This is a genomic window from Acidovorax sp. Root217, from assembly GCF_001428645.1.
In the GTDB taxonomy this organism is placed as follows: Bacteria; Pseudomonadota; Gammaproteobacteria; order Burkholderiales; family Burkholderiaceae_C; genus Acidovorax.
In genome coordinates, this window is sequence record NZ_LMIH01000006.1 from 519,867 (window position 1) to 573,797 (window position 53,931).

59 protein-coding genes (2 of these 59 running past the window's edge) are annotated in these 53,931 nt (G+C 68.6%); 34 read left to right on the forward strand and 25 right to left on the reverse strand.

Features of this window, described 5'->3' with window-relative positions:
• Window positions 1-745 carry the 3' portion of a tyrosine-protein phosphatase gene (locus tag ASE31_RS06360; RefSeq protein ID WP_057200669.1) on the forward strand. It extends 8 nt beyond the left edge of the window, so 745 of the gene's 753 nt are visible here — the last part of the coding sequence; its start codon lies beyond the left edge, outside the window; the stop codon is at window positions 743-745.
• Window positions 746-863: 118 nt separating this feature from the next.
• On the forward strand, window positions 864-1,439 hold the full coding sequence (locus ASE31_RS06365; RefSeq protein ID WP_057200670.1) for a hypothetical protein: 576 nt from the start codon (window positions 864-866) through the stop codon (window positions 1,437-1,439).
• 18 nt (window positions 1,440-1,457) lie between these two features.
• Here the strand turns inward: ASE31_RS06365 and ASE31_RS06370 are convergent, their stop codons facing one another.
• Window positions 1,458-1,982, reverse strand: coding sequence for a hypothetical protein (locus tag ASE31_RS06370; protein ID WP_057200671.1), 525 nt, complete (start codon window positions 1,980-1,982; stop codon window positions 1,458-1,460).
• A 129-nt stretch (window positions 1,983-2,111) separates the two neighbouring features.
• Here ASE31_RS06370 and ASE31_RS06375 point away from each other — a divergent pair, with 129 nt between their 5' ends.
• Both ASE31_RS06375 and ASE31_RS06380 read left to right on the forward strand, forming a co-directional pair.
• Window positions 2,112-2,747 (forward strand): trans-aconitate 2-methyltransferase, encoded by a 636-nt coding sequence (locus ASE31_RS06375; protein ID WP_057200672.1) that lies wholly within the window; start codon window positions 2,112-2,114, stop codon window positions 2,745-2,747.
• A gap of 8 nt (window positions 2,748-2,755) precedes the next feature.
• Complete coding sequence (locus ASE31_RS06380; RefSeq protein WP_369819435.1) at window positions 2,756-3,502, forward strand: tRNA-uridine aminocarboxypropyltransferase; 747 nt, start codon at window positions 2,756-2,758, stop codon at window positions 3,500-3,502.
• 11 nt (window positions 3,503-3,513) lie between these two features.
• On the opposite strand, the gene ASE31_RS06385 is transcribed toward ASE31_RS06380, so the two are convergent.
• Window positions 3,514-4,347 carry a hypothetical protein gene (locus tag ASE31_RS06385; protein ID WP_057200673.1) on the reverse strand — a complete coding sequence of 278 codons (834 nt, stop codon included), beginning with the start codon at window positions 4,345-4,347 and terminating at the stop codon, window positions 3,514-3,516.
• Between the two features lie 153 nt (window positions 4,348-4,500).
• Here ASE31_RS06385 and ASE31_RS06390 point away from each other — a divergent pair, with 153 nt between their 5' ends.
• The 3 genes from ASE31_RS06390 (at window position 4,501) to ASE31_RS06400 (ending at window position 6,252) form a co-directional block, all read left to right on the forward strand.
• The gene (locus tag ASE31_RS06390) at window positions 4,501-5,379 is read left to right on the forward strand and encodes a PA4780 family RIO1-like protein kinase (RefSeq protein ID WP_057200674.1); all 879 of its coding nucleotides are present in this window, start codon (window positions 4,501-4,503) and stop codon (window positions 5,377-5,379) included.
• Between the two features lie 49 nt (window positions 5,380-5,428).
• Window positions 5,429-5,932 carry a GNAT family N-acetyltransferase gene (locus ASE31_RS06395; protein WP_057200675.1) on the forward strand — a complete coding sequence of 168 codons (504 nt, stop codon included), beginning with the start codon at window positions 5,429-5,431 and terminating at the stop codon, window positions 5,930-5,932.
• Between the two features lie 68 nt (window positions 5,933-6,000).
• Window positions 6,001-6,252 carry a hypothetical protein gene (locus ASE31_RS06400; RefSeq protein ID WP_057200676.1) on the forward strand — a complete coding sequence of 84 codons (252 nt, stop codon included), beginning with the start codon at window positions 6,001-6,003 and terminating at the stop codon, window positions 6,250-6,252.
• A 10-nt stretch (window positions 6,253-6,262) separates the two neighbouring features.
• Here ASE31_RS06400 and ASE31_RS06405 read toward each other — a convergent pair whose 3' ends face one another.
• On the reverse strand, window positions 6,263-7,171 hold the full coding sequence (locus ASE31_RS06405) for a DMT family transporter (RefSeq protein ID WP_082604042.1): 909 nt from the start codon (window positions 7,169-7,171) through the stop codon (window positions 6,263-6,265).
• 70 nt (window positions 7,172-7,241) lie between these two features.
• Window positions 7,242-8,126, reverse strand: a complete 885-nt coding sequence (locus tag ASE31_RS06410; RefSeq protein WP_057200677.1) for an AraC family transcriptional regulator — start codon at window positions 8,124-8,126, stop codon at window positions 7,242-7,244.
• A gap of 51 nt (window positions 8,127-8,177) precedes the next feature.
• Here ASE31_RS06410 and ASE31_RS06415 point away from each other — a divergent pair, with 51 nt between their 5' ends.
• Window positions 8,178-8,750: a hypothetical protein gene (locus tag ASE31_RS06415; protein WP_057200678.1), complete on the forward strand. Its 573-nt coding sequence runs from the start codon at window positions 8,178-8,180 to the stop codon at window positions 8,748-8,750.
• 58 nt (window positions 8,751-8,808) lie between these two features.
• Here ASE31_RS06415 and ASE31_RS06420 read toward each other — a convergent pair whose 3' ends face one another.
• Window positions 8,809-9,777 (reverse strand): LysR family transcriptional regulator, encoded by a 969-nt coding sequence (locus tag ASE31_RS06420; protein ID WP_057200679.1) that lies wholly within the window; start codon window positions 9,775-9,777, stop codon window positions 8,809-8,811.
• Between the two features lie 125 nt (window positions 9,778-9,902).
• On the opposite strand from ASE31_RS06420, the gene ASE31_RS06425 reads away from it, so the two are divergent.
• Window positions 9,903-10,688, forward strand: coding sequence for an SDR family oxidoreductase (locus tag ASE31_RS06425; protein ID WP_057200680.1), 786 nt, complete (start codon window positions 9,903-9,905; stop codon window positions 10,686-10,688).
• A 94-nt stretch (window positions 10,689-10,782) separates the two neighbouring features.
• Complete coding sequence (locus ASE31_RS06430) at window positions 10,783-11,655, forward strand: hypothetical protein (protein ID WP_057200681.1); 873 nt, start codon at window positions 10,783-10,785, stop codon at window positions 11,653-11,655.
• Between the two features lie 13 nt (window positions 11,656-11,668).
• Here ASE31_RS06430 and ASE31_RS06435 read toward each other — a convergent pair whose 3' ends face one another.
• Both ASE31_RS06435 and ASE31_RS06440 read right to left on the reverse strand, forming a co-directional pair.
• Window positions 11,669-12,181, reverse strand: coding sequence for an SRPBCC family protein (locus ASE31_RS06435; protein WP_057200682.1), 513 nt, complete (start codon window positions 12,179-12,181; stop codon window positions 11,669-11,671).
• Between the two features lie 149 nt (window positions 12,182-12,330).
• Complete coding sequence (locus tag ASE31_RS06440) at window positions 12,331-13,305, reverse strand: LysR family transcriptional regulator (RefSeq protein WP_057200683.1); 975 nt, start codon at window positions 13,303-13,305, stop codon at window positions 12,331-12,333.
• 154 nt (window positions 13,306-13,459) lie between these two features.
• On the opposite strand from ASE31_RS06440, the gene ASE31_RS06445 reads away from it, so the two are divergent.
• On the forward strand, window positions 13,460-14,326 hold the full coding sequence (locus ASE31_RS06445; protein WP_057200684.1) for an oxidoreductase: 867 nt from the start codon (window positions 13,460-13,462) through the stop codon (window positions 14,324-14,326).
• An 18-nt stretch (window positions 14,327-14,344) separates the two neighbouring features.
• Here the strand turns inward: ASE31_RS06445 and ASE31_RS06450 are convergent, their stop codons facing one another.
• The gene (locus ASE31_RS06450) at window positions 14,345-15,103 is read right to left on the reverse strand and encodes an SDR family oxidoreductase (RefSeq protein ID WP_057200685.1); all 759 of its coding nucleotides are present in this window, start codon (window positions 15,101-15,103) and stop codon (window positions 14,345-14,347) included.
• Between the two features lie 114 nt (window positions 15,104-15,217).
• Here ASE31_RS06450 and ASE31_RS06455 point away from each other — a divergent pair, with 114 nt between their 5' ends.
• On the forward strand, window positions 15,218-16,114 hold the full coding sequence (locus ASE31_RS06455; protein ID WP_057200686.1) for a LysR family transcriptional regulator: 897 nt from the start codon (window positions 15,218-15,220) through the stop codon (window positions 16,112-16,114).
• On the opposite strand, the gene ASE31_RS06460 is transcribed toward ASE31_RS06455, so the two are convergent.
• Window positions 16,115-16,630: a hypothetical protein gene (locus ASE31_RS06460; protein ID WP_057200687.1), complete on the reverse strand. Its 516-nt coding sequence runs from the start codon at window positions 16,628-16,630 to the stop codon at window positions 16,115-16,117.
• Between the two features lie 25 nt (window positions 16,631-16,655).
• On the reverse strand, window positions 16,656-17,390 hold the full coding sequence (locus ASE31_RS06465; RefSeq protein ID WP_057200688.1) for an NIPSNAP family protein: 735 nt from the start codon (window positions 17,388-17,390) through the stop codon (window positions 16,656-16,658).
• Window positions 17,391-17,511: 121 nt separating this feature from the next.
• Between ASE31_RS06465 and ASE31_RS06470 the strand changes: the two genes are divergently transcribed.
• A complete protein-coding gene (locus ASE31_RS06470) occupies window positions 17,512-18,498 on the forward strand; it encodes a YafY family protein (protein ID WP_057200689.1) in 987 nt (328 codons plus the stop codon).
• Window positions 18,499-18,504: 6 nt separating this feature from the next.
• On the opposite strand, the gene ASE31_RS06475 is transcribed toward ASE31_RS06470, so the two are convergent.
• Window positions 18,505-19,170: a TetR/AcrR family transcriptional regulator gene (locus tag ASE31_RS06475; RefSeq protein WP_057200690.1), complete on the reverse strand. Its 666-nt coding sequence runs from the start codon at window positions 19,168-19,170 to the stop codon at window positions 18,505-18,507.
• A 106-nt stretch (window positions 19,171-19,276) separates the two neighbouring features.
• Between ASE31_RS06475 and ASE31_RS06480 the strand changes: the two genes are divergently transcribed.
• From ASE31_RS06480 to ASE31_RS06505, 6 genes are all read left to right on the forward strand, one after another.
• Entirely contained in the window at window positions 19,277-19,711 is a 435-nt protein-coding gene (locus tag ASE31_RS06480; RefSeq protein WP_057200691.1) for a VOC family protein, read from the forward strand.
• A 29-nt stretch (window positions 19,712-19,740) separates the two neighbouring features.
• A complete protein-coding gene (locus tag ASE31_RS06485; RefSeq protein ID WP_057200692.1) occupies window positions 19,741-20,088 on the forward strand; it encodes a GFA family protein in 348 nt (115 codons plus the stop codon).
• Window positions 20,089-20,111: 23 nt separating this feature from the next.
• Window positions 20,112-20,600 carry a DUF1579 domain-containing protein gene (locus ASE31_RS06490; RefSeq protein WP_057200693.1) on the forward strand — a complete coding sequence of 163 codons (489 nt, stop codon included), beginning with the start codon at window positions 20,112-20,114 and terminating at the stop codon, window positions 20,598-20,600.
• Between the two features lie 279 nt (window positions 20,601-20,879).
• On the forward strand, window positions 20,880-21,926 hold the full coding sequence (locus tag ASE31_RS06495) for a pirin family protein (RefSeq protein ID WP_057200694.1): 1,047 nt from the start codon (window positions 20,880-20,882) through the stop codon (window positions 21,924-21,926).
• Between the two features lie 118 nt (window positions 21,927-22,044).
• The gene (locus ASE31_RS06500) at window positions 22,045-22,515 is read left to right on the forward strand and encodes a peptidylprolyl isomerase (protein WP_057200695.1); all 471 of its coding nucleotides are present in this window, start codon (window positions 22,045-22,047) and stop codon (window positions 22,513-22,515) included.
• 8 nt (window positions 22,516-22,523) lie between these two features.
• Window positions 22,524-23,075, forward strand: a complete 552-nt coding sequence (locus ASE31_RS06505; protein WP_235514290.1) for a 2OG-Fe(II) oxygenase — start codon at window positions 22,524-22,526, stop codon at window positions 23,073-23,075.
• 12 nt (window positions 23,076-23,087) lie between these two features.
• On the opposite strand, the gene ASE31_RS06510 is transcribed toward ASE31_RS06505, so the two are convergent.
• On the reverse strand, window positions 23,088-23,504 hold the full coding sequence (locus ASE31_RS06510; protein WP_057200696.1) for a rhodanese-like domain-containing protein: 417 nt from the start codon (window positions 23,502-23,504) through the stop codon (window positions 23,088-23,090).
• Between the two features lie 101 nt (window positions 23,505-23,605).
• On the opposite strand from ASE31_RS06510, the gene ftrA reads away from it, so the two are divergent.
• Complete coding sequence (gene ftrA / locus ASE31_RS06515; RefSeq protein ID WP_057200697.1) at window positions 23,606-24,580, forward strand: transcriptional regulator FtrA; 975 nt, start codon at window positions 23,606-23,608, stop codon at window positions 24,578-24,580.
• Here ftrA and ASE31_RS06520 read toward each other — a convergent pair.
• The gene (locus ASE31_RS06520; protein ID WP_057200698.1) at window positions 24,564-25,481 is read right to left on the reverse strand and encodes a LysR family transcriptional regulator; all 918 of its coding nucleotides are present in this window, start codon (window positions 25,479-25,481) and stop codon (window positions 24,564-24,566) included. The two genes, ftrA and ASE31_RS06520, sit on opposite strands and share 17 nt — an antisense overlap.
• A gap of 111 nt (window positions 25,482-25,592) precedes the next feature.
• On the opposite strand from ASE31_RS06520, the gene ASE31_RS06525 reads away from it, so the two are divergent.
• Both ASE31_RS06525 and ASE31_RS06530 read left to right on the forward strand, forming a co-directional pair.
• The gene (locus ASE31_RS06525; protein WP_057200699.1) at window positions 25,593-26,237 is read left to right on the forward strand and encodes a glutathione S-transferase family protein; all 645 of its coding nucleotides are present in this window, start codon (window positions 25,593-25,595) and stop codon (window positions 26,235-26,237) included.
• Window positions 26,234-27,205, forward strand: a complete 972-nt coding sequence (locus ASE31_RS06530) for a pyridoxamine 5'-phosphate oxidase family protein (protein WP_057200700.1) — start codon at window positions 26,234-26,236, stop codon at window positions 27,203-27,205. Before ASE31_RS06525 ends, ASE31_RS06530 begins: the two co-directional genes overlap by 4 nt.
• Here the strand turns inward: ASE31_RS06530 and ASE31_RS06535 are convergent.
• From ASE31_RS06535 to ASE31_RS06575, 9 genes are all read right to left on the reverse strand, one after another.
• Window positions 27,174-28,043, reverse strand: a complete 870-nt coding sequence (locus ASE31_RS06535; protein WP_057200701.1) for a TIGR03915 family putative DNA repair protein — start codon at window positions 28,041-28,043, stop codon at window positions 27,174-27,176. The genes ASE31_RS06530 and ASE31_RS06535 overlap by 32 nt on opposite strands.
• 11 nt (window positions 28,044-28,054) lie before the next feature.
• Window positions 28,055-29,332, reverse strand: a complete 1,278-nt coding sequence (locus ASE31_RS06540; RefSeq protein ID WP_057200702.1) for a putative DNA modification/repair radical SAM protein — start codon at window positions 29,330-29,332, stop codon at window positions 28,055-28,057.
• A gap of 70 nt (window positions 29,333-29,402) precedes the next feature.
• Complete coding sequence (locus tag ASE31_RS06545; RefSeq protein WP_057200703.1) at window positions 29,403-30,368, reverse strand: spore coat U domain-containing protein; 966 nt, start codon at window positions 30,366-30,368, stop codon at window positions 29,403-29,405.
• On the reverse strand, window positions 30,365-32,752 hold the full coding sequence (locus ASE31_RS06550) for a fimbria/pilus outer membrane usher protein (protein WP_235514294.1): 2,388 nt from the start codon (window positions 32,750-32,752) through the stop codon (window positions 30,365-30,367). The genes ASE31_RS06545 and ASE31_RS06550 overlap by 4 nt, the downstream gene beginning before the upstream one ends.
• A complete protein-coding gene (locus ASE31_RS06555) occupies window positions 32,721-33,542 on the reverse strand; it encodes a molecular chaperone (protein WP_235514297.1) in 822 nt (273 codons plus the stop codon). The genes ASE31_RS06550 and ASE31_RS06555 overlap by 32 nt, the downstream gene beginning before the upstream one ends.
• Complete coding sequence (locus ASE31_RS06560; protein ID WP_082604044.1) at window positions 33,539-34,120, reverse strand: spore coat protein U domain-containing protein; 582 nt, start codon at window positions 34,118-34,120, stop codon at window positions 33,539-33,541. The genes ASE31_RS06555 and ASE31_RS06560 overlap by 4 nt, the downstream gene beginning before the upstream one ends.
• 229 nt (window positions 34,121-34,349) lie before the next feature.
• Window positions 34,350-34,961 (reverse strand): spore coat U domain-containing protein, encoded by a 612-nt coding sequence (locus tag ASE31_RS06565; protein ID WP_235514298.1) that lies wholly within the window; start codon window positions 34,959-34,961, stop codon window positions 34,350-34,352.
• Window positions 34,962-35,281: 320 nt separating this feature from the next.
• Window positions 35,282-35,707, reverse strand: coding sequence for a PleD family two-component system response regulator (locus tag ASE31_RS06570; protein ID WP_235514307.1), 426 nt, complete (start codon window positions 35,705-35,707; stop codon window positions 35,282-35,284).
• Window positions 35,708-35,998: 291 nt separating this feature from the next.
• Window positions 35,999-36,886: a gamma-glutamyl-gamma-aminobutyrate hydrolase family protein gene (locus tag ASE31_RS06575; RefSeq protein WP_157412373.1), complete on the reverse strand. Its 888-nt coding sequence runs from the start codon at window positions 36,884-36,886 to the stop codon at window positions 35,999-36,001.
• Window positions 36,887-37,192: 306 nt separating this feature from the next.
• On the opposite strand from ASE31_RS06575, the gene ASE31_RS06580 reads away from it, so the two are divergent.
• From ASE31_RS06580 to ASE31_RS06590, 3 genes are all read left to right on the forward strand, one after another.
• Window positions 37,193-40,810 (forward strand): TonB-dependent receptor domain-containing protein, encoded by a 3,618-nt coding sequence (locus ASE31_RS06580; protein WP_057200709.1) that lies wholly within the window; start codon window positions 37,193-37,195, stop codon window positions 40,808-40,810.
• Window positions 40,791-42,770, forward strand: a complete 1,980-nt coding sequence (locus ASE31_RS06585; protein WP_057200710.1) for an adenylate/guanylate cyclase domain-containing protein — start codon at window positions 40,791-40,793, stop codon at window positions 42,768-42,770. The genes ASE31_RS06580 and ASE31_RS06585 overlap by 20 nt, the downstream gene beginning before the upstream one ends.
• A 125-nt stretch (window positions 42,771-42,895) precedes the next feature.
• Entirely contained in the window at window positions 42,896-43,246 is a 351-nt protein-coding gene (locus tag ASE31_RS06590; protein WP_057200711.1) for an HPF/RaiA family ribosome-associated protein, read from the forward strand.
• Window positions 43,247-43,249: 3 nt separating this feature from the next.
• Here the strand turns inward: ASE31_RS06590 and ASE31_RS06595 are convergent, their stop codons facing one another.
• On the reverse strand, window positions 43,250-44,218 hold the full coding sequence (locus tag ASE31_RS06595; protein WP_057200712.1) for a PDR/VanB family oxidoreductase: 969 nt from the start codon (window positions 44,216-44,218) through the stop codon (window positions 43,250-43,252).
• The gene (locus ASE31_RS06600) at window positions 44,215-45,246 is read right to left on the reverse strand and encodes an aromatic ring-hydroxylating dioxygenase subunit alpha (protein ID WP_057200713.1); all 1,032 of its coding nucleotides are present in this window, start codon (window positions 45,244-45,246) and stop codon (window positions 44,215-44,217) included. The genes ASE31_RS06595 and ASE31_RS06600 overlap by 4 nt, the downstream gene beginning before the upstream one ends.
• 263 nt (window positions 45,247-45,509) lie before the next feature.
• Between ASE31_RS06600 and ASE31_RS06605 the strand changes: the two genes are divergently transcribed.
• From ASE31_RS06605 to ASE31_RS06635, 7 genes are all read left to right on the forward strand, one after another.
• Window positions 45,510-46,286: a GntR family transcriptional regulator gene (locus ASE31_RS06605; protein ID WP_057200714.1), complete on the forward strand. Its 777-nt coding sequence runs from the start codon at window positions 45,510-45,512 to the stop codon at window positions 46,284-46,286.
• Between the two features lie 135 nt (window positions 46,287-46,421).
• On the forward strand, window positions 46,422-47,606 hold the full coding sequence (locus tag ASE31_RS06610; RefSeq protein ID WP_057200715.1) for an ABC transporter substrate-binding protein: 1,185 nt from the start codon (window positions 46,422-46,424) through the stop codon (window positions 47,604-47,606).
• A gap of 161 nt (window positions 47,607-47,767) precedes the next feature.
• Complete coding sequence (locus tag ASE31_RS06615) at window positions 47,768-48,640, forward strand: branched-chain amino acid ABC transporter permease (protein ID WP_057200716.1); 873 nt, start codon at window positions 47,768-47,770, stop codon at window positions 48,638-48,640.
• Window positions 48,640-49,608, forward strand: coding sequence for a branched-chain amino acid ABC transporter permease (locus ASE31_RS06620; RefSeq protein WP_057200717.1), 969 nt, complete (start codon window positions 48,640-48,642; stop codon window positions 49,606-49,608). The genes ASE31_RS06615 and ASE31_RS06620 overlap by 1 nt, the downstream gene beginning before the upstream one ends.
• The gene (locus ASE31_RS06625) at window positions 49,605-50,387 is read left to right on the forward strand and encodes an ABC transporter ATP-binding protein (RefSeq protein ID WP_057200718.1); all 783 of its coding nucleotides are present in this window, start codon (window positions 49,605-49,607) and stop codon (window positions 50,385-50,387) included. Before ASE31_RS06620 ends, ASE31_RS06625 begins: the two co-directional genes overlap by 4 nt.
• Window positions 50,380-51,105, forward strand: a complete 726-nt coding sequence (locus ASE31_RS06630; protein ID WP_057200836.1) for an ABC transporter ATP-binding protein — start codon at window positions 50,380-50,382, stop codon at window positions 51,103-51,105. The genes ASE31_RS06625 and ASE31_RS06630 overlap by 8 nt, the downstream gene beginning before the upstream one ends.
• 28 nt (window positions 51,106-51,133) lie before the next feature.
• Complete coding sequence (locus ASE31_RS06635; protein ID WP_057200719.1) at window positions 51,134-52,060, forward strand: NAD(P)-dependent oxidoreductase; 927 nt, start codon at window positions 51,134-51,136, stop codon at window positions 52,058-52,060.
• Here the strand turns inward: ASE31_RS06635 and ASE31_RS06640 are convergent.
• Window positions 52,045-52,977, reverse strand: a complete 933-nt coding sequence (locus tag ASE31_RS06640) for a LysR substrate-binding domain-containing protein (RefSeq protein WP_057200720.1) — start codon at window positions 52,975-52,977, stop codon at window positions 52,045-52,047. The two genes, ASE31_RS06635 and ASE31_RS06640, sit on opposite strands and share 16 nt — an antisense overlap.
• A gap of 140 nt (window positions 52,978-53,117) precedes the next feature.
• On the opposite strand from ASE31_RS06640, the gene ASE31_RS06645 reads away from it, so the two are divergent.
• Both ASE31_RS06645 and ASE31_RS06650 read left to right on the forward strand, forming a co-directional pair.
• Complete coding sequence (locus tag ASE31_RS06645; protein WP_200961080.1) at window positions 53,118-53,810, forward strand: substrate-binding domain-containing protein; 693 nt, start codon at window positions 53,118-53,120, stop codon at window positions 53,808-53,810.
• A gap of 33 nt (window positions 53,811-53,843) precedes the next feature.
• On the forward strand, window positions 53,844-53,931 hold the 5' portion of the coding sequence (locus ASE31_RS06650; protein ID WP_057200722.1) for an amidohydrolase family protein. The gene runs 947 nt beyond the window's last position; the window shows 88 of its 1,035 coding nt (coding positions 1-88); it begins with the start codon at window positions 53,844-53,846; its stop codon lies beyond the right edge, outside the window.

Below are 53,931 nucleotides of genomic sequence, written 5' to 3' on the forward strand. Positions count from 1 at the left end.
AGACCCCGCCCGTTCTCTTCCCATGGCCGGCGCCACCAACTTCCGCGATCTGGGCGGCTATGCCGGGCAGGGTGGCCGGACCGTGAAATGGCGCCGCATCTTCCGCTCCGACCACCTGGCCGGCCTGACCCCGGCCGACCAGGCCCTGCTGGCCGAGCTGGGCGTGACCCGCGCCATCGACTTTCGCGGCAAGGCCGAGGGCGCGGCCTATGCCTATGCGATCCCCGGCGTGGCCTACCACCCGCTGGTCATCGAGCCCACCGTGGTGCAGCGCGCGCTGGAGCTGCAGGCCACCGGCCGTGCGCTCACCGCGCAGGACGCCGTGGTTCTCATGCAGGACACCTACCGCGGCTTCGTGCACGAGAACGCACCGCGCTTTGCCGAGCTGTTCCGCCTGCTGCTGGCCAGCGACGCACCCACGGTGTTCCACTGCACCGCCGGCAAGGACCGCACCGGCTTTGCAGCCGCCCTCATCCTGATGGCCCTGGGCGTGCCGCGCGAAACCGTGATGCAGGATTACCTGCTCACCAACAACCTCTACCGCCGCCCCGCCGGCATGGGCAGCCACGCGCCCGAGGAGGTGCTGGCCGTGCTGTGGCGCGTGCAGGAGGAATTTCTCGACGCTGCGCTGCACATGGTGGACCAGGACTATGGCGGCGTGCAGACCTACCTGGTGGACGTGCTCGGGGTGGATGCTGCGGCGCAGCGGCAACTGGTGGAGCAGTACCTGCAGCCTGCTGCGTGAGGGCCATCGGCTGCGGGGGAGTTCGTTACACGCGGATACTTGAGTCGCTCTCGCAGCCACTGCAGCGGTGGCATAGTGCACGACTTTCTCGCTGACCGACTCTCGAAAGAATCTCCGAATGAATTTCCGCAAGCAATGCCTGCGTGCCGGCCTGGTCCTTGCCCTGTCGTTTGCCGCCCTGTCCCCGGTGGCCATGGCGGCGCAGACCGACGCCGAGCGCCAGACCGTGATCATGTCCATGTTCAAGGAAGGTGCCGTGCTGACCGAAGAGGTGCACCGTGAATTCTGGTCCGGCCTTCAGGACCCCGAGGCCGCAGTGAGCCGCAGCGCCATGGAGCGCGTGGCCTTTGCGCTCAAGAACAACATCGAGCTCGAGCGCGCCACCGTGGTGAGCTACAAGGCCAGCATCAAGCAGCGCAAGCCGGTGGTGGACAAGAGCTACGAGTCGGCCCTCAAGACGCGCCTGGAGATGATGCGCATGCGCAACCTGGCCACCGACTCCGTGCTGGCCCGGGACAAGGAGTTCCGCGATTCGCTGGTGGCCGTTTCCAAGGGCAAGCCCGTGGAGACCAACGGCACCAGGATCACCATGACCAACGAGCTTATCGACCAGGCACTGGTGCGGCTCGAAGCCTCCTACGCGCGGCTGGAACGTCTGCTCAATCCCGTCTGGACGGCCTCCCCGGGCAAATAGCCTGCAACACGCCCCGGGTCAGCGCGGCATGGACGCCGCTCTCTGGGCCTTCTGGGCCTCCTGGGCCTCTCGGGCCCATTGCGGCTTCGCCGCCCTCACCGCTTCGGTGAAGCGATCCACCGTGGTGCCCACGTTGCGCATCGAGGCCAGCAGGTCCTTGTCTCGCTCGCCACTGCGCGCCAGGGGCTCCAGTCCGTCCACGTAGATGCGCACGGCGTGCTGCATGCAGTCGGGCATGGGTTCGGTCAGGAAATACTGGCGCAATTGCAGATGCAGGTCGCGCATCCGGCGCATGGTGGCAAGAGGGTCCGCCGCCTCGGTATCGTGTGTGCTGGTCAGGTGTTCCACGGCCGCGAAATTGTCTCCGATGCGGGCGCGCCAGACCCGCAGCTGGCGAGTGTCCTCGCACGAGAAGGCCTGGGCCGCGTTCGCAGGCGGTGGCCTGGAGCAGGCGGCCAGCAGCATCAGCGACCACACCAGCAACAAGAGCGTGCAGTGCCTCGCAATGGACAGGTGCGGGGAGCGGCAATTGATCAGGTGCATCGGCGGTCAGGCGTGATCCATGAAGGGCTGTGTCCCATTGTGCCGTGGCGCAGGGAGTGCGAACCACGGCGGGTGGCCACCCTCGGCGATACTCCAGCGCAAGGCGGTCCCTCCGCCAAGGAACAAGGAATGGCAGTGACATCTGCAAGCAATGCAGGCCAGAGTGCCGGTGCCGATGGTTTCGATGCGGCCTACTACGAGCGCTTTTACTTCAACAAGAAGACCAGCGTGGTGGACCCCGCACACACCGAGCGGCTTGGTGCCTTCGTCTGCAGCTACCTGCAGTACCTGCGCGTGCCGGTGAAACGCGTGCTGGATGTGGGCTGCGGCATCGGGCTGTGGCGCGACCTGGTCGCGCGCCACTTTCCGCAAGCGACTTTTCACGGCGTGGAATTCAGCGAGTATCTGTGCGGCCGCTTTGGCTGGGAGCAGGGCTCGGTGGTCGACTACAAGGCGCGCACGCCCTACGACCTGGTGATCTGCCAAGGCGTGCTGCCCTACCTGAACGAGACCGACGTGCAGACGGCCCTGCGCAACCTGGCCCGGCTCAGCCGCGGCGCCCTGTATGTGGAGGCCGTCACGCGCGAAGACTGGGAGCAGGACATCGTGGACGAGACGCTGACCGACCCGCGCATGTTCCGCCACCCTGCGCAGCTGTACCGCCGCACGCTGGCCGAGGGCTTCACCGAGCTGGGTGGCGGTGTGTGGCTGAGCCCCAAGACCGAGTTGCCGCTGTTTGCGCTTGAGCACGCGGGCGGCCAGTGACGGCTGCCATGCCCGTGCCGGCGATGCCCCACGCCGTGTCGCGCCTGCGTGCGGCGCGCCTGGCGCGTGCGGCCAAGCCTTTTCTCGCCCGGGGCGGACCGCGCGGCGAGCGCTGCCCGGGCTGCCGCCTGGTGCCCAGCCACTGCCTGTGTGCCCTGCGTCCGCTGCTCACTCCGCAGGCAGGCGTGTGCCTGCTGATGGCCGACATCGAGCCGCTCAAGCCCAGTAACACCGGCTGGCTGATCGCCGACGTGGTGGCCGACACCTGGGCCTTCGGCTGGGCGCGCACCGAGGTCGACCCAGCCCTGCTCACCCTGCTGGCCGATCCGCAGTGGCAGCCCTGCGTGGTGTTCCCCGGCGAGTTCGTGGCGCCCGAGCGCGTGGTGACGGCGGTGGAGCCGGTGCAGGGCGGCAGGCGCCCGCTGTTCATCCTGCTCGACGCCACCTGGCCCGAGGCGCGCAAGATGTTCCGCAAGAGCCCTTACATCGATGCGTTTCCGGTGCTGAGCCTCGCACCCGAGCAGCTCTCGCGCTACCGCCTGCGCCGCTCCACGCGCGAGGACCATTTCTGCACTTCCGAAGTGGCCGCGCTGTGCATGGAGCTGGCGGGTGAGACCCACGCCGCGCAGACGCTCGAGGCCTACCTCGACGTGTACACCAACCACTACCTGCAGTCCAAGCACCAGTTGCCCGTGGACCTGGGCGACGAGGTGCACCAGCGCCTGGAGACGCTGCGCCTTCCAGCGCGGGCCTGACTCGCCAGCCTTTACTTCGTGGCGCCTGCAGCGGCGCTGCGCTCCTTGACCGACTGGGCAATGCCGTCGGGCTGCAGGTAGGCGCTGCACGACTGGTACAGCGCAAACTTCTTTTCTGCCGAGGATCCGACAAGTTCAGCCGAGACGAGGGGTGCCGACTTTTTGAGCTCGTCCCTATGGAAGCTGCCTTCTGCGGGGTACAGCTCCACGGCAGCTTCGAGCATGGCCGCGGCGGCGGTGCGCATGCCCTCCTGCTTGCCTTTGGCCACCGTCAGCGACAGCCCGTTGAACACATTGCCGCAGCGGATCAGCTCGATGGCCACCGCCTTGCGCGCGCCATCGGCCTGTGCCGGGGCACCCATGCCATAGGTGCCATCAAGGTACGCCCATTCGTCCAGCGGCGGCATGTTGGCCGTGCAGGCGCCCTGGTAGGTGCCCAGAAAGGCGTTCTTCATCTCCAGGTCACCCGCAGCGTCTGCCATTCGGCTGTCGATGACGATCTGCTCGCTGTTGGCATGCACGGTGAACTGGTACTGGTGCCGGGCGTCCTTGCTGCGCGGGTCCGTGCACGCGGCTTTCCAGGTCTCGTGGCCCACCATGGGCTTCGCCGATTCGGTGACGGTGCAGTCCATGCCGCGTTCCTTCATCGCCAGCTTCCAGGTCGGGGCTGTGAGCTGGTCCATCTGCTTGCGGCTGACGCAGACTGCCGCAGTGCCGGGCGCTTGGGCATAGGCCCCCTCCCGGAACCCCGGTGCCGCATGCGACGCCAAGGCCAATGCCGACAGGCCTGCGAGCACAGCGCCCTGCCATGCCGGGGTGAAAAAGGGGATCGCGAAATGGTGCACGGCGTGGTGTCCTGGAGGTGTCTGGCGGTGGGCGGTGTGCAGCGATTGTCGTGCACGGCCAGGCCGCTCCGTGGGGCCGTTGGGACGGCGGGAGCAAGGGCTGCTGCCTGCCCGGCGACAATGGGGAGGTATCCCATCTTCAGCACAGGCCCGATGAAAGCACCCCCCAGACTCCAGTCCCTCATCGAGGAAGGCCTGATCGACACCGTGGTCCGCCAGCTCATGAGCGGCAAGGAGGCCATGGTCTTCGTGGTGCGCAGCGGCGACGACACGCGCTGCGCCAAGATCTACAAGGAGGCCAACAACCGCAGCTTCCGCCAGGCGGTGGACTACACCGAGAACCGCAAGGTCAAGAACTCGCGCTCGGCCCGCGCCATGGCCAAGGGCAGCAAGTTTGGCCGCCAGGAGCAGGAGGCCGCCTGGCAGAGCGCCGAGGTGGATGCCCTGTACCGCCTGGCCGCTGCCGGGGTGCGCGTGCCGCAGCCCTACAACTTCCACGATGGCGTGCTGCTGATGGAGCTGGTGACCGACGCCCACGGCGATGCGGCCCCGCGCCTGAACGATGTGGCCTTCACGCCCGAGCAGGCGCGCGCCCACCACGCCACGCTGATCGCCGAGGTCGTGCGCATGCTCTGCGCGGGCGTGGTGCATGGTGACCTCTCGGAGTTCAACATCCTGCTGGCGCACCTGCCCGGTGCCGACGGCGAAGAAGGCACGGACGGCCCTGTCATCATCGACCTGCCGCAGGCCGTGGACGCCGCCGGCAACAACCACGCGCCGCGCATGCTGATGCGCGACGTGGCCAACCTGCGCGACTTCTTCGGCCAGTTCGCCCCCGAGCTGCTCACCACCCAGTACGGCCCCGAGATCTGGAGCCTGTACCAGAGCGGGCTGCTGACCAACGAGACGCCGCTCACCGGCATCTATGCGCCAGAGCACACCGATGTGGACATGCAGGGCGTGCTGCGCGAGATCGAGGATGCACGCTCCGAAGAGGCTGCGCGCCGCTTGCGCATGGCCATCACGCCGTAGTGCCCGCCTCGGGTAGCATCGGTGCCCCTTACACCTGCCTGCTGCTGCCATGTCCGTCCTGATCCGCGCTTTCCGCCCTGGCGACGAGCCCGCACTGCGTGCCCTGTTCCGTGCCTCCGTGCGTGGCCTGGCCCGTGCCAGCTACACCCCGGAGCAACTGGACGCCTGGGCGCCGATGGCGTATGACCCTGTACCCTGGAACGCGCTGATGCAGGCCAACCAGCCCTTTGTCGCCGAGGTGGAAACAGACGCTGGCACGGGCATGGCCGGGTACACCGATCTGCAGGCCACGGGCTATATCGACCATTTCTTCGTCGCCCCGGCCCATGCGGGCCAGGGCGTGGCGCGGGCACTGATGGCCCATATCCACGCCCAGGCGGCGCTGCGCGGCATCCACCGGCTCTGGGCCGACGTGAGCCTCACGGCCGAGCCCTTTTTCGCGAAAAGCGGTTTTTCGGTGGAAATGCGCCAGCAGGTGGAGCGCCGTGGCGTGGTCCTGGCCAATGCGCGCATGGCCAAGATGCTGCAAGGCGCCGGGGCGGTGGGACAATAGCGGGTTGGCCCTGCCCCGGTGCCCCACTTTTCTACCACCCCCCATTCCAAGAACGGCAAGGCTTTCCCATGAACAAACCCCACGAACGGCAGACCGAGCTCAAGCCCATGGAGCTGTGCGATTCCTGCAAGGGCATCCAGCGCAACTGGCGCCGCGCCCCCGGCCACGCCGAGCTGGTGCAGCGCGGCAACCGCAAGGAAGACCGCGACCATGGCCAGGTCACGTTCACCCGCTACCAGTGCGACCGCTGTGGCACCGCCTGGGAGTATGAGAACGACAAGACCAACCTGCATGCAGGCTGGTCCGTTGTAGGGCGCTGAGCGCGCGTCTTCAATCCCCGGGCCCCCGCGCTGCGGGCAGCGAGGCCAGCAGCAGGGCCGCCACCACGCAGCCCAGGCCCAGCCACTGCCAGCTGCGTATGGATTCACCGAGGAACACCACCGACAGCAGCAGCGCCGCTACCGGCAGCCACACGGTGGCCAGCGATGCGCGCACGCCACTGGTGCGGGCGCTGCCCGCGTACCACAGCAGAAAACCGCCCACGGTGGGCACCCAGGCGTAGTACAGCACCCCGGCCAGCGCAGGTACCGTGAAACTGGAGGGCGTTGCCTGTGCCACCAGCCATGCCGGCAGGGCCGAGAGCAGCAAACCCCCCGCCGACATCAGCGTGGACAGGGCCAGCGCCGGGATGGGCTGCGACAACCGCTTGTTGGCCAGGATGAACACCGCCTCGCAGGCTACGGCCGCCAGCACCAGGGCAATGCCCGCCAGCCGGGTGCTGGCGCCTCCAGGGGGTGCGCTCTCGGGCGCCAGAGCCACGGCCATCACCCCTGCGGTGGCCAGTGCAATGGACAGCACCAGCCTGAGGCCCGTCCGCTCGCCCAGCAGCAGTGCCGAGAACAGGGCGGCCGCCGCAGGCAGCGTGCCCGCCACGATGCCCGCATCCGAGGCACTGGCGAGTGACACCCCGAGGATCAGCAGCACCGAGTAGCCCACGCTGCCCGCCGCCGCCTGCACGGTGAGCAGCAGCGCATCGCGCCGGCCTACCCGTGGCAGCCGCTGGCCGTGCCAGCGCATCAGCGCCAGAAACACCGGCAGGGCCAGGGCATGGCGCAGCACGGTGGCCGCAAAGGGCTCGATGTCCTGTGCGATGACCTTGCTGACCACCACCGTGCTGCCCACCAGCACCATGGCCAGGCTGCACAGCAGCTGGCCTTTCCATGATTCCGAGATTCCCATCGCATACCGCCTTGCCTGTGTTGTCAAACTGCAGGCAGTGTGGATTCCCGGGCGCGAAGGGTCTTGAACGTTATTGCGGCAGCGGCCAGCGCCGCCTTCCCGCCGTGGCCTGCTGCCAGGCACCGGGCGTGAAGCCAAACTGCCGCGCGAAGATGCGCGTCATGTGGCTCTGGTCGGCAAAGCCGCAATCGGCTGCGGCATCGGCCAGTCTGGCGCCGCGCAGCACCAGGCTGCGGGCACGCTCGGCGCGCTGCTGCAGCAGCCAGGCATGGGGCGGCAGGCCATAGGCCTGGGTGAAGCGGCGCAGCAGTTGGTACTTGCCCAGACCCACCATGGCGGCCAGTTGGGTGAGCGTCGGCGGTGCCTGCGACGTATCCGCCAGGCAGTCGCGCACGCGGCGCACCTCGGCCGAAACGTCGGCGCCGGCTGCATGCAGGCGCTGCGCGTTGGCATGGCGGCACAGCAGCAGGGCACAGGTGTGCACCAGGGCTTCCTCGCAAGCCAGGGCGGCCACGCCCGTGCTGTGCTGCGGCGTGGTACCGCCGTGCGCCAGCCGCTGCAGCAACTGGTGCAGGGCGTCGCGCAGCGCCGTATCGTGCTGGATCACCGGGCGGGCCAGGGCCAGCCCCTGGGGCGATGCCGTGGCCAGGTCGCCGGCCATGGCGTGCAGCACCTGGGGCTCCAGGTAAACCATGCGCCAGCGGCGCGATGGGCCGCCCAGCGGCTGGCCGTCATGCACCTCGCCCGGGTTGGTGGTGATCAAATCGCCTGCATAGGCATCCACCGGGCCGCGTCCGCTGGCCGAGCTTTGTGCCCCATCGTCGAGCAACCCCAGGCCATAGACGGCATGCCAATGCCTGCCATAGTGGCGGGAACTTTCGATGTGCGTGCTGTACACACCTTCCCAGGGCGAGCCGAAAACCTGGCATGTATGGGCGGGCGCTGCGGGTTTCATCTGGCCATTATTGCCAACCGCTGCACTGCCACACCCTCAAGGAGCCAACGAATGCATCGCCGATCCTTTCTTGCTGCAGGGGCGCGCCATGGCGCACTTGGTAGCCTTGCGCTGGTGGCCGTCCGCAGCGCCCAGGCCCAGCCGGCCTACACCGTCTCTGCCGAGCAATTGCAGGAGGCGGTGGCGCAACGCTTTCCGCTGCGCTATCCCATGGCGGGCCTGGTGGACGTGGATGTGCAGGTGCCACGCCTGTCGCTGCTGCCCGAGAGCAATCGCCTGGGCGCCGCATTCGCGCTGAAAGCCGCAGGCCCGGCGCTGCGGCGCAGCCATGGCGGCACCCTGGAGGTGGAGTTCGCCTTGCGCTACGAAGCCAGCGACCGCAGCCTGCGGGCCCACCAGTTGCGCGTGGGGCGGCTGGATTTCCCCAGCCTGCGGCCGGAGGTGGTGGCCATGCTCAACAGCTATGGCCCTGCCCTGGCCGAGCAGTCGCTGCGCGAGGTGGTGCTGCACCGGCTGCGCCCGCAGGACCTGGGCGTGCTCGACGGCCTGGGAATGCAGCCCGGTGCCATCACCGTGACGCCCAGGGGCCTGTCCATCGCGTTTGTGAACAAGCAGGCACCGTGACGGGGCCTGGGCCTTTGCGCCCCGAATCGCTGTGCGCAAGGCCGTGCGCGCCAGCCGCCTAGGCCTTGCGCCTCGGCGAGGCCGGCGCAGGGGCGGCCAACGCCAGATCACCCCGCACCCGCTGTGCAAACCCGCGCTGCCCGAACTGCTCAATGATGAAGTCCACGAACACCCGGGTGCGCGCGGGCAGCAGCTTCTTGTCCGGGTAGTACAGCGAGGTGGGCCCGGCATCGGTCCACCAGCCCGGCAGCAGACGCACCAGGTCGCCGCTGGCCAGCCAGGGCTGGGCAAAGGGCATGGGCAGCAGGGCCACGCCCAGGCCCATGAGCGCGGCCTGGCACATGGCCTCGGGGTCGTCGAAGACGATGCGCGGGCGCAGCTCGGCCGCAGCCGCATCGCCCGCCTTGTTGCGCAGCGTGGTGACGTGGATGCGCCCGGTCTGGATCGAGCGGCGCGCAATGCCGTCCCACTGCGCCAGATCGGAGGGATGGCGCGGTGCCTTGCGGCCCCGCAGCTGTGCGCGCGACGCCACGGCCACGATGTGGATGGTGCCCAGCGTGCGCGCCACCATGCCGGGGTTCAGGTTCAGCCCGCCGCCGATACCGGCATCGAAGCCCTCGCCGATCAGGTCCACCTGCCGGTTCTCGAAGCGCCAGTCGGGCTGGATGGCCGGGTAGCGCGCGAGGAACTCGCCGAGCAACGGCACCAGGTAGGCACGGCCGAAGGCCTGCCCCATGCTCACCTTGAGCGTGCCTGCCGGCTGGCGGTCTGTCTCGGCCGCGTGCTCCACGGCGTCTGCCAGGGTGGCCAGTGGCGTGCTGATCTGCTGCAGCAGGCGCAGTCCGCCCTCGGTCAGCACCAGGCGCCGCGTGCTGCGCTGAAACAGGCGCACGGAGAGGTTGGCCTCCAGCCGCGCCACGTTCTTGCTCACGGCCGCAGGGGTCAGACCCATGAGCCGTGCAGCGGCCGAGAAGCTGCCGGACTCGGCGGACTTAACGAAGGACTCGAGGTGGCTGAGCGGTTGCATGCTTGTTATTTTCAACCCATGGTTGAAATAAGTACAGCCCATTCATGGCTACCGGCAATGTAATGGTTCCCAGACACTGCAGGTGTTGCCAGTGCATTTACTGGTCCACTTACCGGAGTTTCACCATGTCTGTCGTCTCTTCTGTTTCCCCTGTTTCCACCACCGGCGTCCTGGCTGGCAAGGCCGCTTTCGTCACCGGCGGTTCGCGCGGCATCGGTGCCGCCATCGTGCGGCGCCTGGCGCGTGATGGCGCTGCCGTGGCCTTCACCTACACCAGCAACGGTGCACCCGCCAAGGCCCTGGCTGCCGAGATCGAGGCTGCCGGCGGCCACGCGCTGGCTCTGCAGGCGGACAGCGCCGATGCGGCGGTCCTCACGGCCGCCATCGATGGCGCCGCACGCGAACTGGGCCGCCTGGACATCCTCGTGAACAACGCCGGTGTGGCGGTGATGGGCGAGGTCGGCAGCGTCACGCTGGAAGACCTGGACCGCACCCTCGCCGTCAACGTGCGCGGCGTGTTCGTGGCCACCCAGGCCGCCGTGCGCCACATGGGCCAGGGCGGCTCCTATGGCCGCGTGATCACCATCGGCAGCACCAACTCCGATCGCCTGCCCTGGGCGGGGTTCAGCGTCTACGGCATGAGCAAGGCCGCCATCGTCGGGCTCACCAAGGGCCTGGCGCGCGACCTGGGGCCGCGCGGCATCACCGTGAACAACGTGCAGCCCGGTCCGGTGAACACCGACATGAACCCCGCTGACGGCCCCATGGCCGGCGACATGCACGGCATGATGGCGGTCAACCGCCATGCCGACCCGGCCGAGATCGCTGGCATGGTGGCCTACCTCGCCGGGCCTGAGGCCGGCATGGTCACCGGCGCCAGCCTGCTGATCGATGGTGGTTTCGCCGCGTGAACAGGCGCCCTCCGGGCCGCTTCGAGATTTCCCTCTGAGGGGGCGCTGGCCCAGGCCTATATAGTGGGCCTACCAATCCATCTGGGACCTTCCCGTGCACCACCTCCTTCGCCCCTTGCGCCATGCGCGCACCACCGCAGTGGTGTCGGCCGCCCTGATGGCCGCCGTCACCACCCATGCCGTCACACCCGCCGAGTCCGGCTACGTGGGCGAGTACCGGGGCGGTTCGGTGGACACCGTGGCCCAGCTGGCGCTGCTGGACGACAACACCTACTGCTTTGCCTTCACGGGCGGTGCGCTGGACCTGTTGGCCGCAGGCCGCTGGAAGGCGGAGGGCGGAGGTATCCGGCTGCAACAGGTACGGCAGGAGCAGACCCTGTTCCCCGCGTTTTCCAGCAAGGTGGAGGCGCAAGGGGCCATGGTGGAGTTCGACTTCCATGGCTACACGCTGTCCAATGCCCGCGCGCCGGTGTTCGCGGTGTCGGCGGACGACAAGGTCCCCGCCACGCTGCGCCCCCTGTTCACCGAGGGCAACAGCAACTGGTCCGAAAGCTACAAGCTGCCCGCCATGCCTGCCGAGTCGGTGCGCTATTTCTACCTGGGTGACCTCGTGGAAGAGAGCCCCGGCAAGCCGCCGGTGGTGAAGGTGGTGCAGTACCGGCTGGAGAGCGGCAACTCCGTGCGCGTAGGCTTCGACGAACTGCAGGCCATGCCCCTCATGGACCAGCGGGCCGAGCTCAAAGGCCAGATGCTGTTCCTGTCTGGCAGCCGCCTGGGCCAGCGCCGGCCCTTGAACGCGGAGGTGCTCAAGGCGGTGCGCGGTGGCTGCATCGATCCTGCGCTGAAGCCCGGTGTCCCGCGCCCGCTGAAGCCAGGCCAGAACAGGGGCCTGGAGCCTGTGAAGACCTTCACCGTCAGCCCTTCAGCCGTTCAGGGCAAGCCCTTTTTCGAAGCCAAGTCCAACTGACAGGCCCGGCGGGTCAGGCCGATAGTGCGGCTCCCACCGGGGTGTGGGGCGCCGTCTCGATCTGCGCCTTGGCCAGGCGCAGTGCCTTGCGCATGTAGCCGCGCCACAGCACGCTGGCCAGCAGCCACAGCACCGGAGCCGCCCACTTCGAGCGGGCGTGGAAGGCATGGCGCCAGCGCACCGTGGTCTGCGTGCCGCCGGCCTGCGGGTCGAACCACCAGGCGCCGTCCGCCCCCGTGGCCAGCCAGCGCAGCACGCCCGTGAAGCCGCTCACGGTGTAGGCGAAGTACTGGGCCGGGCGGTAGTGCTTGAGCCCTTCCTGTGCGCTGCTGCCATCGGACATGGCCACCGTGCGCGTCTGCCCCGGCGCATCCCAGGCACCCGTCTGGTCGCGCGTGCCCGTCACCGCCGGCAGGGGGCCGTAGCCGGTGAACAGCGTGGTGGGGTCGATGGGCGCGATGTGACCGAACGCCTGCGCGGGCGAGGCCTTGATCTGCGTCTGGACCGTGGTGGCAAAGGTGGTCATGGGGCGTTGTCCGGTTCGTGCCTGGGGGGAGTGAACCGAATGTATTGTGGAAGCCCGAAACGATAAATACCGTTTTTCACAACGGACTGTTTGCCAAACCGTGAACAATTGCCCCTTTCCGCAGCGAAAGAACCATGTGCAAGGCCGGTTCAGGTGGCGGGTTGTCGTCGCCGCCGGGGTTTCCGGGCTGTTGCGGCCAGTTCCTGCGCGCTCAGGCTGAACACCGGGTTGTCTGCCAGCATTTCCACCGCCAGGTCAATGAAGGCGCGCACCCGCGCCGGCTGCGCCGCACGGCTGCCGTAGTACACGTACAGGCCCAGGTGCTGCGGGACGAAGTCGGTGAGCACCGGCACCAGTTGCCCGCTGCGCACCAGCGGGGCGGCCGTGACACCCACCAACTGGCCGATGGCATGGCCACCCAGCACGGCGCGCGCCTCCAGCTCGATGTCGTTGGCGCAGAAGGCGGGCGGGATGGCGTGGGCCACGATGTCCTCGCCCACGCGGAACTCCCAGGGCATGGGCTTGCCCGTGGTCGGGTGGCGAAAGCCGCTGCAGCGGTGCTGTGCCAGATCTTCGATGCGCGTGGGCGTTCCATGGCGCGCCAGGTAGTCCGGCGTGGCGCACACCACCAGCTGCAGCCAGAGCAGGCGCCGGGCAATCACCCCGCCCTCGGGCGGGTAGCCCGAGCGAAAACCCACGTCCACCCGGTCCTCAACCCAGTTGCCGATGCGGTCCTCGAGCTGAACGTCGGGCTCCACCAGCGGGTAGCGGCGCACGAATTCGTCGACCACGGGCCAGATCACCTCCAGCATCATGGAGCGCGGCGCAGTGATGCGCAGCGGCCCGGCGATCTCCTCGCGCCCGCGCCGGGCGCCGTGCACGGCGCGCTGCAGTGTGGCCAGCCCGGGCTGGGCGGCGTCGAGGAACTGGCGCCCCTCCTCGGTCAGGCTCAGGCTGCGGGTGGTGCGGTGGAACAGCCGCACGCCCAGGTGCGATTCGAGCTGCCCCAGCGCCAGGCTGGCTGCCTGCGGCGTGATGCCCTGGGCTGAGGCCGCCTGGCGCAGGCTGCCCAGCTCGGCCGCCTTGGCAAAGGTGGAAATCGCACGCAATTCGTTCATGGCCATGGCGAAACCCCCGTTGATTGACAAGAATTGCTTGTGAATGAATCGAGTGATTATGGGCTAGTGCGATGGCAATGGCGTGCCTACAGTTCATCCCCATGGCAACGCACCGCGTCTGCCGGAACCCCGAAATTCATTCTTTCCAAGGACTTCTGCAATGACCGCTCACACTTCATCTTTCTCCCGCATCTGGCTGATTACCGGCGCCTCGCGCGGCATCGGTGCCCGCATTGCCGAGGTCGCGCTGGCCCAGGGCGATGCCGTGGTCGCCACCTCACGCAGTGCCGAGTCCATCACGCGCCGCCTGGGCGCCAGCGATGCGCTGCTGCCCCTGGCCCTGGACGTGACAGACGAGGCGCAGGCCCGCCACGCCGTGGGCGCGGCGCTGGAGCGCTTCGGCCGCATCGACGTGCTGGTCAACAACGCGGGTTACGGCCTTCTGGGTGCGGTGGAAGAGGCCACCGCCGACGAGGTGCGCCGCCTGTACGAGACCAATGTGTTCGGCCTGCTGAACGTGACGCGCGCCGTGCTGCCTTCCATGCGCGCACGCCGCGCCGGCCATGTCATCAACATCTCGTCGCTGGGCGGCGTGCGGTCGGCCGCAGGCTTCGGGGTGTATTGCTCGACCAAGTTCGCGGTGGAAGGCATCACCGAGGCGCTGCACGCCGAACTGGCGCCACTGGGCATCCATGCCACGGTGGTGGAGCCGGGCTACTTTCGCACCGAGTTCCTTGACACGGCCTCGCTCTCGGTGTCCCCGCTGATGCTGGAGGACTACGCAGAGAGCGCCGGCATGGTCCGCGAGGTGGCCCGCCGCATCAACCTGAACCAGCCCGGCGACCCTGTGCGCCTGGCCCAGGCCATGATGCAGCTGGTGGCCAGCCCCACGCCGCCGCTGCGCCTGCCCCTGGGCACCGACACGCTGCAGACCATTGCCGACAAGCATGCCTTCGTCGAGAAGGAAACCGCGCAGTGGCGTGCGCTGGCGGCGTCGACGGACTTCCCGGTGCAGGCTGCGGCCTGAGCCTGCACCGACGGTGGGTCAGACCATGCCGCCGTTGGCGCGCAAGGTTTGCCCGTTGATCCACGCGCCATCGGGCCCGACCAGGAAGGACACGGTGCCCGCGATGTCGTCCGGCGTTCCAAGGCGGCCCAGCGGGCTCATCTGCGCCAGGCGCTCCACCAGCTCGGGCGTCTTGCCGTCGAGGAACAGGGCGGTGGCCGTGGGGCCGGGGGCCACGGCGTTCACGGTGATGTTCTTGCCGCGCAGCTCCTTGGCGAGGATCAGCGTCATGGTTTCCACTGCGCTCTTGGTGGCGGCGTATACCGCGTAGCCCGGCATGGCGGTGCCGACCACGCTGGTGGAGAAGTTGACGATGCGCCCGCCCGGCTCCAGCCGGCGCGCGGCCTCGCGCAAGGTGTTGAAGCTGCCCTTGAGGTTGATGGCGATCAGCCGGTCGAAGGTGGCATCGTCGGTATCGGCCAGGTGCGGCGTGTGCGAGGGCATGACGCCCGCGTTGTTCACCAGCACGTCGATGCGTCCGAAGGCCTCGGTGGCCTGGTCGAACAGGCGCGCCACGGCGGCGGCATCGGCCACGTCGGCCTGCACGGCGATCGCCTGGCCGCCTGCCGCGATGATGGATTGCGCCACCACCCCGGCCTCGGCGGCGTTGCCCGCGTAGTTGACCACGACGTTGAAGCCGTCGCGCCCCAGGCGCTGGGCAATGGCGGCGCCGATGCCGCGCGAAGACCCGGTGACGATGGCGACGGGGCGGTGGGTGGATGTGTCGTTGGCGGCCATGAAAACTCCTGAACAGTGGTGATGGGTGTATTGTTCTGTTGGCGGCGGGTTTGATAAACACCCGTTGATTGCCATGACTGTTCAATAAAAACCAACAATCAAGCCCTGCTCCCCATGGACCGATTCGACGCCATGCGCCTGTTCACCCGCATCGTGGAGCTGGGCAGCTTCACGCAGGCGGCGGAAGACCTGCAGCTGCCCCGCGCCACGGTGACGCTGGCCGTGCAGCAGCTGGAAAAGCGCCTGGGCGCACGCCTGCTGCACCGTACCACGCGCCATGTCGGGCCGACGCAGGACGGCGAGGCCTACTACGCGCGCTGCCAGCAGCTGCTGGCCGACCTTGATGAGACCGAGGCGGCGTTCGCAACGGCCGGCCAGCACCCCAAGGGCAAGCTGCGCGTGGACCTGCAAGGTACCCTGGCCCGCTATTTCGTGCTGCCGCGCATCGGCGAGTTCTTTGCACGCTACCCCGGCGTGGAGCTGGAGCTGGGGATGGGCGACCGCCTGGTGGATCTGGTGCGCGAGCGCGTGGACTGCGTGATGCGCGGCGGCGAACTGGTCGACTCCAGCATGGTCGGCCGCCGGGTTGCACAACTGGCCCAGGTGACCTGCGCGAGCCGCGCGTACCTGGCGCGCCATGGCGTGCCGCGCACCGTAGAGGAACTGCGCGGCCACCGCGCGGTGAACTACCTGTCGTCGCGCACGGGCAAGCCCATGCCGCTGGACTTCGTGGTCGATGGCGTGCCGCGCAGCGTGCAGCTCAAGGGCGCGGTGTCCGTGACCGATGCGTTTGCCTATGTGGCCTGCTGCACGGCCGGGCTGGGGATCATCCAGGTGCCGCGCTACCACCTGGAGCCGCAGCTGGCCGATGGCAGCCTGGTCGAGGTGCTGGTCGACTGCCGCCCCGCACCCATGCCGGTGACCGTGCTCTACCCGCACAGCCGCCAGCTCTCGCCGCGCGTGCGCGTGTTCGTGGACTGGCTGGCCGAGGTGATGCAGAACGCGCGCTGACTACGCCGGTGGGCGCGAGAACTCCATGACCCAGTTCGTCTCCCACGTGCAGCCCTCGTCGTCGGAGAAGGCCTGCTGCCAGCGCGGAGTGCCGGTGGCGAGGTTTTTCGTCCACTCGAAGCGCACCAGGACCGACCGGCCCTCGAACAGCTCCTGGCCAAAGAACACGCCCTGGTCCGTGCCCGCGAAGCCGCCACTGACGGGCGGCCGCAGCAGGCCCGTGGCCGTGTCCAGGCCTCCCGTCACGTTATCGAGCCAGTAGATGCTCCAGCGCCGTGCCTCGGGGTTGAACAGGCGCAGGGCCATGCCGACGTAGCCGGCATTCCAGGCCTCGGGGATGAAGTCATCGCAGTTGCCGATGCCTCCGGGCAAGGGGCGTGCGGTGCCCGTGGCCTCGAAGGTTTCCCAGTCGGTGCAGCCCGCAAGCCGCTGCACGAGCCGGGTGTTGCGGATGCGCCAGGGGCCCATGAGAAAGTCGAAATCGTGGACATCGCCAGTGGGTGGGGTGATCGGCATGTGGTGTCTCCGGGATGTGTGTGCGTCATGCGTGCAGGGCCGAACGCGCCGTGGGCTGCAGCCGGTGGGCTTCGGGCGCACGCGCCAGCCAGGGCGCCAGGCCCGGTTCCACATCGCGTTGCCACGCTCCGCCCTGCGCAAAGGCGTCCAGCGCGCCGGCATCGTCGAACAGCGCCAGGCCCAGCAGCACGGGCTCGCCCTCGCGCACCGGCAGGCGGGGAAAGGTGTTGGGGCTCGCTTCACTGGCATACCAGGCGGTATTGCGCGCACCACCCGCGCGCAGCGTGGGGTCCATGCGCTCGCGGCAGTGGTCCAGCAGCGCGGGCGTTGCAGGCTCCTTGAGGTAGAACACCGTGGCATTGAGCAGGCCCGGGGCCGGGCCGCTGGCACCGGGGGCCGCACGTTCGGCGGGCAGGTCCGCCGCGGCGCCCGGCCATGCGGGGCGCAGCAGCAGCACGTTGTCCGAATCGACCATGGTGGCGTTGGCTGCGTCGCTATGCGCAGCCCACACCGGGCCGCTGTAGAACGCTTCGAGCGCCCGCTGGCGCGCCGCCATGTCGGCAAAGCCGCGCAGCCAGGCGAACAGGTCCGGCCGCTCCAGGTCGCGGAACTGGCCGATCACGCGCATGCCCTCGCGCTCCTGGCTTTCGAGGAACTCGCGGTCGAACAGGTCAATCAGCACATCGCGCTGGCCGGGGTGCAGGGTGTACTGGCGCAGTTCGACGATGGCGCAGTCGGCAATCGAGGGGGTGGTGGGCATGCGGGGCTTCCTTGGATCAAGAAAAAGAGAGAAGCCCGCAGTCTGCGGCGCAATACCTGCCAAGGCATGGCAGGTATTCGCTGCATACTGGTACCAGTCGCTTTTTCGTTCCTTTCTCTCCATGCGTGCCAGCCGCCTGTTGTCCATCCAGATGCTGCTCGAAACCCGGGGGCGCATGAGCGCGCAGGCGCTCGCCGATGCGCTGGAGGTCTCGGTGCGCACGCTGTACCGCGACGTGGACCAGCTCACGGCGGCGGGCGTTCCCATCTTTGCCGAGCGCGGGCGCCATGGCGGCTTTGCGCTGCTGCCGGGCTGGAAGACCACGCTCACGGGGCTCACTCCGTCCGAGGCACAGGCCGTGTTCCTGAGCGGGCTGCCTGGCCCGGCCGGCGACCTGGGCCTGGGCGATGACGTGGAAGGCGCACGCCTGAAGCTGCTGGCCGCGCTGCCTGCACCCTGGCGCGAAGACGCCCAGCGCGTGAGCGACCGCCTGCACCTCGACCCGGTGGACTGGTACCGCGAGAGCGAGCCCACGCCCCACCTGGCCACCGTCGCTGCCGCCGTTTGGAGCGGCCAGCAACTGGCCCTGCGCTACGAGAGCTGGGCCGACACGGTGGAGCGCGCCATGGGCCCGCTGGGCCTGGTGCTCAAGGCGGGTGTCTGGTACCTGGTAGCGCAGCCGGCGGACAAGGCCTCCGACGGCGCAGGGCCGCGCACCTACCGCGTGTCCAACATCCGCGCGGCGGCGGCGCTCACCACGCCTGTGCGGCGACCGGCGCGCTTTGACCTGCCCAGGTATTGGGGCGAGTCCATCCGCCGCTTCGAATCGGGCCTGTACACCGGCGAGGCCGAACTGTTGGCCACGCCGGCGGGGCTCAAGGGCCTTGCCGCACTGAGCAGTGCCGTTGCGCGGGCGGTGGCAGCGGCCCCGCCCTCGCGCCGCAAGGACGGACGCGTGGCGCTCACGATTCCCATCGAATCGGTGGCCCACGCCTGCGGCCAGCTCATGCGCCAGTCGCCCGAGGTGGAGGTGCTGCGGCCGGCCGCGCTGCGGAGCGCCCTGGTGGAGCGCATCGAAGCCACGGCGCGGCTTTACGGCCTGCGCTGAGCCGCGCTACAAACCGCGTTCCACCATGTCCAGCAGCCGCTGGCCCAGCAGCTGCAGCATGTCGGCGGGCGTGCCGCGCAAGGGCCCGTCGATGCTCAGCAGGGCCATGCCGTGCACGGTAGACCAGGCGAGGTACTCGGCGCCCTGGCGGCGCTCGGGTGGCAGGGCGCCAGCGGTCACCAGGTCGTCCAGCGCGGCCGACAGGTGCTCGAAGGGGTTCAGGCCCGTGAGGCCGCCCATGGCGGGGTCGGGGTTCTGCTCCACGTTGAACTGGCCGCCGAAGGCGGTGCGGAACAGCCCCGTCTCGGCATGGGCAAAGCGCATGTAGCCGGCCCCCACGGCGCGCACCCGGGCATGGGCCTGTTCGGTGGGCGTGCCGCCCGTGGGCACGTCGGCCATCTCGGCCTCCATGGCCTGGGCCACGGCGGCCACGGCGGCGGCGCGCACCGCCGCCAGCAGGTCCTGCCGGTTGGCGAAATGGCGGTAGGCGGCATTGGGCGCCACACCTGCGCGGCGCGTGGCTTCGCGCAGTACCACGGCGTCGGGCCCTCCCTGGCGCGCCAGTTCGATGCCGGCGTCCAGCAGGGCGCGGCGCAGGTCGCCATGGCGGTAGGTGCTGCGCGGCGAGGATGGGCTGCCTGGTGTGGCGCTGTTGCGGGTGGTTACGGACATCGGGATTTCAATGTGGACACTGTTCATTATCTTTGGTATTGTTTGTGAACGGTGTCCACAATGCATGGATGTCCGCTTTTGACCCACCTACCCAAGGAGATCCGCCATGAAAGTCGAGCCGTATCTGTTCTTCGAAGGCCGCTGCGAAGAGGCCCTCACGTTCTACCGCACCGCCCTGGGTGCCGAGGTGACCATGCTCATGCGCTACAAGGACAACCCCGAGCCCGCCGCCGGCCCGGGCTGTTCTGCCGACGGCAGCCCCGGCGCAGGGCCCCAGCCCGAGATGGTCATGCACGCCTCGTTCAACGTGGGCGACACCCAGGTCATGGCGTCGGACGGCATGGGTTCGGGAAAGCCCAGCTTCCAGGGCATCTCGCTGTCGCTGAGCCCCGAAACCGAGACCGAGGCCAAACGCCTCTTCGATGCGCTCGCTGCGGGCGGCCAGGTGCAGATGCCGCTGGGCAAGACCTTTTTCTCGCCCGCCTTTGGCATGGTCGCCGACCGCTTTGGCGTGTCGTGGATGGTGGTGGTGCCCCAATGACGGACGCCTCCGCACCAGGAGCTGGACCCGTGCGGTACCGGGGAAGCTGCCACTGCGGCAAGGTGGCGTTCGAAGTGGAAGGCACCATCGACAGCGCTTTGGCTTGCAACTGCACCATGTGCCGGCGGCGCGGCTCGCTGCTGTGGTTCGTGCCGCACGGCCAGTTGCGGCTGACCACCCCCGAGGCGAACCTGGCCAGCTACACCTTCCACAAGCACGTCATAGAGCACCGCTTCTGCCCGGCCTGCGGCATCCATACCCATGGCGAAGGCACGCACCCCGCAGGCCACAAGATGGCGGCCGTGAACCTGCGCACGCTCGACGGCGTGGACCTCGACGCCATCCCCGTGCACCACCACGATGGCCTGGCCATGTAAGCCAGCCCCCAAGGAGACTCCCCATGCTGAATCCCGAACCCCAGGCGCAGCACCGCTGGCTGCAGCAGTTGCTCGGCGACTGGACCTGCGAATCCACCTGCGACGCTGGGCCCGGTGAGCCGCCCATGACCAGCACAGGCACCGAGCATGTGCGCCAGCTCGGGGAGCTTTGGGTGCTGGGCGAAGGCACGGGCACCATGCCCGGCGGCGGCGACGCGCGCATGCTCATCACCCTGGGCTACGACCCCGAGAAGGCGGTCTTCATCGGCACCTGGGTCGGCTCGATGATGGCCCATATGTGGGTCTATTGCGGCACGCTCGATGCCACCGAAAAGGTGCTCCCGCTCGAGACCGAAGGCCCGAGCTTCGCCGGCGACGGCAGCACCGCTAAATACCGCGACACCATCACCCTCCTGGGCCCCAACGAGCGCACATTGACCTCCTCCACCCAGCAGCCCGATGGCAGCTGGAAGGAATTCATGAAGGCGACATACCGCCGCAAGGCCCCCTGAGCCTGCACCCGACATGGCGTGGCGGCGGGCGTGGCCGCCGCTCTGGGCGGGCTGGCGCTGCGTTGCCCGCCGAGGGCGCGCAAACGGTGTTCGCGTGAAGTGAGGGCGCTGCCAGCGGGCCGGTGCGCTTGTCCCTAGAATCGCGCGGTCAGCCCGCAGATTGTCCTGCGGCATGCACCGCACCGTTCCACCGCTGGCACTTCTGTGGCGCTGCAATGGCCCCATCTGTTGCGGGCATGCCGCTCACGATCACGACGGCGCACCACCGAAGGAGGCCCCATGTCGAACAACCATTCCACGCCCATCCTGCAAAGCCAGCCGCTCGGCCCGCTGTGGCCTACGCTCGACCCGTTCCTGTTCTGCGCGCACCACGACGACGCCTACCCTGCCGGCAACGCGGCCTTCGGCCCGGCCGTGCCGGTGGACGACCGCCAGATCGGCAGCGACTTCAGCCGCAAGGACGGCTGGAGCATGTACCACGGCGACACCGTGCCCGGCTTTCCCGGCCACCCGCACCGAGGCTTCGAGACCGTGACGCTGGTGCGCAAGGGGCTCATTGACCATTCCGACTCGCTGGGTGCCGCCGCGCGCTTCGGCGGAGGCGACGTGCAGTGGGTCACAGCCGGCAAGGGCATCGTGCATTCCGAGATGTTCCCGCTGCTGAGCGCCACCGAGCCGAACCCGCTGGAGCTGTTCCAGATCTGGCTGAACCTGCCCGCGCGCCACAAGATGGTGGAGCCGCACTTCACCATGCTCTGGAACGAGCGCATCCCGCGCCTGGTGCACCACGACGAGGCCGGCCGCACGACCACCGCCACCGTGGTGGCCGGCGCCCTGCCCGCTGCGCCGGAACCGCTGGCGCCGCCACCCGAGTCCTGGGCCTCGCAGCCCGGCGCCGACGTGGCGATCTGGACGCTGCGCCTGGACCCCGGTGCCCAGTGGCCCCTGCCTGCAGCGCTGGGTGAGGGCACGCGCCGCATGCTCTACTTCTTCGTGGGCGATGGCCTGCGCGTGGGCCCGCAGGACGTGCAGGGCCATGCCGCGCTGGAGATAGACGCCCGCCAGGAATGGCTGCTGACCAACACCGGCGCCACCGTGGCCGAGTGCCTGGTGCTGCAGGGCCGCCCCATCGGCGAACCCGTGGCGCAGTACGGGCCCTTCGTGATGAACACGCAGCAGGAGATCATGCAGGCCATGCAGGACTACCGCCGCACCCAGTTTGGCGGCTGGCCCTGGCCCGACAGCGACCCGGTGCACGGCACCGAGGCCCGGCGCTTTGCGCGCTACCCCGGCCAGACCGAGGACGAGGTGCCCGAGGTCGCCTGAGCACCCGCCGCCCCTGCTGGGGCAGGGGTGGTCCGGGTCGTGGACAATCCCGCATTCCGATCCGCAGGGCCGCGGCACTGCCGCCCCCTGCTATTCCTTGCATGAAAGCGCGCCATCCATGAACATCGCCAAAGACACCGCCGTCACCATCGCCTACAAGGTCACCACGCCCGAGGGCAAGCCCCTGGACGCGGGCAACCTGTCCTACCTGCACGGCGGCTACGAGAACATCTTCCCCAAGGTCGAGGCCGCCCTCGAAGGCCAGGCCGCCGGCTTCAGCACCACGCTGGACCTGGCCATGGAAGAGGCCTTTGGCGTACGCGACGAGGGCCTGGTGCGCACCATCCCCAAGTCCGAGTTCCCCCCGGGCGTGAAGGTCGGCGGCCAGCTGCAGGGCGTGGGCACCGATGGCCAGCCCGCCGTGTTCAACGTGGTCAAGATCAAGGGCCCTGAAGTGCTGCTGGACGGTAACCACCCGCTGGCCGGCCAGGCGCTGCGCTTCTCGTGCAAGGTGGCCAGCGTTCGCGCCGCCAGCGCCGAGGAGATCGCCCACCGCCATGTGCACGGCGACCACGGCCACCACCATTGAGCCTTGCGATGGCTGGCCTGCAGGCGGTTGCGCATTCAGACCGGGCCTTTTCCATCCCCGGCTTCCTGTCGGGTGGCGAGTGCGATGAGCTCATCGCGCTGGCCGAGCGCGAGGGCTTCGAGGCCGCCGGCGTGCGCACGGCCGGTGGTCCCAGGGCCATGCCCCTGGTGCGCAACAACGACCGGGTGATGGTCGAGTCCGCCGCCTGGGTGGCCCTCCTGTGGCAGCGGTTGCAGGGCGTGGCCTTGCCACTGCTCGATGGAGAAGAAGCGCAAGGCCTGCCCAAGGAGCTGCGCTTTTACCGCTATGCCCCGGGCCAGCGCTTCAAGATGCACAAGGACGGGCCCTGGACCGAAGCGGGCATGACCAGCCGGCTCACGCTGCTGGTCTACCTCAATGCGGGCTTTGCGGGCGGGGACACCGATTTCAGGGATTTCGTGGTGCAGCCAGCCACCGGTGCGGCTCTGCTTTTCATCCACGACACCTGGCACGAAGGCCAGGCCGTCACCGAGGGCACGAAGTACGTGCTGCGCTCGGACGTGCTCTACGCACCGGGCTGACCTGCCGGGCGTTCAACCGCCCTGCGCACCCTTTTCCAGGCTGAAGCCCTCGTCGAGCCAGCCCGTCACCCCGCCGATCATCAGCTTCACCGGCCGGCCCAGCCGCGCCAGCCGCACGGCGCTGCGGTGCGCGCCATTGCAGTGCGGGCCTGCGCAATAGACGACGAACAGCGTGCCGGGCGCATAGGCGGCCATCTTCGCTTCGATGATCTTGGCGTGCGGCAGGCTCACCGCGCCAGGCACATGGCCGGCCTCGTACAGCGCGTGGCTGCGCACGTCCAGCAGCACGAAGTCCTGCACGCCGCGGTCCATGGCGTCGTGCACGTCCCAGCAATCGGTCTCGAAAGCGAAGGCGGCCTCGAAATGCGCCAGCGCTGCGGTGCTGTGGGCTGCGGGGATGGCGCCCACGGCGCTGGGGGAAGAGGTCATGGCAACTGGCTCCTTGAATGGCGTTTCAGATGCCTCCAGTGTCGCCAGGGGGTGCCACTCCGGCCAGTGGCAGCAATGACAATCTTCGGTAACATTGCGCCATGCCCCACCTTGTAGCGATCCTCGCCTACGACCGCCTGTGCACCTTCGAATTCGGCTGCGCGGTCGAGCTGTTCGCGCTGGAGCGGCCCGAGCTGGAGGAGGTGGACTGGTACCGCTACGCCGTGTGCGCGGTGGAGCCCGGCCCGCTGCGCGCCATGGGCGGGGTGCAGGTGCAGGCGCCGCATGGCCTGGCCATGCTGGCGCGGGCCGACACCATCGTGGTGCCCGGCTGGCGCGATGCGGCCGAGCGCCCGCCCGAGGCGCTGCTGCGCGCCCTGCAGCGCGCCTGGCGGCGCGGTGCGCGCATCTGCTCCATCTGCTCGGGCGTGTTCGTGCTCGCGCATGCGGGGCTGCTCGCGGGCCGGCGCGCCACCACGCACTGGCGCCATGCCGAGCGCCTGGCCAGCGAGTTCCCCGACATCACGGTGGATGTCTCGGCCCTGTACGTGGACGAAGGCCAGGCCATCACCTCGGCGGGCTCCGCCGCGGGGCTGGACATGCTGCTGCACCTGGTGCGGCGCGACCATGGCGCGCGCGTGGCGAACACGGTGGCGCAGCGGCTGGTGATGTCGCCGCACCGCGACGGCGGGCAGGCGCAGTTCGTGCCGCGGCCCATGCCCAGCGCCGAGGTCAGCAGCATCGCGCGCCTGCTCGACTGGCTGCGCGAGAACGCGCGCCAAGTGCACACGGTGGATTCCATGGCGGCGTTTGCGCAGATGAGCCGGCGCACGCTGCAGCGCCGCTTCAAGGAGGGCACGGGCCTATCGCCGCAGGACTGGCTGGTGCGCGAGCGTGTGGCCATCGCCAAGGAACTGCTGGAAACCCACCCGGCCATGCCCATCGACGCGGTGGCCGACCTGGCGGGCCTGGGTTCGCCCGAATCGCTGCGCCGGCATTTCCGCCTGCACCGGTTGCCGGCGCCCTCGCGCTACCGGCAGACCTTTTCAGAACCTGTTCTCAGGCCCTTCGGGTGAGGCCTCGGCCTTGCAGCACGGGCTCGGCTGACAGCCGCTCGCGCGCGAATTCCACGAAGGCCCGCACCTTGGCCGGCGCGCGCCGCCCCGCCGGGTAGACGATGTGCACGGGCACGGGCGGCGGCTCGTGTGCGGCCAGCACCACGCGCAGCCGGCCCGCGCGCACGCCCTGCGCCGCCTGGTAGGCGAGGCAGCGCGTGAGGCCCAGGCCCGATTCGGCGGCGGCGATGTCCACCTCGTTGCTGTTGCTGATCCAGCTGAAATGCGGCTGGCCCACCACGCCCCCCTTGAACTTCCATGGCGAGACGCTGTTGTTATCGAACGAGAAGCCGATGGCGCGGTGAGCTACCAGTTCATCGGGGTGGCGCGGCTCGCCGTGCTGCGCCAGGTAGGCGGGCGAGGCCACCACCAGCCGGCGCAGCGCACCCACCTGCACGGCGGTGAGGCCCGAGTCCGGCAGGTGGGCGATGCGGATCGCCACGTCCATGCCCTCTTCAAGCAGGTGCACCAGCCGGTTCACGAACAGCGTGCGCACCTGCACGCGCGGCTGCGCGTGCAGGAAGGCCTGCACGACGGGCGCCACATGCCGCATGCCGAACATCTGCGGCGCGGTGATGGCCAGCAGGCCCTGGGGCTCGGCCTGCCCGCCGCTGGCGGCCTGCTCGGCCTCCTGCAGGTCGGTGAGGATGGGACGGCAGTCGACCAAGAAGCGCTCGCCCGCCTCGGTCAGCCGCACGGTGCGCGTGCTGCGCTGGAACAGCAGTACCGACAGGCGCGCCTCCAGCGCCGCAATGGCGCGTGTGACGGCCGTGGCCGACACGCCCAGGCGCCGCGCGGCGGCGGCAAAGCCCCCGGCATCGGCCACGGCGACGAAGCAGCGCAGGGTGTCAAGGTGGTCCATTGTTGCGATATCCGCAATTTTGATTGCCGCACTATGGCTATTCACGGCAGGTTTGGCAATGGATATCGTTGAGTCCTCTGTGTTTCCCCCCTCTGACAAGGACCTCCCACCATGGCCCCCTCCGCACCCCTCACGCTCTACCGCATGCCGATCTCGGGCCACAGCCACCGGGTCGAGCTCATGCTGTCCATGCTCGGCCTGCCCCATGCGCTGGTCCATGTGGACGTGATCGCCGGCGAGCACCGCCAGGCCGTCCACCTGGCGCGCAACCCGCTGGGCCAGATCCCGGTGCTGGTCGATGGCGATCTGGTGCTGTCCGACAGCAACGGCATCCTGGTCTACCTGGTGCAGCGCTATGCACCTGGCAGCCACTGGATCCCGCAGGACCCGGTGGGCCAGGCCGGCCTGCAGCGCTGGTTCAGCCTGGCGGCCGGCATGCTGGCGCCCGGGGCATCGAGCGCACGTTTTGCCGCCATCACGGGCCGCGAACCCAGCGAGGCGGCACTGGCCATCGGCCGCCGGCTGTTCGACTTCATGGAGCCCGCGCTCGAAGGCCGCGACTGGCTGCTGGGCGGTGGCGCTCCCACGCTGGCCGACATCGCCATGGTGAGCTACACCTCGCAGGCACCGATCGGCGGGCTCTCGCTGGCTGGCTACCCGCGCATCGCCGCCTGGGTCGCGCGGGTCGAGGCTCTGCCAGGCTATGTGCCCCTGGCCGACCGCCTGCCCGCCCCTGACGCTGCGGTGCCGGCATGAGCGCCGCGCCCGCCGCCGCCTTTCACGTGGGCGAGCAGGCCCTGCAGGAGCGTGTGGGCGTGCGCGAGCGCATGGCCGCCGTCGGGCCCGTGGTGCTGCGCGACCAGATGCCCGACCAGCACCGCGAACTGTTCGAGAAACTGCCCACCTTGCTGCTGGGCGCGCTCGACGGCCAGGGCCAGCCGTGGGCCACCATGGTGGCCGGGCCGCCCGGTTTCGTGCACACGCCCGATGCCGGGTCCATGCACCTGGCCGTGGCGCCCGATGCCGCCGACCCGGTGCTGGCCCGGCTGGCGCCCGGTGCGCCGGTGGGCGTGCTCGGGCTGGAGCCGCACACCCGCCGGCGCAACCGCATGAACGGGCGAGTGGCTGCGTTCGGTGCCCACGGGCTGGAGGTCAGTGTGGCGCAGAGCTTTGGCAACTGCCCCAAGTACATCCAGGCGCGAGCGCCCGGCCTGCGCGCGGTGGTGACGCCCCCGGCACCGGCCCAGGTGCTGGGCGCGGGGCTCGATGCCGCCGCGCTAGGCCTGATTGCGCGCAGCGACACGATGTTCATCGCCAGTGCCTCGGCCGCGCACCCGGGCACACGGCGCAACGAAGGCGTGGACGTGTCGCACCGCGGTGGCGAGCCGGGTTTCGTGCATGCCGAGCACACGGAGCAGGGACAGGTGCTCACCCTGCCCGACTACCCTGGCAACCTGTTCTTCAACACCCTGGGCAACCTTGCGCTGCACCCGCAGGCCGGGCTGCTGTGGGTGGACTACGAGGACGGTGGCCTGCTGCATGTGGCCGCCCGCGCAGAGCTGCTCTGGGACGAGGCCTCGCGTGCACGCTGGCCCGGCGCGCAGCGCGTGCTGCGGCTGCAGGTGCTGGGTGGCATCTGGCGCGCGAACGCCTTGCCCTGGCGCTGGACGGCGGCCGAGCTGGCGCCGCAGTTCAGCGCGATGCGTGCGCGTGTGACGGGATAAGGGGTGCGATGGCCTTGCGCGGCGTGGTGGCCTCGGCCTCCACCATGCGCGCGCTGCGCTCGTGGGCACCGCGCGTCAGTTCGGTGATCAGCGCGGCTTCGGGCAGGTTGTGCCAGTAGCGCTGTGGCATCTCCTTGCGCATCATGTCGGTCTTCAGGCGAGCGGGGTTGAAGATGTGGCGGTAGTAGGTGAGCCACAGGGCCTCGCCCGCGTCGGGCGGCGGCGCATCGCTGCGCTGGCCGCCGGGGCCGGTATGCAGCTTTTCGCCGTCCCAGCGCACGCTGGCATCGGGCGTGAGGATGGCCCAGTGCATCTGCGTGAAGCGCCGCACGAAGAAGCCGGCATTGGCTTCGGTGATGAAATGGTCGGGCTCGAACCAGGCCACCTGCACCGTGCGGCCCTCGCCATCGGTCACCGGGCGAAAGCGCACGAAGGCGTGCATCTTGTGCATGTCGCGCGCCACGGCACGCACCATGTGGTGGGCCTGCATGCGGTCGGTATCGAGCGGGTCGTGGCGCAGCCCGCGCTCATGCGCCAGGCGCCACAGCAGCCGGTACATGAGCGCGAAGCGCGCCGGGTTGCGGTGCAGCACCAGGCGTTCGCACAGGCGCAGAAAATCCTCGGGCACCCGCGGCGCCGGGCCTACTGTCTGCTTTGGCGGCGCATCCAGGGGCAGGCCCGATGGCGAGGGGGCGGCGAACAGGTCCTGCGCAGCGCCTTGCGCGGTGAACCATTCCACCTCCTGCGGCGGCACGCCGGCCTGGACCAGCGTACGTGCGGCCCGGCGAAAGCCCGGCCAGTCGGTGGCATGTGCGAGGGTGATGGTGTGCAGTGCCATGGTGGCTTGTCTCAATCGAAAAGGCCGCGCTGCGCCGACGGCGGAGCCATGCGGGCGGCCAGATCGGCCGCATCCAGCGTGCGGCCCGGCCGATAGTCGGCCGCCTCCACGAAGGGCAGCACCTTCTTGAGCGGCACATGCAGCCGCGCCAGGTCGGCATGGCGCAGGCGGCGCACGCGGCGCGCGGCCAGCAGGCGGTCCACCGTCTGCACGCCAAAGCCAGGCACGCGCAGCAGCAGCTCGCGCGGGGCGGTGTTCAGGTTCACGGGGAAGCGCTCGCGGTGCGCAATCGCCCAGGCAAGCTTGGGGTCCATGTCCAGCGCCAGCATGCCGCCCTGGCCGGCGGGCACGATCTCGCCGTGCGCAAAGCCGTAAAAGCGCATCAACCAGTCGGCCTGGTAGAGCCGGTGCTCGCGCACGGTGGGCGGTGCGATGAGCGGCAGCGCGCGCGCCGCATCGGGGATGGGGCTGAAGGCCGAGTAGTACACGCGCCGCAGCCGGTGCACGCCGTACAGCCCGGCGCTGGTAGCCAGGATGGTGCGGTCGTCGGTGGCGTCGGCGCCGACGATCATCTGCGTGCTCTGGCCGCCCGGCGCGAAGTGCGGCGCCGGGGCCCTGCGGGCGCGTGCCGAGGCGGGCATGGACACTACCTTGGCGGCCGCCTGCTCCTTGCGCGCCTGCCGAGCGTCCTCGATGTGCACCGCCATGCGCGCCATCGAGCGTGCAATGGCCGCGCCGTCCTTTTGCGGCGCCAGGGCCGTGAGCCCTTCGGGCGTGGGCAGCTCCACGTTGATGCTCAACCGGTCGGCATGGCGGCCGGCGCGCTCCATGAGCTCGGGCGAGGCATCGGGGATGGTCTTCAGGTGGATGTAGCCGCGAAAATCGTGCTCCTCGCGCAGCACGCGCGCCACCTCCACCACCTGCTCCATGGTGTAGTCGGGGCTCTGGATGATGCCGCTCGAGAGGAACAGCCCCTCGATGCAGTTGCGCCGGTAGAAATCGAGCGTGAGGTCCACCACCTCCTGCACCGTGAAGCGGGCGCGCGGCACATTGCTGCTGACCCGGTTCACGCAGTACAGGCAGTCGTACTGGCAGAAGTTGGTCAGCAAGATCTTGAGCAGCGAGATGCAGCGCCCGTCGGGCGCATAGCTGTGGCAGATGCCCATGCCCTCGGTGGACCCCATGCCGCGCCCGCCCAGCGAATCGCGGGGCGCGGCGCCGCTCGAAGCGCAGGAGGCGTCGTACTTGGCGGCGTCGGCCAGGATGGCCAGCTTGGATTGTAAATTCACTGTATGAATTTACAGTGAATTGCGCAGTTTGACCAGTGCAGGGGTATTGGGCGTTGCCCGGCGGTGCCGTTCAGAACTCCACGTCCACCTTTACGCTGTCGGTGTAGGTGCCCACGGGCACGTTCGGCTGGTCCGCATAGACGCTCGCGGTGTAGGGCATCACCTGCAGGGTCAGGCCGTCGGCCATGCCCAGGCCCGCAGCACGCGCCGTGCCGACGCTGCCCCAGACACTGGTATCGGGCTTGAAGATGTTGTATTGCAGCCGGTTGCTGCCACTGGCCATCTGCCGCCGTGTGCCATTGGCTTGGCCGCCCATGTCCAGCCCCACCGAGTAGGTCATGCCCTTGGTGCACAGCAGGGAAATACTCTGCGAGACGGCGCTGAATCCGCTGGGCAGGGGCGCCGAACCGAACTGGATGTCCGGCGCCGTGATGGTGCAATCGTTGATGACCACCAGGGTCACGGTCAGGGTGCGATCCTCATTGCCGTTGCGCACGTTGCCCACGCAGGCAGAGCCCACGGCAATGCCTTCGCAGATGTTCGCATAGGTCCAGTTGACGGTGATGCTGTCCGTGTAGGTGCCTGCCGGCACGTTGGCGCCCGCCAGCGTGCTGATCTTGATGCCGATGGTGGCGCTGTTGTTGCTCAGCAGCGAAACCGCGTTGATGCCATTGAGATCGAGTATCAACAGCCCGGAGGTGAAGGTACCGCCGCCCACCGGGCTGATTTGGTAGGGAATGGTGATGGCGCTGTTCAGCGTGTTCTTCAGCGTGAGGCCGGAGGTGGCGGTGGTGATCTTGGCCTTGAGCGTAGGCGTGGCAAACAGCGCCAGCACCACCGATCCGCAGCCGAGCTTGAAGTCTGCCGTGGTGGTGATGGGTGAGCCGCTGCGCACCCGCTGCGAGGGGTGGGTGCCCAGCGCGCCGCTGGTCTCGGTGGCCGCGCAGATGGCCAACACCTGCACCGGGCACAAGGCCAGAACCAGGCAGGCCCACAGGCTGCGCCAGCGCTGCAGCAGGGTGTAGAGGGTTGTCATCGCACAGCTCCTTCCTGGGGGCGCGGGGTGGTGGGCAGGCAGCCGACGATCAGGTCACGCGATGATGCATACGCCGCTTCGGAAAAGTCGGCCTTGCAAAACGCGCCCTCGGGGGTGCGCACCTGCAGGGCGTTCTGGGGCCGCAGCACGGTGAGGTAGACCACGCCATCCCAGCCCACCACGGTCTGCATGTTGCCCGGCGTGTGGAGCACGGCGCTGCCGGCCTTCATGGGCGTGCCCTGCGCATCCACCAGCGTGATGGTGGCCGTGCGCAGCTTGAGCACCGGCAGCTCCACCAGCATGCCGGCATTGCGCGAGACGGACATGCGCCGCTCCAGCGCCGGAATGTGCACGTCGGCCGGCAGGGTGAGCGGGTCCACCGCGTAGCGCCCCGGGTAGTAGGCGGGTACGCTGGGCACCAGCAGGTAGCCCTGGGCGTTGGTGTGGCCGGCCAACTGGTTCTCGTACAGGATGGGCACGTCGGGCATGCCCTGGGTAGAGACGAGCGCGAAGCCGTCGTACACGCGGTTGGCCGCGAACAGGTGCCCGTCGATGCTGCCCAGCGAGCCCGACAGCGTGCCCCACTGCATGGTCTGGCCAGGGCTGGCACTGACCCCACCCTCCACACTCAGCGTGCTGTTGCGGTACTGCAGAGCGGCCTGGCTGTAGCGCTGGGGGCCGCCCGAGAGCGTCTGCGCCACGTTCCAGCCATAGCCGCCTTCGGTGGGCATGGTGCGCTGGTAGCTCGCGTAGGTCTGGGTGGATTCGCGGTTCTTCGACGTGGCCAGTTGGGCCGTAGAGCGGTCGCCCAGGAAATAGGTGAGCTGCAGCCGCAACTGGTTTTCCCGGGTTTCCACCGTACGCCCCGCCGTGACCGAGAGGAAGGTGTTGCCTGTGATCGGCAGGTTGTAGCTGGCGAACGCCAGGCGGTTGCGTTCGTTCCTGGCATTGCGCATGTCCAGCCAGCCCCCCGTGACCGAGCCCGTGCCCAGGTTCCAGCTCACGCTCAACTGGCGTGATCGCAGGGACAGCTGGTAGCCGTCGTCGGCATAGGTGCTGGCGTCGCCGAATCGCGCGTCGCGGCCGGTCTGCTGGTAGGAGAAGCCTGCGCGCGGCGTATGGTATTGCCAGCCTGCGGAATACTGCCAGCCACTGCCAGAGCGCGCCGTGGTGCCGCGTGTCAGGGAGGCATTGGCGATGCCCAGCATGCCCAGGCCGGCCATGCCGCCGATGCCCACCACGCCAAGCCCCTTGCCCAACTGCGCCTGGGCTTCCAGGGTGACGCGGTCCGACAGGCCCTGGCGGTACACGCCTGCGGCAATCGGCCGGCCATAGGCAAAGCTGCGCAGCCCATAGGCCCTGCGCAAGGTGCCCAACGAGAGGGAGTAGTCCGTCCAGCCGGGGCGCAGCAGCTCCCGGTTCACATAGAACGGAATGGTTGTCTGGACCTGACGCCCAAGGGCGTCGGTGGTCACTACCGAGGCCGTGCCGGCACCGCTGACCACAGGAAGCTCGCCCAGCGTGAACGGCCCGGGGGCCACGCGGTGGCTGGCGGCCTTGAAGCCGTTGACGAACAGGTCCACGGCCGAAGGCAGGGCGGCCTGGCCGGCGAACTCGGGCAGGGGATAGGTGATGAGGTCGGGGCGCACGCCGAAGTTGCGCGCCCACTGCACGCCGGCCATGCGCACGGAGGTGGTCCAGGGCAGCGAGTCCGTCACCAGGTCTCCGTAGGTGGTCTCCGTGGCCCTGGCGTTGTCCACGCTCGTCCAGCGCGTGTCGTAGCGTATGTAGCCGCGGCTTGCGCCGCTGGAATGCAGGCGGACGATGCCGGTGTTGGAGGCTACGCCGCGGGGATTGAAGTAGCGTTGTTCGGACCACAGCGAGGTGAGCGACTGCGCGCGCGAGTGGCTCGTGTAGAGGTCATAGTTGAACAGCATGCCGCTGCCGGTGACGCTGGTGGGTGTTTCCTCGGGCGTCTCGTCGGCCAGGCGCTGCATGGGAAGCCACTGTGCGGGCACGGACAGGCGCAGCCGCTGGCCCAGGGCGTCGTAGTCGGCCGTGACGCCGGGCAGCGCATCCACCGCGACCCGGGCGCCCGCGGGCTGGCCGTTTTGCACATGCATCTGGCGCAAGGTCTGCGCTTCGATCTCGAAATGGGGGCCGCGCTGCAGCACTTCCACCAGCGCCCCGGACGCCTGGCCGTTGACCTCGACATCGAGGTACAGCACCACGGGTTGCGCGGCTGCATCCGGCGCCGAGGGCGGCGGCGGATAAGTGCCCGCAGAAAGCTGCGCAGGAAGGAAGGCACCGAGCACCAGGGCGCGGCCCGCGCGGGCCAAGAAGCCAGGGCGTTCATCGCGGTGCACGGGGAACCAGGGTTTCAACCCCGTTGATCGTGGCCTTGAGCTCCGGGTTGGCCGGCGGTGGCGCCTCCAGCTCCCACTGCATCTGGCTGCCTGGCAGCACATAGCCCATGAGTCCTTCATTGATGGAGATGGCGCCCCGGCTGCCGGCATTCCATTGCACGGAGGTCAGGCGGGCGTGGCCCGCCCCCTGGTTTCGCACCACGAGCTGGTGCCGGTTGCCCTGCTTCGTGGCCTGCCAAGTCAGGGAGGGCGGCAAGGGCTTGCCCTTGCCGCCAGCCAGCAGGGGCTTGGTCGGCCGAAACGGCTGCGCGCCCTCGCCATAGACGAACAACGGGATGGCGTAGCGCACGTTCAGGCGGATGCCCATGCCGGTTTCCGCGCCTGCAGGCATTTGCGCCGGGTCGCCGGGGGCGGGCAGCTCGTCGATCACCACCCGGTAGGCATCCTCCAGGCCCGTGGGTGGGCGCCGGGCGGCGATCAGTCGCACCATCTGCCGTTTGCCGGCCGGCACCAGGCTGATGGGCGGGCTGGCCACCACGTCCTTTTGCGCCGAGAAGAATTCCTCGCCATCGGTCTGGCTCCAGTCCAGTACCCGGACCTGCAGAGAGACGGCGGCGGTGCCGCGGTTTTCCAGCCAGACGGCCACGGCCTGCTGTTCCTCGGTGATCACGGGATCGACCGGCCAGATCATCAGCGGGGTGGCTGCATGCGCCCAGCCAGCGCAGGCAGCGAGCGCGAAGGCCATGCAGCGCGCGGTGCGCAGCCAGGCGACGGCAGAAGGGAAAGCCGTGAGGTGGTGCGTGCTCACCATGTCACGGTCACCAGCACCGTGTCCACATAGGTGCCGGCCATGGCGGCGGAGCCGGGCAGGACCAGATTGCCCCGGATGGGCAGGGCCGTCGGTGTTGTGCCCATGGTGATGCCGACTGCCACGTTGGGCGCCAGGGCGGTCACCGTGCCGGCCACCAGCGACAGCGTGTACGGGATGAACTGGCCGGCCCCGTTGGACAGGCGGCGCTGTGCGCCCTGCAGGTTCAGCCCACCGTTCACGCTGACCTGCGCCGCCGTGCCGGCCGTGCACACCAGTTGGGCCTGCATCCCCATGTCGTTGCTGGCCATGGCGGTGACCGTGCCGGTGCTGACCGCGGAGTGCGTGCCGAAGTTGACCGAGCCGAAGGGCACGCCCGTCACCTGCGAGGAGTTGCCGGACACGATGCAGCCGCTCACGACGGAGGCGTTCACCGCAAAGGAGGGGCTGGTGGGCGCCGTCGCGGCCATCGCTGCCAGTGACGTGCACAGCAACGGCAGCACGATGGCCACCTGCGGGCTGGCCTGGCTTCTGGCGCGCGAGCCTCTTCCTGCACGCGCATGCATTTCTTGAACCATGGATGATGCTCCCTCGGCCGCCCGCCACGGCCTGTGGTGTGATGCGGATTTGCCTTCAACCGTCTAACGTCGTTGGTTCGCCTTGCCGTGCTACAGCACTGTCTGCGGCTCCCGCCTGGTCATACGATTGAATGCAAATCCTCATTGGCGCTCCCGCGCTCTTCGCACACCCATTCCCCTGCTGCCTCTGTCTCCTGGTGGTTGCGACCGGTGGTCCGGCGCCCGGAGATCAGTAGGTCAGCGTGATCTGCAGCGTATCCGTGTACATGCCCGCCGGCAGCGCCGAGGGGTCTGACTTGTTGATCTGGCCATAGATGGGCAGCGCAAAGGCCACGCCATTGGCTGGCACCGTGATCCCCGTGATCGCCGCTCCGGTCGGATAGGCTTGGCTGTGCGCCGGGTCGCGGAACACGTCATACGGGATGTAGGCCGCCGTGCTGCCGTTGCGCATGGCGCGGCTGCCGGCGCCGATGGAGCCCCCCTGGCCAGCGTAGGAGCCCGGGCCCACCAGGATGCTGATCCCCAGCACATCGGGTGAGCACACGATCTGCGTGGGGCCCGAGACGCTCTCGCCGCCGGAGGCCGTGGCGTTGACGATGCCCGTGAAGGTGCTGGGCCTGGTGCCGAAGTCCAGCAGGCCGAAGTTCACGCCGGAGGCGTTGCCGGAGCTCCCCGCGATCACGCAGCCCGCCGTGAGCTGAATCTGCGACTGCAGCGTGCCGGTGAGTGTGCCTGCCAGCGTTGGCCATGCCAGCATGCCGGCCGCCAGGGCCAGTGCCGCTGCGTAGCGCTTTCGGTGGGGTGCGCACGCGCTGGCAGGGGATGGGCGCAGGCTCTCCATCGGGTGTCGCCTCGGTCGATTTCGCTCGGTTGCTCGCATGGTGTCCTCCTCTCAAAGCCGGAAGAAAAGCAGAGGAGACCCGTTGTGACCGGGACCGTCTGCCGAAGCTACGAGAGCACCTTGCCCCGTTATTGGCCGAGCGTCCAGCTTTTTTTTACCCAGGTGGGTGCGAAGGCACTTTGGAGGCGCACGCGCTGCTGTTCCTCGAAGGGCGGCGAACGTGTGATGTGTGGGCGTTGATCAGCCTGGGGTTGTGGGTCGGCTGCGGCGGCTGTCAGAACGGTCAGAGCAAAGCGGGGTCGCTCAGGGCTGCTGGGGGATCAGAACGGGGCGGGCGGCACGTCTGTGGCGGCACCGCCCGGCGCGCCACCACTGCGCCGGGGAATGAGCTGCGCGTCAAGCAAGGCCTCGATGCGGGCGAAGATCTCATGGCGCGAGAACGGCTTTTTCATGAAATCGTCAGCGCCGATCCGATTGGCATAGAACTGCTCGGTGGCGTGCTCGTTGCCGCTGATCATGATCACCGGGATGTGCTGCGAGGCAGGCAGCCTGCGAATGGTGCGCAGTGCATTGAACCCGTTCATGCCCGGGAGGATGATGTCGAGAAAGACCAGGTCGGGTGGTTCCTCGGCGATCAGGGCCAGGCCCTTCTCTGCATCCAGCGCCTCGCGCGTTTCATAGCCTGCCGAGAGCAGCGTCTTGCGCAGGACGGCGACCACGGTCGGCGAGTCGTCGATGATCAGCACCCTGGTGCCTTTTCGCGCATTGACACGCCTGTGCTTGCGCCGCTCCAGGGGGTCTGCGGCACGTGCGGGGGGGGCGTCTGGACGGTCCGTCGTCTTGCGCATACCGCCCAGAAGGCGGTCGAAGATACTCATGGTGCGGGCTCGCTTCTCGCTGGATAGGGGCTCAACAGGCGCCAAGTATCCAGGATGTTGGGCTGCGGCAGAAGATGCCGGCGGTCCGCAGGCATCGCCAGGTGAGAACAATTGGGCGCTTTTGCTATTTTTTTAGCGGCCAGTGGCGCAGCCCCGCCATCATTGCTCCCCGGCCTTCTGCCGGTCCTTGCGCAGCGCCCGCCGCAGCAGTCGGGTGGCGCGGTCACGCAAGGGCGAGGCATGGGGCTCCGCCGGCGCTTGCGCCTTGGCCTTGGTGCAGGCAGTGAGAAAATCCTCGAGGATGGCGGTGTCGTCCAGCGTATCGGAGCCCACCTTGTGAAACTCGGGGTGCCATTGCGTGGCGGCTATGTAGCCGCGCCCCGGGGCGGGCTTGAGGCGGATGGCTTCGGGCACGCCATCCGGTTCGCTCAGGGCCTCCACCTCGAAGTCCGGCGCCACGCGCTTGATGCCCTGGTGGTGGATACTGTTGACGCGTGCCCGGGGCTTTTCTGGATAGAGCTGCGCCAGGCGCGTGCCGGGCACGATTTCGATGTCGTGGAAATGCTGGTCGTAGGTGGTGGCGTTGCGGTGCTGCTGGGCGCCGGGGTGCTGGAACTCGATGTCCTGGTACAGCGCACCGCCGAAGGCCACGTTGATCAATTGCAGGCCCCGGCAGACGCCGAAGATGGGCTTGCGCACTTCGGCAAAAGCCTTGACCACCGCCAGGTCGTACAGGTCGCGCACGCGGTCGCCCACCCATTCTTCCCGCAGCGGCTCCTCGCCGTAGTTGCCCGGCCACACGTCCGCACCGCCGTGCATCACCACGCCATCGAGCCAATCGGCATAGTGGGCCAGCGTCACGTCGCCGCGTGCTGTTTCGCCCGTGGGGCAGGGCACCATCACCACCATGGCCCCGGCCGACATCAGCCAGTGCGCGATGGACTGCTCCACATACTGCAGGGTCTTGTTGGTGAACAGGGAGCGGGTGGGGTCGGCATGCTGGAAACAGGCGGACAGGCCAATCTTGAGGCGGGGGGCGGCGGGCATGGGTGGGGGCTCCATAGGCATGTGCACCAGAGGCTGCGCATGCAAGGCAATAGGTATTTACGTTGTAGCACCCGCACCCTGCGCCGTCTGTAGGAAAGGGCCGTGCACGCCTGTGGCTGCGCCACCCGGTGCTATGAAATGTGGCTTTCTTCATGAAATGGCGGGTTGCCGTTGGTGCCTGGTGTGCTGCGGCCCGCCCTCGTTCCCGATAATTTCGGTAACCGGGTGTGACGGGCTGCGGCCTGCCCGTTCGTGGCCGCACCTGCGTCGGCCGCTGCCCGCCCCATAGGAAAACAAGGCACCTCCATGCGCCACCCCTCGATGCAGCTTTCCGCGCTCACCATGTTCCTGGCCCTGGCCTGGCCCCCGAGCCATGCCGCCGTGCCGCCGGGTGCGGCGGCCGAGATCGTGGGCCTGCAAGGCCCGGGCGACCAGCGCGCTGCGGCCACGCCGGATTGGAAGCCGGCACGCCAGGCCCAGGCGCTGGCGCCCGGCGACTTCGTGCGCACGCGCGACGCCGCACGCATGGCCCTGCTGTTTGCCGACGACACCCAGTTGCGCCTGCACCAGAACACGGTGCTGCAGGTCAAGGCGGTGGCCACGCCTGCGCAGCCCATGACCACGCTGATGCTCAGCGCCGGCCGGGCCTGGACGCAGACGCGCCGCGCCGACGGCAGCCGCCTCACGCTGGAAACGCCCGCCGCCACGGCCGCGATCCGTGGCACGGACTGGGACATCGAGGTCGCTGGCGATGGCCGCACGCTGATCACCGTGCTCTCGGGCACGGTGGAGTTCGGCAACGCCCAGGGTCAGGTGTCGGTGGCCGCCAACGAGGCCGCCTACGCCGATGTGGGCCAGGCCCCGGTGAAGATGGTGCTGAGCCAGCCGCGCGACCGCATCCAGTGGGTGAATGCGCTGCGCGCCGATCCGCTGCCTTCGCTCGCGGCGCAGGGCCATACCGATGGTGGCATGCCTGCCGCGCTGGACCCGGTGCGGCGCGCGCTGGCTGCCCGCGATGCGGCCGCTGCAGCCGCCGCATTGGCCCAGGTGCGCAGCCAGGTGCCCGCCGTCTGGGCAGCCGCCATGGAGTCCGCCGTGGCGCTGCAGGCGGGTGACCTGCAGACCGCCCGCGCCCGGCTTGCGCAGCAGGTCGACGGCGCGGGCCAGCCGCCCGTGCTGGCCGCCTGGCTCATGCAGTCGGATCTGCAACTGCTCGACGGCGATGGACCTGCGGCCGTGAACACCCTGCGCACGGCGCTCACGCAGCATTGGCCTGCCCATCCGGCCCTGGTGGCCCAGTTGGCGCGCGTGCAATTGCTCACTGACAGGGTCGAAGAGGCGCAGGCCACGCTGGCGGAAACCAGCGACGCAAGCGACGGGGGCCTGGCGCTGGTGCGCGCCGAGCTGGCCCGCCGCCAGGGCAATGGGCCGGCGGCCATTGCGGCCTACACCGAGGCCACGGCGCGCATGCCCGGCGACGCACGGGTCTGGCAGGGTCTGGGCAGCGCACATGTGGAGCGCGAGGAGACCGGCCCTGCACGCAAGGCACTGGGCCAGGCGCTGGCACTCGATGCGCAGACGCCGGGGGCGCAGGGCGAGCGGGGCACGCTCGAAACCTTTGTCAACCAGTTCACCGAGGCAGGGCAGGCGTTTGAAGTCGCCCTGCGCGACAACCCTGCCGACTATGTGGCGCTCACCGGGCAGGGGCTGATGCACCTCAAGCAGGGCCGGCCGCAGGCCGCGCTCGGCGACTTCCTGCGCGCCGGCGTGATGGAGCCGCGCTATGCGCGTGCCAAGGTCTGGACGGCGGTGGCTTACTACCAGCTCGGACGCACGCCCGATGCGCTGGCCACGCTGCGCCAGGCAAGTGCCCTCGACGACAAGGACCCCTTGCCCTACCTGCTGCTGGCGCAGATCCAGACCGATCTGTTCCAGCCCGGCGATGCCGTCGAGTCCGCCCGCGCGGCCGTGCAGCGCATGCCCTACCTCAAGTCGCTCAACCAGGTGGCCAATGACCAGAAGGGCAGCGCCAACCTGGGCGCTTCGCTGGCCTTCTTCGGCATGGAGGACTGGGCACTGGAGCTGGCGCAAAAAAGCTTTTCGCCGTACTGGGGCGGCAGCCACCTGTTCCTGGCCGACCGCTACCGTGGCGAGTTCAACAAGAACTCGGCCCTGTTCCAGGGCTTTCTGACCGACCCCATGGCTTTTGGCGCCAGCCAGCTGCATTCCTCGCTGCTGCAGCGGCCGGGCAGCCACGGTGCTCTGGGCATGATGCTGGACCGCGAGTTCTACCGCATGCGCGCGCCCTCGCTCACGCTCAATGGAATGGACAACAGCCAGGTGCCGGTGTCCTGGTTCTTCAAGGCGCAGAACGCACGCAGCAAGCGCTTTCCGATCGACGTGGGGGTGTTCAACGTACCGGCGTTTCACGACTCCACGGGAGGCGCCGACGTGGGGGCCGACGTGCTGACGCTGGGGCTGGGCATGCAGCCCACCGAGCGCCTGAACCTGTTCGTGTATGCCAACCAGTTTGACGTGTCGCTGCAGGGGCGCAACCGGCTGGACCTCTGGGGCGATGGGTCCGACGTGCTGCAGACCACGGGAAGCAACCGGGTGCGCCTGGGGATGGCGGGGCTGTCCTACCGCTGGAGCCCGGTGCAGCAAACCTGGCTCAAGCTGGGGCGCAGCACGGAGCACACGCGCTCCGAGAACTACCCCACCCTGTTTCTGTTCCAGCCGCTGGCGGCCCTCATGGGCCTCAAGGCCTCGCCCGACAAGGCCTTCACCGATCTGCAGCTGCGCCACACGGTGGACCCGCAGCCCGGCCAGCGCCTGAGCGTGACGCTGGAGCATGTGGCGGAAAAACAATCCAGCGAAGTCAGCGGCTACGGCCCCCTGATCCGCCGGGACAGCGCCGTGGCCCCCGACATCATGGTGTTTGCCGGCGTCAACGAGATCGACCGGCGCTACACCGGTCTGACCCTGGCCGGCAGCCAGCAGTTCACGCCGGACCTGCTGCTCGATGGTGCGCTGGGGCTGCAGCAGATCCGCCACCGGGTGCGCGGGGGCAATGCGGTGGGCCTGCTGGTGCGGGACGTCAGCGAATCGAGCCAGGCGCGCCGCGCGGACACGCAGCGGGTGGCCACCCCGCGCGTGGGCCTGGTGTTCACCCCGGCGGTGGGCAGCACGCTGCGCATGGCCTACCAGGACTGGCTGCGCCCGCTGAGTGCGTCCACGCTCACCAGCGTGGAGACGGCCGGCATTCCGGTCGAAGACCGCTTGGTGGAGGCCGGTGGCCGCCATCGGCGCACGGTGGCGCAGCTGGGCATGGAGGTCGACGAACGCACCTTCGTGAGCCTGCGCGCCGACCACCTGCGCGTGCGCAACCCCGGCGTGATCGGGGTGGACCTGCGCACGCCCAGCATGCCTTTCCTGGAGGAGATGCGCAACGCGCAAATGATCAACCTGTCGACCACCGATGTGCTCGAAGGCACCCCGGGATTCGAGGAGGGCAGCCTGCAGGCCCTGGGCGCGGGCGTGAACCGCATGTTCAGCCGCCAGTGGTCGGGCTATGCCAAGTACCTGTTCCAGCACAGCCGCAGCCAGTACCTGGACAGCACCAGCAACAGCCTGGTGCGCGACCTGCGCATCCCCTACATACCGCGCCACTCGGCGGTGATCGGGGCTACCTGGGCCAGCGCGCAGCGTGTGTACCTGAGCGCCCGGGCGGTCTACCGGTCCGAGCGCTTCGAGGACAAGCAGAACCTCACGCGCCGCCCGCCGGGCTGGAACCTGGACATCGCGGGCTACTGGGAAACGCAGGACAAGCACTGGGTGGTGGGCGCCGGGGTGCTGAACCTGTTCGGAGACCGGACACCGCGCCAGACGGTCCGGTACGTGATCGATGCGCGCTACCGCTTCTAGGGGCTTCTGGCGCGAATCGGTGCTGGCGCTGGCGGCCAGCGCGCTGGTGCTGCTGCTGGCCTGGGCTGCCACGTTCACCCGGCCCTGGCACGCGCTGGAGTTCAAGACCTTCGACGTGCTCACGGCGCTCTCGGCGCCCCAGCGGAGCGCCTATCCGGTGGTGATCCTTGCGATCGACGAGCCCAGCTTCCAGGAGCTGCAGCAGCACTGGCCTTTTCCACGCAGCCTGCACGCACGCCTGATCGAGCGCGTGCATGCCGATGGTGCGGCGGTGATCGGCATGGACGTGGTGTTCGCCGACCCGAGCGGTGAGGAGGAGGACGCTGCGCTGGAGCGTGCGGTGGCCACGGCCGCGCCGGTGGTGCTGGCCTCGGCGCGCGAGAAGATCGACAGCGGCAATGCCACGCTGTGGACCGAGGTGCCGCCGCTGCAGCGGCTGCTGGCCGCGGGTGGCCAGGCGGGCAGTTCGCTGGTACAGCCGGACGACGACTTTGTGGTACGCCGTGCGTTTGGCGACGAGGACAGCCTGGCCATGCACATGGCGCGGCGCGTTGCGGGCGTGGGGGCCAAAGACCTGCGATCGGCCGAGTGGCTGGCCTACCGCGGCCCGCGCGGCAGCTTCGACACGCGCTCGTACTACCAGGCACTGGAGCCGGGGCTGCTGCCGCCCGGCTTCTTCAAGGACAAGATCGTGCTGGTGGGGCGCTCTGCGCTGAGCGCCTCCGACCTGGAGAGCCGGCGTGCCGACATGTTCAACTCGCCCTTCGGTTCTGCTGGGGGTGATCGCCTGTTTCCCGGTGTGGAACTGCAGGCCACGCAGGTGGACAACCTGCTGGCAGGCGATGGCCTGCGCAGTGCGCCAGGGCACTGGACTCCCGTGCTGCTCCTGCTGATGGTGCCGCTGGTGATCCTGGCCGGTCGACGCCTGCACACGGGCTGGGCGGTCGTGCTGATGGCGGCCCTGGTGGCGGCCATGGCGCTCGCCTCGTGGCTGTTGTTCGCCCACGCACGGCTGTGGTGGCCGCCGTTGATGCCCATGGCCGCGGCCCTGGGGTTGACGGGCGCCACCGCACTGGTGATCTACGCCACGGTGCGCCAGCGGGCCCAGCAGACCCGGGCCATGTTCGCCCAGTATGTGCCGCCCGAGGTGGTGGCACGCCTGGTGGCTGAGCCCGAACTCATGCGCCTGGGCGGCGAGGTGCGTGAGGTGACCATCATGTTCACCGACCTGGCCAACTTCACCACCCTGTCGGAACAGCTCAGCGCCGAGCAGACGGTGGAACTGCTCTCCGGCTACTTCGACGCCATGACGCCCATCATCCACGCCAGCGGCGGCACGGTGGACAAGTTCATCGGCGATGCCGTGATGGCCTTCTGGGGCGCGCCGCTCGACGATGCCCGGCACGCCGAGCATGCGGTGCATGCGGCGCTGGACATGCAAAAGGCCATGGAACCGCTGGTGGCCGCCCTGCGCGCGCGCGGCCTGCCGCCGCTGCAAATGCGCATCGGCTTGCACACCGGTCGGGTGGTGGTGGGCAACGTGGGCTCGCAGCAGCGTTTTTCGTACACGGTGATCGGCGATGCGGTGAACCTTGCGGCGCGCCTGGAGGGCGCGAACAAGGCCTTCGGCACGGGCATCCTGCTGTCGCAGGCCACGGCGCGGCAACTGCCGGCCTTCCTGCCCGTGCGCGTGCTGGACGAGGTCATCGTCAAGGGGCGGGCCGAACCGGTTCGCGTCTTCACGCTCTGTGCCGACAGCGAGGCCTGCACATTGTCCGCAGCGGCCCTGGATGCCTTCCAGGCGGGTGATGCGTTTGCGGCTGCGGCACATCTCGACCAACTGCTGCAGCGCTGCCCCGGCGACCCGGCTGCCCTGCGCCTGCGGACCCGCGTGACCGAAGCGGCGGCACTGCCTGCGGGCGCACCCTGGCCAACCGCCGTTGCGCTGGATAAGTTGTAAGAACCTGTGTTTAACAGGTTCTTACCCGGCCGATTCGCGCTGTGGCGCCTTTGGTGCCACCATGGGGCCATGGCTGCGGCCTGTCGCCGCCGCCTTTTTCTCGCAACCACCCCAAGGAGCCCCGCATGCAAGTACAAGTCAACACCGACGACCACATCAACGGCAGCGAATCCCTGGCCCAATGGGTGACAGACGAAGCCAAGACCCGCCTGGCGCGCTTCCAGGACCATGTGACGCGGCTGGAGGTATTCCTGTCCGATGTCGATGCCGGCAAGTCCGGCGCCAAGGACAAGCGCTGCCGTATCGAGGCTCGCGTCACGGGCCGCCAACCCGTCACGGTGACGGACGAGGCCGACAAGATGGCCAACGCCTTCATCGGTGCCACCGACAAGCTGGCGCGCGCGCTCGACACCGATCTGGGACGGGCCAAGGACCGCCATGGCCGCGACACCATCCGAACGGCCGAAGCTGAGTAGCTTCTAGAGATCCAGCACCAGCAGCTTGCCCTTGGCCCGTGAGCAGCAGGGCATGCACTGCTCGTTCGACGCCTTCTCCTCGTCGGTGAGGTACATGTCGCGGTGGTCCACCTCGCCTTCGAGCACGCGCGTGAGGCAGGTGCCGCACACACCCTGTTCGCACGAGGTCATGATGTCCACGCCCTGGGGGCGCAGCGCATCGACGATGGAGATATCGGCCGGTATGGTGTAGGTGCTGCCGGTGCTGGCGATGCGCACCTCGAACTCGCCGTCGCCCGAGGTGTCCTGTGCCGGTGCACCGAAGTATTCGAGGTGAATGCGGTCCGCCGGCCAGCCCAGGTTCTTGGCGGTGTTCACCACATGGTCGATGAAGCCGGCGGGGCCGCAGACGTAGAGGCGCGCGTCCGGTGCGACGTCCGCCAGCACGGCCATGAGGTCGAGCTTCTGCTCGGGCCCGCCCTCGTCGGTGTGCACCTGCACGTGGGGCGCCATGGCGGATGCTGCAATCTCCTCGGTGAACGCCGTGCGTGCCAATGAACGCGTGCAGTAGTGCAGCGTGAAGTCGGCGGCGGTGTGGGCCAGGCGTTCTGCCATGCACAAGAGCGGTGTCACACCGATGCCACCCGCCAGCAGCAGCGTGCGCTGCGCCGGGTGCAGTTCGAAATGGTTGCGCGGCGTGCTGATGGTGATCACGTCACCTTCGTGCACGGCATCGTGCATGCCGGCGGAACCGCCGCGCGAGGCTGCGTCGCGCAGCACGGCGATGCGGTAGCGGTGCTGCTCGCCTGCGCTGTTGCACAGCGAATACTGGCGTGTGAGGCCCCCCGGCACGTGCACGTCGATGTGCGATCCCGCGCTGAAGGCCGGCAGCGGCGCACCATCGGTGCGGGCCAGTTCGAAGCTGGCGATGCCCTCGGCCTCGGCCTGCTTGCGCACCACGCGCACCTGCAGGGTTTCCTGCGCGGTCGTCATGCTGCCTGCTCCGCCGCCAGGGTGCGGTCGATCACCTTGCGCGACTGTACGCCGCCTGCGTCAATGTTGAGCATGAGCAGCTTGCGCTCGGGGTGGCGCAGCAGGTTCAGCTGCTGCAGCTCCAGCATTTCGCGGTCTTCGGAAAAGATCTTGCCCTGGCCTTCGCGGATCTGCGCTGTGAGGGCCGGATCGTCGGGTTTGAAGTGGCGCGCCATGCCCCAGAAGTAGTGGATCGAGGTCTCGGTCTCGGGCGTGATGAAGTCCACGACGATGCTCGACGCCTTCTTATCGGCCGGGGCTTCGTAGCCGCCGTGGCCGGCGAGCGCCACGCCCACCTCGATCAGCACGTGGCTCGGTGGTGTGAAGTGGCAGATCTGCCAGCGGTCCACGGGCTGGTCGTCGGGCAGGCCGTTCATGCGCAGCGCCATCTGCCAGAACGGGGGCGCCTGGATACCTTCCATGAAACGGCTGGTGATGACCTCGTCGCCCTCGACGCGGGTCTTGCACGGCACCTCGTCGATCTCCTTCTGGCCGATGCTGTTGGAGTGCACATAGGTCTCGTGCGTCAGGTCCATCAGGTTGTCGACCATCAGCCGGTAGTCGCAGGCAATGTGGTACAGCCCGCCGCCATAGGCCCACTCGGGGCTCTCGGCCCACGCGAGGTGGTGTACCTTGGCGGGGTCGGCCTGCGCGGCATCGCCGGGCCAGACCCAGATGAAGCCGTAGCGCTCCACCACCGGAAAGCTGCGCGTGCGTGGAAAGCCCTGCACCCGCTGGCCCGGCATCGACACGGCCTTGCCATCGCAGCCCACGCGCAGGCCATGGTAGCCGCACATCAATTGGCCATCGCAGACCGTGCCCAGCGACAGAGGCGCGCCGCGGTGGGGGCAGAAGTCGTCGAGCGCCGCGACCTGGTCGGGTGCCGGGCGGTAGAAGACCATCTTCTCGCCGCAGATGGTGCGGCCCAGGGGCTTGTCGGCAATCTCGTCGGGGGTGCAGGCGACGTACCAGGCATTCTTGGGGAACATGGTGCTTGTCTCTCTCCGTGGGGGAAGGATGTGTCGCGCCACAGGCTTGGTATACAGGCAGCCTGCGGATCGCTGTGTTCGTGAATGGATTGTGCGAAAAAGTCCGGTTTCTGTATACATAAAAAAGCCATAAACCAGCTATCGCGCACTGGCATATCCCATAAAGTGTTGTTTTGTATAGGTCGACGTCGAAGCGCGATGGAGGTTTTGCGGATTCCTGTATACATTCGGCCTTACGCCAGAACTCCCGCTTCGCACCGACCATGAACCACCCCGAACCCCAGGCCCTTGCCGCCCTTGGCGATGCGTCCGAAGCCGGCGCCTCGCAGTCGGTCAAGGCCCAGTTGCGGCTGCGCGAGATGATCCTGGCCGGCGAACTCGCCGGTGGCGCGCGCATTGCCGAGCTGCCGCTGGTGGAGCTGCTCGGGGTCTCGCGCACCCCCATCCGGGCCGCGCTGATGCGGCTGGAGCAGGAAGGGCTGCTGCACCGCCTGCCGGGCGGCGGCTATGCGGTGCGCACCTTTTCGGAGACCGACGTGGCCGATGCCATCGAACTGCGCGGCACCATGGAAGGTCTGGCCGCGCGGCTGGCGGCCGAGCGCGGGGTGGAGGTGGGTGTGATGGCCGATACCGTGCAGTGCCTGGACGAGATCGACGCCGTGCTGGCGCCGCGCTCGCTCGACGATGAGGGCTTTTCGGCCTATGTGGCGCTCAACGCGCGCTTTCACCACCTGCTCAGCCGCATGGTGGGCAGCGATGTCATCGTGCGCGAGCTCGACAGGGTCAAGGGCCTGCCGTTTGCCTCGCCATCGGCCTTCGTGGTGGTGCAGACGCATTCGCCCGCCGCGCGCGACATGCTGGTGGTGGCGCAGGACCAGCACCGCCAGGTGCTCGATGCCATAGAGCGGCGCGAGGGCGCGAGGGCCGAGGCCATCATGCGCGAGCACTCGCGCATCACGCGGCGCAACCTGCTCGCAGCCGTGCAGGCATCACAGGGTCAGGGTTTGCCCGGGGTGCAGCTCATCAGGGAAAGCGCCTGACCTATAACTGTTGCAAGTTATCACAATCGGCGATATCTAAAAGTCCGAAATCCCGCTTGTGCGTTGCCCTGCGCCGTACCAGACTCCGGCCAGCACACGCTGTATACAACGACATTCCACAGGAGACAAAGCACCATGCACAAACGCCACCTTTTGCGCGCCTCGGCCGCTGCCGCCCTGACCCTGGCCGGCGGCCTGGCGGCCCTGCCGGCCGCAGCCCAAGACAACGTCTTCAAGATCGGCCTGGTTCTGCCCATGACGGGCCAGCAGGCGACCACGGGCCGCCAGATCGAGGCCGCCGCGCGCCTGTACATGGCGCAGAACGGCGACACGGTCGGTGGCAAGAAGGTGCAGCTCATCGTCAAGGACGACACCAGCCTGCCCGACGTGACGCGCCGCCTGGCCCAGGAGCTGGTGGTGAACGACAAGGTCAATGTGCTCGCCGGCATGGGCATTACGCCCTCGGCCATGGCCACGGCACCGCTGGCCACGCAGGCCAAGACCCCGCTGGTGGTGATGGCAGCGGCCACGTCCAGCATCACCGAAGCGTCGCCCTACGTGGTACGTACCAGCTTTACCTTGCCCCAGGTGTCGGTGGCCCTGGCCGACTGGGCACCCAAGAATGGCATCAAGAAGGTCGTGACCCTGGTCAGCGACTACGGCCCGGGCATCGACGCCGAGAAATTCTTCAACCAGCGTTTGAGCTTCAACGGCGGCCAGGTCACCGAGGCACTGCGCGTGCCGCTGCGCAACCCCGACTTCGCCCCCTTCCTGCAGAAGGTGCGCGATGCCAAGCCCGATGCGCTGTTCGTCTTCGTGCCTTCGGGCGCAGGCGCTGCGGTGATGAAGCAGTTCCTGGAGCGCGGCATGGACAAGGCCGGCATCAAGCTCATCGCCACCGGCGACGTGACCGATGACGACCAGCTAAACGACATGGGCGACGGCGCACTGGGCGTGGTCACCTCGCACCACTATTCGGCCGCGCACCCCTCGCCGCTGAACAAGAAGTTCGTCGACGCCTTCGAGAAGGCCAACAAGGGCCTGCGCCCCAACTTCATGGCCGTGGGCGGCTACGACGGCATGCGTGTGATCTACGAAGCGCTCAAGACCACCAAGGGCGCGGGCGGCGGCGATGCCTTGCTGGCCGCCATGAAGGGCCAGGTCTTCGAGAGCCCGCGCGGCCCGGTGTTCATCGACGCGCAGACCCGTGACATCGTGCAGAACGTGTACCTGCGCAAGGTCGAGCGCGTCAACGGCCAGCTCTACAACGTGGAGTTCGACGTGATCAAGGACGTCAAGGATCCCGGAAAGACTAAGTAACCCCCTGAGTCGCTTCGCGCCATCCCCCTACAGGGGTACGCCACCCCCGGCCTGGCGAAGCCAGTTCCACGGTGGCGCTGGCGTCGGGCTCGCCAGTATCGAAGATGGGTGTTCCTCTGGCCGGTGGACGGCGCCGTGCTGTGTTCTATTGAAGTGATTGCATGCTGACCATTCTTTTCGACGGCGTTGCCTACGGCATGCTGCTGTTCATCCTGGCGGTGGGGCTGGCCGTGACCATGGGGCTGATGAACTTCATCAACCTCGCGCACGGGGCCTTCGCCATGGCGGGCGGCTACATCACCGTGCTGCTCATGCAGCGGCTGAACGTGCCCTTTCTGTGGTGCCTGCCGCTGGCATTCATCGGCACGGCGCTGCTGGGGGCGGTGCTGGAGCGCACGCTGTACCGCCCGCTGTACCACAAGGCCCATCTGGACCAGGTGCTGTTCTCCATCGGCCTGGTGTTCATGGCCGTGGCCACGGTGGACTATTTCGTGGGCTCCACGGGCCAGATCATCCAACTGCCGGCCTGGCTCAAGGGCCGCACGGAGCTGGGCAGCGGCGCCTTCATGCTCGGCATGGGGCACTACCGCCTGTTCATCATCGCGGTGTGCGCGGCGCTCACCGTGGGTTTGCAGTACGTGCTCACACGCACGCGTTTCGGCAGCCGCCTGCGCGCCTCGGTAGACGACCAGCGCGTGGCTGCCGGCATGGGCATCAACGTGAACATCGTGTTCCTGTCCACCTTCGCCTTCGGCTCGGGCCTGGCGGGCCTGGGCGGTGCGCTCGGGGCCGAAGTGCTGGGGCTGGACCCGAGCTTTCCGCTCAAGTTCATGATCTACTTCCTGATCGTCGTGGCCGTGGGCGGCACCTCCTCCATCACCGGGCCGTTGCTGGCCGCGCTGCTGCTCGGCATTGCCGACGTGGCGGGCAAGTACTACATCCCCAAGCTCGGGGCGTTCATCGTCTACAGCCTCATGATCCTGATCCTGATGTGGCGGCCCCAGGGCCTGTTCGTGCGCAAGGGGGGCAAGTGATGGATGCATCGTCCACCAACGTCCTGCTGCGCAGCCGCCGCATGCGGCCCTGGGAGCCCGTGCTGTGGCTGCTGGCCTTTGCCGCGCCGCTGGCGCTGCCCGGCCATGCGCTGATCATCAACGAGATTGCCATCGTGGCGCTGTTCGCCCTCTCGCTGGACCTGATCCTGGGCTACACCGGCATCGTCTCTCTCGGCCATGCGGCCTTCTTCGGCATGGGCGGTTACGCGGCCGCGCTGTTCGCCAAGCATGTGATGCCCGATCCGCTGGTCGGTCTGGCGGTGGGCATCGCTGCCGCCACGTTGCTGGGCGCGGTGGCCTCGTTCACCGTCATGCGCGGCACGGACCTCACGCGCCTCATGGTCACACTGGGCGTGGGCCTGATCATGCTGGAGCTGGCCAACAAGCTCGATTGGCTGACCGGCGGTGCCGACGGGCTGCAGGGCGTGGTCATGGGCCCGGTGCTTGGCAAGTTCGAGTTCGACCTGTTCGGGCGCACGGCGGCCTGGTACTCGATGAGCGTGCTGCTGGTGCTGTTCCTGCTCGCGCGGCGCGTCGTGCAGTCGCCTTTTGGTGCCACGCTCAAGGCCATCCGCGACAACCGGCTGCGCGCCATGGCCATCGGCATCCCGGTGACGGCCAAGCTGGCGCAGGTCTACACGCTGGCGGCCGCACTCGCGGGTGCCGCGGGTGCCCTGCTCACGCAGACCACGGGCTTTGCCTCGCTGGACCTGTTCGAGTTCCACCGCTCGGCCGACGTGATGCTGATCCTGGTGATCGGCGGCGTGGGCTGGCTCTATGGCGGTGTGGTCGGTGCCATCGGCTTCAAGCTGCTGCAGGACCTGATCTCTGCCGTGACGCCGCAGTACTGGACCTTCTGGATCGGCCTGTTCCTGGTGGTGCTGGTGCTGGTGGGGCGCGAGCGCCTGATCCGCCCCTGGACCTGGTTTGGAGGGCGCAAGGCATGAACACCACCAACGTCAACGACGCGCCAGTGGTGCTGGCCGCGCACGGCCTGGTCAAGCGCTTCGGCGGCATCACCGCGACCAACAACGTCACGCTGAACCTGCGCCAGGGCGCACGCCACGCGCTGATCGGCCCCAACGGCGCGGGCAAGACCACGCTGATCAACCTGCTCACCGGTGTGCTGGAGCCTACCGAGGGCTCCATCGTGCTCGAAGGCCGGGACATCACGCGCCTGGCACCGCACCAGCGCGTGCAGCGCGGCATGGTGCGCACCTTCCAGATCAACCAGTTGTTCGACTCGCTCACGCCGCTGGAGACGCTGGCGCTCACGGTCTCGCAGCAGCGCGGCTTTGGCGGCAAGTGGTGGCAGCCGCTGGGTGCGCAGCGCGCGGTGAACGAGCGCTGCGAGCAGTTGCTGGAGCAATTCCACCTGACGGCGGTGATGGCCGAGCCGACGAAGGTGCTGGCCTACGGCAAGCGCCGCCTGCTGGAGATCGCCATCGCCCTGGCCTGCGAGCCGCGCGTGCTGCTGCTCGACGAGCCCGTGGCCGGCGTGCCGGCCGGGGAACGCGAAGAGCTGCTGCAGACCGTGGCGGCGCTGCCCGCCGATGTCTCGGTGCTGTTGATTGAACACGATATGGATCTGGTTTTCAGCTTTGCCAACCGCATGACGGTGCTGGTCAACGGCACCGTGCTCACCGAGGGGGACCCCGACACCATCGCCAACGACCCGCAGGTCAAGGCGGTGTACCTGGGCTATGGAGAAGACGCGCATGTCTGAGCTGCTGAAGATCGAGGGCCTGAGCGCTGGCTACGGCGAAGCCGTGGTGCTGCAGGGCGTGTCCCTGTCGCTGGCCGAAGGCGAGACCCTGGCCTTGCTGGGCCGCAATGGCACCGGCAAGACCACGCTGATCAACACCCTGGCAGGCGCCACACGCCAGCACGCGGGCACGGTGGCACTGGGCGCCGTGGCGCTGCACCGCATGCCCTCGCACGAACGCGCAGCCGCCGGCATCGGCTGGGTGCCGCAGGAGCGCAACATCTTCAAGTCGCTCACCGTGCACGAGAACCTGACCGCCGTGGCGCGGCCCGGCCGCAAGGGCGCTGCGGCGGCCCCGTGGACCCCGGACAAGGTGTACGCCATGTTCCCGCGCCTGGCCGAGCGCAAGACCAACCTGGGCACGCAGCTGTCGGGTGGCGAGCAGCAGATGCTGGCCGTGGGCCGGGCACTGGTGCTCAACCCGCGCCTGCTGTTGCTCGACGAGCCGCTGGAGGGACTGGCCCCGATCATCGTGGAAGAGTTGCTGCGCGCCATTCGCCGCATCACGCGCGAGGAGGGGTTGTCGGCCATCATCGTCGAGCAGCACCCGCAAGCCATCCTGGCGATCTCGGACCATGCCGCCGTGCTCGACCGGGGCACGGTGGTGCACACCGGCACTGCGGCGGATCTGAGTGCGCAGCCCGAGCTGCTGGACCGGCTGCTGGGCGTCGCCCGGTAGCCAGCGATCCCACAACCGGGGCAACACCATGGACCTGCAGCACATCGGCCTGATCGGCTACGGCGAAGTCGGCAAGACCTTTGCCCTGGGGCTGCAGTCGCAGCCCGGCGTCACCGGTGTCGGCGCATGGGACCTGAAGTTCGCGCAGGCGGCCACGCGCGATGCCGAGCGGGCGCATGCCGCGCAGCACGGGGTCACGGCCCACGCTTCGGTGCAAGCGCTGTGCTTGGCCAGCGACCTGATCATCTCGGCCGTCACCGCATCGCACACGCTGGAGGTGGCGCAGCAAGCAGTTGCCCACCTGCGCCCTGGCACCGTGTTCCTGGACCTCAATTCGGCCTCGCCCGGCACCAAGCAGCAGGCCGCCGCGCTGATCGAGGCGCGCGGCGCGCACTATGTGGAGGCGGGTGTCATGACCTCGGTGCCGCCCTATGGCATCCGCGTGCCCATGCTGCTGGGTGGTGCACAGGCCCAGGCGCTGGCCGCCGTGCTGCAGGCCTGGGGCATGGATGCCAAGCCGGTCAGCGAACAGCTGGGCGTGGCCAGCGCCATCAAGATGTGCCGCAGCGTGATGATCAAGGGGCTCGAAGCCCTGGTGATCGAAAGCTATGCCACCGCTCGGCAGTACGGTGTGGAGGCACATGTGCTGCCCACGCTGGCCGAGACCTTTCCCTCCATCGACTGGGAAAGGCAGGGCAGTTACTTCTTCAGCCGCGTGGTGCAGCACGGCCAGCGCCGCTCCGAAGAAATGCACGAGGCCGCGCGCACCGTGCGCGAGGCCGGCGTGGAGCCGTTGATGGCCAGCGCCATTGCGCACAAGCAGTCGGCGGTGGCGGCCATGGCGCGCGAGGGCGTGTTCGCGGGCCTGCCCAAGGATGCGCCCTGGCAGGACTACGCCGACCGGCTGCTGGCGCACCTGGATGCTGCACCGAAGAGGGATCAGGGCGCCTTGTAGATCGTCTGCAGCGTGCTGCGGATCAGCTCTGCCATGGCCTGCTGCGTCAGCGTGGCCGGGCGCTGCGAACTCACGGCCATCGACAGCTTGCTGCGCAGCCGGGGCTCGCCCGCCTGGCCAATGGGCCGTGTGCCGAACACCTCGGGCTTGCCGGAGGTGGTGACCGCATTCATGGGCAGCACCGCGCTGCCCGCGCCATCGGCCACCAGGTCCAGGATGGCGGCCACGCCGTCGATCTCCAGGCTGATCTGGGGGCGCAGGCCCAGCGCAGCCAGTTCCGACTCGACCAGCATGCGGATGGAGTTGGGCCGGGTGGGGATCACCAGCGCAAAGCGCGTGAGTTCCTCCAGCGCCACGGGCTGCCGTGCCTGGGCGTCGGCTTCGGCGTCGCTTTGCCCCACGGGGCGGCGCTGCACGAGGAACAGGTCTTCCTCCAGCAAGGGCGTGATCTCGATGCCCGGCGAAGCGGGCGTGTTGTAAAGGAGCGCGATGTCCAGCAACCCCGTGGTCAGCGATTCGCGCATGGCTACCGTCAGACCTTCGCTGATGGCCAGGGCCGCATCGGGCATCTGCACGCGAAAGGCGCGCGTGAGCGGCACCGTGAGCACCTTGGCCATGGTCGGCGGCAGGCCGATGGCCACGCGCCCGGCCAGCGCGCCGCGCACACGCCCAAGCTCCTCGCGGGCCCTTTCTACCTGGTGCAGGATGCCGCGCCCGTGCTCCAGCAGCAGCTTGCCGGCCTCGGTCGGTATGGCCCCGCGGCCATTGCGCACCAGCAGGTTCTGGCGCAGCTCCACCTCCAGCAGACGCACCTGGCGGCTCAGGGCCGGCTGGGCGATGTCCAGCACCACCGAGGCGCGGGTGAAACTGCCCAGTTCGGCCACGCGCACAAAGTACTCGATCTGCTTGAGGTCCATGGGGTGTGCTCTCCGCTATTTGCAATAGCTCCAATTCAACAATAGAAGAATGATATATCTGGTAGTGCCCCTGCCGGCTTTATGTCGGGCCCGGCACTGCCCACAATCGGCGGCATGTATACAGCGACTGCCACCTCCCCATGAGTGCGCCCACCCTTCGTGGAATCTCCTCCATGGCCACGCGCCAGGTGCTGGCCGAACTGCTGGCCGCCTACGAGCAGCAGACCGGCCAGCGCGCGGTCATCGAAGCCGTGGGCGGCGTGGACGCCGCCAAGCGCGTGCAGGCCGGCGAGGCCTTCGATGTGGTGGTGCTGGCCTCCGACGCCATCGACAAGCTCATTGCCGCAGGCACCATCGATGCCGCGAGCAAGACCGACTGGGTGCGTTCCGGCGTGGCCGTGGCCGTGCGCGCCGGTGCAGCGCTGCCCGACATCGGCTCTGAAGACGCGGTGCGCAGCGCCGTGCTGGCCGCACGCAGCATCAGCTACTCCACCGGCCCGAGCGGCGTGGCGCTGGCCAGGCTGTTCGAGCGCTGGGGCATTGCAGACGAGGTGGCCGGCCGCATGGTGCAGGCGCCGCCCGGGGTGCCCGTGGGCTCGCTGGTGGCGCGTGGCGACGTGGAACTCGGCTTCCAGCAACTGAGCGAACTGCTGAACGTGGAGGGTATCACCGTGGTGGGCCCGCTGCCGCCGGCCATCCAGATCACCACCATCTTCTCGTCGGGCGTGGGCACTGCCAGCAAGCAACCCGTGGCTGCAAAGGCGCTGCTCGACTTTTTGGCCTCCTCGGCTGCCACCGAGGCCAAGCAACGCCAGGGCATGGACCCCGCCTGATCCCGCATACCAAGATCCAAGGAGCACAAAGCAATGAGCCTCATCATCGACTGCCATGGCCACTACACCACGGCACCCAAGGCGCTGGAGAACTGGCGCAACCAGCAGATCGCCGGCATCA

Bases quoted from the DNA above. Each gene is read 5' to 3' on its own strand.
- ASE31_RS06565 (WP_235514298.1), bottom strand. From the start codon at position 34,961: ATGGAGAGCCTGCGCCCATCCCCTGCCAGCGCGTGCGCACCCCACCGA.
- ASE31_RS06525 (WP_057200699.1), top strand. From the start codon at position 25,593: ATGGCCCCCTCCGCACCCCTCACGCTCTACCGCATGCCGATCTCGGGC.
- ASE31_RS06425 (WP_057200680.1), top strand. From the start codon at position 9,903: ATGTCTGTCGTCTCTTCTGTTTCCCCTGTTTCCACCACCGGCGTCCTG.
- ASE31_RS06455 (WP_057200686.1), top strand. From the start codon at position 15,218: ATGGACCGATTCGACGCCATGCGCCTGTTCACCCGCATCGTGGAGCTG.
- ASE31_RS06380 (WP_369819435.1), top strand. From the start codon at position 2,756: ATGCCCGTGCCGGCGATGCCCCACGCCGTGTCGCGCCTGCGTGCGGCG.
- ASE31_RS06645 (WP_200961080.1), top strand. From the start codon at position 53,118: ATGAGTGCGCCCACCCTTCGTGGAATCTCCTCCATGGCCACGCGCCAG.
- ASE31_RS06445 (WP_057200684.1), top strand. From the start codon at position 13,460: ATGACCGCTCACACTTCATCTTTCTCCCGCATCTGGCTGATTACCGGC.
- ASE31_RS06495 (WP_057200694.1), top strand. From the start codon at position 20,880: ATGTCGAACAACCATTCCACGCCCATCCTGCAAAGCCAGCCGCTCGGC.
- ASE31_RS06625 (WP_057200718.1), top strand. From the start codon at position 49,605: ATGAACACCACCAACGTCAACGACGCGCCAGTGGTGCTGGCCGCGCAC.
- ASE31_RS06505 (WP_235514290.1), top strand. From the start codon at position 22,524: ATGGCTGGCCTGCAGGCGGTTGCGCATTCAGACCGGGCCTTTTCCATC.
- ASE31_RS06615 (WP_057200716.1), top strand. From the start codon at position 47,768: ATGCTGACCATTCTTTTCGACGGCGTTGCCTACGGCATGCTGCTGTTC.
- ASE31_RS06370 (WP_057200671.1), bottom strand. From the start codon at position 1,982: ATGCACCTGATCAATTGCCGCTCCCCGCACCTGTCCATTGCGAGGCAC.
- ASE31_RS06635 (WP_057200719.1), top strand. From the start codon at position 51,134: ATGGACCTGCAGCACATCGGCCTGATCGGCTACGGCGAAGTCGGCAAG.
- ASE31_RS06470 (WP_057200689.1), top strand. From the start codon at position 17,512: ATGCGTGCCAGCCGCCTGTTGTCCATCCAGATGCTGCTCGAAACCCGG.
- ASE31_RS06480 (WP_057200691.1), top strand. From the start codon at position 19,277: ATGAAAGTCGAGCCGTATCTGTTCTTCGAAGGCCGCTGCGAAGAGGCC.
- ASE31_RS06420 (WP_057200679.1), bottom strand. From the start codon at position 9,777: ATGCAACCGCTCAGCCACCTCGAGTCCTTCGTTAAGTCCGCCGAGTCC.
- ASE31_RS06490 (WP_057200693.1), top strand. From the start codon at position 20,112: ATGCTGAATCCCGAACCCCAGGCGCAGCACCGCTGGCTGCAGCAGTTG.
- ASE31_RS06630 (WP_057200836.1), top strand. From the start codon at position 50,380: ATGTCTGAGCTGCTGAAGATCGAGGGCCTGAGCGCTGGCTACGGCGAA.
- ASE31_RS06600 (WP_057200713.1), bottom strand. From the start codon at position 45,246: ATGTTCCCCAAGAATGCCTGGTACGTCGCCTGCACCCCCGACGAGATT.
- ASE31_RS06410 (WP_057200677.1), bottom strand. From the start codon at position 8,126: ATGAAACCCGCAGCGCCCGCCCATACATGCCAGGTTTTCGGCTCGCCC.
- ASE31_RS06605 (WP_057200714.1), top strand. From the start codon at position 45,510: ATGAACCACCCCGAACCCCAGGCCCTTGCCGCCCTTGGCGATGCGTCC.
- ASE31_RS06535 (WP_057200701.1), bottom strand. From the start codon at position 28,043: ATGGCACTGCACACCATCACCCTCGCACATGCCACCGACTGGCCGGGC.
- ASE31_RS06465 (WP_057200688.1), bottom strand. From the start codon at position 17,390: ATGCCCACCACCCCCTCGATTGCCGACTGCGCCATCGTCGAACTGCGC.
- ASE31_RS06530 (WP_057200700.1), top strand. From the start codon at position 26,234: ATGAGCGCCGCGCCCGCCGCCGCCTTTCACGTGGGCGAGCAGGCCCTG.
- ASE31_RS06435 (WP_057200682.1), bottom strand. From the start codon at position 12,181: ATGACCACCTTTGCCACCACGGTCCAGACGCAGATCAAGGCCTCGCCC.
- ASE31_RS06415 (WP_057200678.1), top strand. From the start codon at position 8,178: ATGCATCGCCGATCCTTTCTTGCTGCAGGGGCGCGCCATGGCGCACTT.
- ASE31_RS06560 (WP_082604044.1), bottom strand. From the start codon at position 34,120: ATGGTTCAAGAAATGCATGCGCGTGCAGGAAGAGGCTCGCGCGCCAGA.
- ASE31_RS06440 (WP_057200683.1), bottom strand. From the start codon at position 13,305: ATGGCCATGAACGAATTGCGTGCGATTTCCACCTTTGCCAAGGCGGCC.
- ftrA (WP_057200697.1), top strand. From the start codon at position 23,606: ATGCCCCACCTTGTAGCGATCCTCGCCTACGACCGCCTGTGCACCTTC.
- ASE31_RS06510 (WP_057200696.1), bottom strand. From the start codon at position 23,504: ATGACCTCTTCCCCCAGCGCCGTGGGCGCCATCCCCGCAGCCCACAGC.
- ASE31_RS06610 (WP_057200715.1), top strand. From the start codon at position 46,422: ATGCACAAACGCCACCTTTTGCGCGCCTCGGCCGCTGCCGCCCTGACC.
- ASE31_RS06475 (WP_057200690.1), bottom strand. From the start codon at position 19,170: ATGTCCGTAACCACCCGCAACAGCGCCACACCAGGCAGCCCATCCTCG.
- ASE31_RS06450 (WP_057200685.1), bottom strand. From the start codon at position 15,103: ATGGCCGCCAACGACACATCCACCCACCGCCCCGTCGCCATCGTCACC.
- ASE31_RS06395 (WP_057200675.1), top strand. From the start codon at position 5,429: ATGTCCGTCCTGATCCGCGCTTTCCGCCCTGGCGACGAGCCCGCACTG.
- ASE31_RS06620 (WP_057200717.1), top strand. From the start codon at position 48,640: ATGGATGCATCGTCCACCAACGTCCTGCTGCGCAGCCGCCGCATGCGG.
- ASE31_RS06500 (WP_057200695.1), top strand. From the start codon at position 22,045: ATGAACATCGCCAAAGACACCGCCGTCACCATCGCCTACAAGGTCACC.
- ASE31_RS06365 (WP_057200670.1), top strand. From the start codon at position 864: ATGAATTTCCGCAAGCAATGCCTGCGTGCCGGCCTGGTCCTTGCCCTG.
- ASE31_RS06590 (WP_057200711.1), top strand. From the start codon at position 42,896: ATGCAAGTACAAGTCAACACCGACGACCACATCAACGGCAGCGAATCC.
- ASE31_RS06520 (WP_057200698.1), bottom strand. From the start codon at position 25,481: ATGGACCACCTTGACACCCTGCGCTGCTTCGTCGCCGTGGCCGATGCC.
- ASE31_RS06375 (WP_057200672.1), top strand. From the start codon at position 2,112: ATGGCAGTGACATCTGCAAGCAATGCAGGCCAGAGTGCCGGTGCCGAT.
- ASE31_RS06575 (WP_157412373.1), bottom strand. From the start codon at position 36,886: ATGCCCGCCGCCCCCCGCCTCAAGATTGGCCTGTCCGCCTGTTTCCAG.
- ASE31_RS06580 (WP_057200709.1), top strand. From the start codon at position 37,193: ATGCGCCACCCCTCGATGCAGCTTTCCGCGCTCACCATGTTCCTGGCC.
- ASE31_RS06390 (WP_057200674.1), top strand. From the start codon at position 4,501: ATGAAAGCACCCCCCAGACTCCAGTCCCTCATCGAGGAAGGCCTGATC.
- ASE31_RS06545 (WP_057200703.1), bottom strand. From the start codon at position 30,368: ATGACAACCCTCTACACCCTGCTGCAGCGCTGGCGCAGCCTGTGGGCC.
- ASE31_RS06400 (WP_057200676.1), top strand. From the start codon at position 6,001: ATGAACAAACCCCACGAACGGCAGACCGAGCTCAAGCCCATGGAGCTG.
- ASE31_RS06460 (WP_057200687.1), bottom strand. From the start codon at position 16,630: ATGCCGATCACCCCACCCACTGGCGATGTCCACGATTTCGACTTTCTC.
- ASE31_RS06405 (WP_082604042.1), bottom strand. From the start codon at position 7,171: ATGGGAATCTCGGAATCATGGAAAGGCCAGCTGCTGTGCAGCCTGGCC.
- ASE31_RS06585 (WP_057200710.1), top strand. From the start codon at position 40,791: ATGCGCGCTACCGCTTCTAGGGGCTTCTGGCGCGAATCGGTGCTGGCG.
- ASE31_RS06640 (WP_057200720.1), bottom strand. From the start codon at position 52,977: ATGGACCTCAAGCAGATCGAGTACTTTGTGCGCGTGGCCGAACTGGGC.
- ASE31_RS06595 (WP_057200712.1), bottom strand. From the start codon at position 44,218: ATGACGACCGCGCAGGAAACCCTGCAGGTGCGCGTGGTGCGCAAGCAG.